This window comes from Streptomyces sp. NPDC059718 (assembly GCF_042733315.1).
Lineage (GTDB): Bacteria > Actinomycetota > Actinomycetes > Streptomycetales > Streptomycetaceae > Actinacidiphila.
Map to the genome: position 1 here is coordinate 64359 of NZ_JBHWGA010000004.1, position 56476 is coordinate 120834.

The following is a 56476-nucleotide window of genomic DNA, read 5'->3' on the forward strand; positions in this document are numbered from 1 at the left end:
CAGTTCCTGGGCGGTGCGGGTGACGTCCAGGGTGCTCCCGATGCAGGCCCCGGCCTCGTTGAGCAGCGCGAGCCGGCCCCGGGCGCGCCACCGGTCGGTGACGTCCATGCCCATGTAGCAGACGCCCATCACCCGGCCCTCGGCGTCGTCCAGGCGGTAGAAGGAGGTGGAGAAGGACCGCTCCCGGTAGGGGGCGGCCAGCGTCCAGCCCTGGTACTCGTGGTCGATCACCGGCTCACCGGTCAGCAGCACCTCGCGCATGATGTTCTCCAGCGCCTCGGTGTCCAGACCGGGCAGGGAGTCGCTCATGCGCATCCCGATGCGGTGCTCGCGCGGCACGCCGGCGAAGCGCTCCAGGGTCTCGTTGAGCCACACGTACCGCAGGTCGGGGGTGAGCACGGCCATGCCGATCGGGGACCGGGTGAGGAAGCCCTCCAGGATGGCGCTGCTCACCGCCCAGGACGGGGTCCTGGCCAGGTCGATCCCGGACACCAGCCAGCGCGCGTGCCCGTCGGGCGCCGCCAGCGTGGACACCCGCAGGCCCAGCTCGATCCGGCGTCCGTCACGGTGCCGGGCGGCCACCAGACCGCCCCAGATGTCCTGGTCGTGCCACTGGGCGGCGACCTCCGCGGCCTTGGCGGCCTGGCCGGACGAGGCGAGCAGCTGCGCGGCGGGGCGGTGCAGCGCCTCCGCGGCCGGGTAGCCCAGCAGGTGCTCCGCGGCGGCCGTCCAGCCGACGATCGTCCCCTCGCCGTCGATCAGCGCCGACGCGGCGTAGGCAAGGTCGAACGGCGCCTTCGCCGGCGCCGCCGCGCTTCCCTCCGGCGTGACCATCAGGGGCGTCCCATTTCCGCTGATCCGTGTCTTTCATGCTAGGACGTCCCGTCCGTGGAGGCTCCTCGCGCGGACCGGCCCCGGAGCGGCCCCGGAGCGGCCCTGGACCGGCCCCGGACCGGCCCCGGACCGGCCCCGGACCGGTCCGGCACCGCTCAGGGCAGCGGTTCCGGGGGAAGGGGCGGAGGGGTGGGGCGCAGCGCGTGCAGGCCGCCGTCCACGGGGAGCGCGGTGCCGGTGACCGCCGCGGCCGAGGGTCCGGCGAGGTAGGCGACGGCGTCGGCGACCTGCTGGGCGGTGACCAGGCGCCCGCTGGGCTGGCGGGCCTGGAGCGCGGCCCGCTCGGCCGCCGGGTCGGGGGCGGCCGCGATCAGCCGCTCCACCCAGGGCGTGTCGACGGTGCCGGGGGTGACGCAGTTGACCCGGACGCCCTCGGGCAGGTGGTCGGCGGCCATGGCCAGGGTGAGCGCGAGGACGGCGCCCTCGCTCGCCGCGTACAGCGCCTGGCGCGGGAGCCCGGCCGTGGCTGTGACCGAGGAGATGTTGACGATCGACGCGTAGGGGGAGCGGCGCAGGTAGGGCAGCGCCGTCCGGCTCGTCCGGACCACGCCGAGGAGGTTGACCTCCAGCACCCGGCGCCACTCGCCGTCCGGGTTCTCCTCCACGGTGCCGACGGCCCCGGTGCCCGCGTTGTTGACCAGGATGTCCAGCCCGCCCAGGTCCTCCACGGCCCGGCCGACCGCCCACCGCACGGAGGCGTCGTCGGCCATGTCGGCGGCGAGCGCGTGCAGGTGTGCCGGTGCCCGGCCGGGGAACCGGTCCAGCACGGCGACCCGCGCGCCGCGCGCCGCCAGTGTCTCCGCCGTGGCGAGCCCGATCCCGGTGGCGCCGCCGGTGACGATCGCGGCGAGCCCCTGCAGTTCCCCGGCGGTCATCGGCCGGCCCCGGTCTCCGCGCGCGTGACATTGCTCCCTGAACGGGCCGGGCGCAAGTACCCATCACTCTTAAGGGTGAAGCCAATTTTCGCGCCCCTCCGGGACCCCGGGGCGCGGGCGCACCGCGCGCGGCCGGACGGCGCACCCCGGGGCCTTCCCGCCGTGCCGCCGGGGGTCCCGCCGTACCGCCCGGGCGCGAGCCGTGGAGCCGGTCGCTCCGGTTCGGCCCCGCCGCCCTCCGCGGTGCCCGCCCGTACCGTCCGCCGACGCCCGCCGCCCGGCTCGGTACGCATCCCGCGGGGGGCGCGTGACGTGGGGAAGCGGCGTTCCGGGGTCCTCGCCGGGCGCTTCGGCCCGGCGTGTTCCTGCTCGCCCATGAGGGCCTCCCGGGGCGCGGGGACCGGCGTCGCCGTCGATCGAGCCATCCGTGGTCAAACAGTTTATATCGGTCATTACTCATGATCGAATCGTGGGCGCACAGATGGTGAGGGAGCGCCCGCGAGGGGTTTGCGTCGACGCTCGAGAACCGATAACCATACGTCAAACGGCATGTGCCAAAGGCATCGTGAGGTGGCATCAGCCAGCGAATGGAAGCGGCTATGCTACTTGCGGCTCAGCGTGTTGTAGCAATTACGCCAGGTCAGGCGGATCCGCCGGCCAAGTGCCGATTGCCCAGGTCGCTGAGGCCGGACTCCGCCTGCTCGTGTCGTGTTCGTTCCATGACTAGCGATCACCTGAGGATGCTGATGGTTCGTGCTGGATCGTCCCCCGGAGACCGCCGGCCTACCGCCACGTCCGCGTGGTTATTGCCGGTCGGCATAGTCGCGGCGGTGACCGCCGTCGCCGTATGGACCGTCCCGTCGGCCGCCCGGGAGGCGGTGCTGTGGTGCGGGGTGACCGCCACGGTGGCCGTCGCCGTCCTCGGCGCCGAGACCGCCCGCCGGGGCACTGCCGTACGGGCGTTGCGCGAGCAGCTCGTACGGCGTGAGGAAGAACTGCAGTTCCGGCTCTCCCGCCAGGAGGCGGAGACCGAACGGCTGGCACGGGAGCAGCTGCCGAACGCGGTGGCGCGGCTGCAGCGCGGCGAGTTCGTCGCCGACGTGCTCAAGGACATCGACGAGGACGCCGAGGGCGTCACCCCCGGATTCCAGCGGGCCCATCAGCGGATGCTGCGCTCGGTGCTGGAAGCCGTGTCCGCGGAGGAGGACGTCCGCGAGTCCTCGCAGCGGGCGTTCGTCAACATCGCCCGGCGCGTGCAGGCCATCGTCCACCAGCAGGCCAGTGACCTGCGGGAGATGGAGGACCGGCACGGCCGCACCCCCGAGGTCTTCGGGGACCTGCTCAAGCTCGACCACGGCACCGCCCTCATCGGCCGCCTCGCGGACAGCATCGCCGTCCTCGGCGGCGCCCGCCCCGGACGCCAGTGGCGCCGGGCCGTACCCCTGTTCAGTGTGCTCCGCGGTGCCATGTCGCGCATCACCGACTACACCCGCGTGGAACTGCACTCCGTGACGGAGGTGGCCGTCGTCGGACCCGCGGTCGAGCCGCTGATCCACGCGGTCGCCGAGCTGCTGGACAACGCCACCCGCTACTCCCCGCCGCACACGAGGGTCCACCTCACCGCCGTCGAGGTGCAGTCCGGCATCGCCATCGAGATCGAGGACGGCGGCGTCGGCCTCAGCGAGGAGTCCCGGACCCGCGCCGAGCGGGCCCTGGCGGAGGCCCAGGCCGGCTTCGACCTGGGTGACCTGGGCGAGACCCCCCGCCTCGGCCTCGCCGTCGTCGGGCGCCTCGCGGCGACCTGGAGCTTCCAGGTGTCCCTGCGCTCCTCCGCCTACGGCGGGGTGCGTGCCGTGGTGATCGTCCCGCAGGACGTCATCACCACGGTGGCGAACGCCACCGGTCTGGCGCACGGCATCGGCTCCGTCTCGGGCCCCCGGCCCGTGGTGCCGGACCAGCGCGCCTCCGACTCCCGGACGGCACCCGTGCCCGCCCCGGCGTCCGCGCCGGTGCCCGCCCCGGCCCCCGCCACGGGTCCCCGGCCCTCCCCGCCCTCCGCCCACGCCTGGGCGGAGGACGACGTACCGGTCGTGCACGAGAGGACCGCGAACGGACTTCCCCAGCGGCGGCGTCGTGCTGCGGCCCCGAGTCCCGCCCCCGGTGCGCGGATGGGCACCGTGCCCGCCGACGGCTCGGTCACTGCCGCGTCGGACCCGAAGCCGGGCAAGGAGCCCGTGCAACCGGGCATGTGGCTGGCCGCCTTCACCAGCGCCGTGTCCGGTGAGAGCACTGCCACCTCCTCTGACAGCAACAGTGACGAAACGTTAGATAAGGGTGAGTAGCCGTGATTCAGCAGCGGGCCAACATGGACTGGATGCTCAAGGACCTGGCGACGGGCGTCCCCGAGACCCGGCACGTCGTGGTGCTGTCCTCGGACGGCCTGCGCATGGCCCAGTACGGCGGCGACACGGACGCGGCCGACCGCCTGGCCGCGGCCTGCGCGGGCCTGCAGAGCCTGGCGGCGGCCATCGCCGGTGAGTTCCCGCACGGCGACGGGCGGATGCGGCTGGTCGTCATCGAGGTGGACGGCGGCTTCTTCTACCTCATGGCGGCGGGCGCGGGTGCGTACCTCGCGGTCCTCGCCGACGAGGGCGTCGACGCCGGGCTCATGGGCAACCGGATGCGGGACCTGGTCGCACGGATCGGCGCGCATCTGACCAGTCCTCCGCGCCGGGACGGGCAGGCCGTATGAGCGACGGTCCTGCGGAGGAGTGGGACAACGGAAACCCCGAGCGGCTCTACGTGGTGACGGGAGGGCGCAGCGGATCCTCGGACGAGACCGCCATCGACCTGGTCACCCTGGTACGGGCCCGCTCGGGGCCGCCCCCGGGCATGGCGCCCGAACAGGCCGCGATACTGCGGCTGTGCACCTCCCCCCTGTCCGTCGCCGAGATCTCCGCGTACCTGAACCTCCCGGTCAGCGTGGTGACCGTACTTCTCGCGGATCTGCTGGCCGACAAGCGGGTGGAGGCACGACCGCCGATCGCGCCCGCACTTCTTCCCGACGCTGCACTGATTGAGGCGGTGATGCATGGACTTGAAAGGCTCTGACGCGCTCGGCGTCAGGGGGCCGCGGAGTGAGGACGCTCTGCCGGAATCGGCAGCCGCCGCGGTCAAGATAGTGATTGTCGGGGGCTTCGGGGTCGGCAAGACGACCCTGGTCGGATCGGTCAGTGAGATCCGGCCGCTGTCCACCGAGGAGACGATGACCCAGGCCGGTGTGGGCGTGGACGACATCGTGGGGGTGGAACGCAAGACGGCCACCACGGTGGCCATGGACTTCGGCCGCATCAGCATCAACGACGAACTGGTCCTCTACCTCTTCGGGACACCGGGCCAGCAGCGCTTCTGGTTCCTGTGGAACGGGCTCTTCGAGGGCGCGCTGGGCGCGGTGGTGCTGGTCGACACGCGGCGCCTCGAGGTCAGTTTCGACGTGATAGGGCGGCTGGAGGAGCGCGGAACGCCGTTCGTGGTGGCCGTCAACTCCTTCCCGGAATCGCCCAGTTACCCGCTCGACGAGCTGCGGTCCGCGCTGGACCTGCCGGATCACGTTCCCCTGGTGGAGTGCGACGCCCGGTCCCGCAGTTCCGTCCGTGACGTGCTGATGACGCTCATGCGCCATCTCCACTCCCTCGCCGCCGCATCGGCCCTGTGATCCTTCCCCGCCCGTGATCAGGAGCGTCCCGTGACCACCCCACCCCCCGAATGCCCCGCCCACGGCCTCGGCCCGGACGGCCTGCGCAGGCTCTACGGCCCCGAGGCCGAGGCCGACCCGTCGGCCCTGTACGAGAAACTGCGTGCCGAGTACGGCCCGGTGGCCCCCGTGCTCGTGCACGGTGACCTGAACGCCTGGATCGTCCTGGGGCACCACGAGAACCTCGAGGCCATGCGGAACCCCTCGCGGTTCGCCCGGGACTCCCGCATCTGGCGGCACTTCCGCGAGGGCAACGTCGCCATGGACTCGCCGCTGCTGCCGATGGTCGCCTGGCAGCCGCTGTGCGTCTTCGCCGACGGCGCGGAGCACGAGCGGCTGCGCGGAGCGGTCACCACCAGCATGGGTCGCCTCAACCGCCGGGGGATCCGCCAGCACATCATCCGCTTCTCCAACCAACTGGTCGACGAGTTCTGCCAGGCGGGCGAGGCCGAGCTGGTGACCCAGTTCGCCGAGCAGTTGCCGGTGCTGGTCATGACCCAGTTGCTGGGCATGCCCGAGGAGTACGGGCCGAAGCTGGTGGAGGCGGCCCGTGACCTGATGCGGGGCACCGAGACCGCCCTCGCCAGCAACGACTACGTCCTGGCGACCTGCCGGCAGCTCGTGCTGCGCAAGCGCGCGGACCCCGGCGGTGACCTCACCTCGTGGCTGGTGCGCGACGACGCCGAGCTCACCGACGACGAGATCGCGGAGCACCTGCGGCTGCTCCTCGTGGCCGCGAACGAGCCCACGGTCAACTTCATCACGAGCGCGCTCAAGATGGTGCTGACCGACCCCCGGTTCCGGGCGCATCTGTCGGGTGGGCACATGACGCTGCCCGACGCCCTGGAGCAGGTGCTGTGGGACGAGCCGCCGATGGCGGCCTTCCCCGGCCGCTGGGCAGCCGGGGACACCGAACTGGGCGGGCAGAAGATCAGGGAAGGCGACATGATCATGCTGGGCATCGCGGCGGGGAACGTCGACCCGCGCGTCCGCCCGGACCTGAGCACGCCGGTGTTCGGAAACCGTTCGCACCTCTCCTTCAGCAGCGGTCCGCACGAGTGCCCCGGGCGGGACATCGCCCGCGCGATCGTGGACACGGGCATCGACACGTTGCTGATGCGGCTGCCCGACCTGCGGCTGGCCGTGTCGGAGGAGGAGTTGGAGTCGAGTTCCGCCTGGATGACGCGCCATCTGGTGGCGTTGCCCGCGGAGTTCAGCCCGGCCAAACCCCTCGGTGACCAGGAGGCCGTGCCGGGGGAGGCGCAGGTGCCCGAGGAGCCCCGGATCCCGCAGACGCCGCCGCGGCCCTCGCACGACACGCCCACGGTGGGCGCGGAGCTGCCGCCGGCGGCCCGGCCGGAGAACACCGCCCCGTGGCCCATGGCCGCAGTTCCCCCGCCGCGCCGTTCCTGGTGGCGCGCGCTCGCAGCGCGACTGCGGGGGCGGTAACAGCCGCCTCGTGTCTCACTGTGTGACCGGTTCATGACGGGCGCACGGGCGAATGCGCCCGTGCGCCCGTTCGTGCGCCCCCCATGCCGTTTGGCCATCGTGGCTGGTTCGGCCCAGGTCGGGCATCGGGCGCACACACCTTGCTCATGAACACAACCGGAATGCGCGTCAACTGTCGATCTCGTGACGCGTTTTGGTCTCTTGACTGCTCCGCCATATGCCGGAGTAATTGTCATTTGAATGATCCACTTGTGTTCGATTTCCGCCACGCGTGCGGAGCGTCACAGGTGGAACGGTTGTGACAGCTGAGAGGTGATCGCCAGTGGACCCTGGACCCGTTGTCCCGCTGCGGCATCCCTCCGTCGCCCGTCCGGTGCTCGTCCGCGGCCTGGCCGGGTGTCGCCTTTTGTGAATTGGCGCGTTCATGGCAAGGCTGTGTGGAAGGTGGCCGGGGCCCGGCCTGCCCTCCCCCAAGCTCGAAGGAGCATGTCCGTGACCACTGTGCCCGCTCTCCAACTGGCTCCCTTCTACTGCCCGATCGCACCCGCCGGCCACCCCTTGGCGGACCTGTTCGACCGGACCACCAACGAGTGGCTCCGTCGGTTCGGTCTCTACGAGGACGAGTCCCAGCGCGAGCGCCTGGAGCACGTCGGTGCGGGCCGGCTCGCCGCCCTCACCTCGCCCTTCGGGACCCGGGAGGCGACGCAGATATCGTCCGACATCGGCATGTGGCTGTTCGCCTTCGACGACGCGCACTGCGACGAGGGGCGGCTCGGACGTGATCCCGGTGAGCTGAGCCGGGTGCTGATCCGGCTGCTGCGCATCCTGGAGGCCCCCGAACCTCCGCTGTCACCGGACAGCCCCTACCACTCCTTCGAGGCGGCCTTCCTGGACCTGCGGCTGCGCTTGGGACGGGTGGCCACGCCCGTCCAGCTGGGGCGCTGGACCGACGCCATGCGCATGTACTTCTTCAGCCAGGTGTGGGAGGCCGCCAACCGCGTCGAGCGGGTCACGCCCGACCTCGACACGTACGCCCTGCTGCGCATCCACAACGGCGCGATGAAGGTCAGCGTCATGATGCTCGACATCGCGGAGGGCTACGAACTGCCGCCGGCCGAGCTGGAGCGCCCCGACGTCCGCGCGCTGACGGAGGCGACCTGCCTGCTGGCCGGCTGGGACAACGACATCCTGTCCTACCGCAAGGAGCACCTGCGCGACGGTGACGACCAGAACCTGCTCGACGTCCTCGCGCACGCCGCGGGCAAGCCCGTCCCCGGCATGGTCTCCGAGGCGATGTTCCTGCGCGACCAGATCATGGTGCTGTTCACGACGCTGAGCGCGCAGGTGCACCGCACGGCATCATCCGAGCTGCAGCGGTACGTGACCTCACTCGGGCACTGGGTCCGGGCGAACCTCGAGTGGGGCACCACCTGCGAGCGCTACCTCAACCCCGAGGATCCCGCCTACCTGCCGACGACCTGGGCGCCGGCGCCGATGCCCGGCAGCGATGCCCCGGTGGACCTCCCGGCGATCTCCTGGTGGTGGAGGCAACTGGAGGACTGACGGCCCCCGCGGGACCGTCCGTACCCTCGGCGCCCTCGTGCCGTCCGTCAGTGGGACGCCACGAGGGCGCCGCTGCTTCCGGGCACGAAGGCGTCGTCGGCGGGGGAGGTGGCCGGCCCGTCGGCGCCGGGGCCGTCGGCGGAGCGTGGGCCGGGGGTCGTGCCGGCCGGGGGCTCCCCGTCGGCCGGGTGCTTGTCACAGGAACAAGTGGGCTTCAACATGTCGATCTCTCCCAGCGTGTGAGCCCGGGACCATCGCTCGAGACGCGATGATCCACGGTCGTTTCTTACCAGACCGGGACATTCGCCACCGTGGCGTTGAGGATTCCCGCGGCACGGGTGGCTCAATCGGCTACCGCGCCTCGTTCTCCGACCGGCCCGCACCGCAACTCCACTGAACGCCAAAGTCACTTGATCCGTACGGGAGCGCGGCGGGCGCTGGCGCCTCCTAGGATCACGCCATGGAACTGACGTTCGTGGACGTGAAGTCTGGTGAACCGGCCATGACCGCTGAAGTCGGGCCCCTGATCAGGGCGTTGAGACCGGCTCTGACCGCCGACGGGTTCGCGGCCTTCGCCGCCGAGGCGCATGACCAGGGGGTGGTCTTCACTGCGGCGCTGGACGAGCGGGAGCGTTACCTGGGGGTGGCCACGCACCGGGTGCTGACCACCAGCAGGGGGCGGCTGCTGCTGGTCGACGACCTGGTCACGGCGCTGGACGCGCGTGGCGCGGGGGTGGGCACGCGGTTGCTGGCGGAGGTGGAGGCCAGGGCCCGGGCGGCGGGCTGCGAGCGGCTGGAGCTGGACGCGGGCGTCGCCAACCACGGGGCGCACCGCTTCTTCCACGCACGCCGTATGGCGATCACGGCGCTGCACCTCGCGCGCGAACTCACCTGACGGGCGCGGCGCGGGACGGCGGGGCCGTTCAGAGGTCGCCGGTGAAGGCCACCAGCTGCGGGGTGCCCCACGGTTCGGGGACCGCGGTCCGGGTGGCGTGGTCGAGGAGCCACTTCTTCAGCACCTCGAAGCCGGTGTCCCCGTAGGTGTCCTTGTAGAGCGCGGCGATGCCGGTGACGTGGGGGGCCGCCATCGAGGTGCCGCTCATGATCGCGTAGAGGCCGCCGGGGAAGGCGGAGGCGATGTCGACGCCGGGCGCGTTCAGGTTGACGCAGCTGCCGAAGTTGCTGAACGCGGCCCGGTGGTCGGCCCGGTCGGTCGCGGCGACGGTGAAGGACTCCGTCGCGCTGGCCGGGGAGACGACGCAGGAGCTGACGTCGTCGTTGCCGGCCGCGACGACCGGGAAGACGCCGGCCCGGGCCAGCGCGTCCAGGGTCTCGTTCATCGTCGGGGAGTAGAGGCCGCCCAGCGAGATGTTGGCCACGGCGGGCTTCACCGCGTGCCGGGCGACCCAGTTGATCCCGGCGATGATGCCGGAGTTGGGGCCGCGCGCCTCGCAGTCCAGCACGCGTACGGAGACCAGCGAGACCGCCCGGGCGACCCCGGTGTGCTCGCCGCCGACCGTGCCGGCGACGTGCGTGCCGTGGCCCGCGCAGTCCGCGGCGTTCCGGCCGTCGTCCATCTCGTCGATGCCGGGCTTGGCGCGGCCGCCGAACTCCGGGTGGGTGAAGTCGATCCCGCTGTCGATGATGTACGCGGTGACCTTGGCGCCGGTCGCGCGGACGGTGAAGCCGTGCGTGGCCGGGGCGCGGTTGTTCACGCGCTCCAGGCCCCAGAACCGGCCGGTGCCGCCGGCCGGGGGCGGGCTGCCCGGCAGCCGGCGGCTGGTCGACTTCGGGATCCGGTCCTCCGCGGGCAGGGTGACCGTGGTGTCCTGCTCGACGCCGCGCACCGAGGGCAGGGCCCGTACCCGGGCCAGTTGCCGTCCGGTGAGCGGGGCGGCGAAGCCCCGCATCACGCTGTCGTACACGTGGGCCGGGGTGATCCCGGCCGCGCTCGCGACGGCGGAGGGGTCGCTGCCCGGGGCGAGGGTGACGATGTAGCGGCCGGGGATGGAGTTCGGCGCCCCGACGCCGAGCAGGGGTGCCAGGGCGACGGAGGAGTGCGCCTGTGCGGGCACCGGCGCGGGGAGGGCGGCCAGCGCGGGGACGGCGGTCATCAGCAGCGCGGCGAATGTCCGACGCAGGGACACACGCATGTGTCGATCTCCTCGGGGCTCGGCGGGCAGCTCGGCCGACGGGCCGTCAGCCGGCCCTCTCCCCCACCCTGTCAGCCAGGATCGGACGCGGGCGCGCCCTGCTACGCCATCCGGGCCGGGGTGCGACGAGCAGCCCCAGGCCGATCCACACGTAGGCGCTGCCGCCCACGAGGGTGCCCAGGCCGCCGGTGCCGGGGTCGCCCCGCCACAGCCACACGACGCTGCTGCAGAGCAGGACGTAGCCGCCGACCGCCGCGACCGTCAGGCCCCGGGTCCGCACCCGCAGCGCCTCGCCGGCCAGCGCCGCCAGCGCCGGGATCAGCCACACCAGGTGGTGCACCCAGGTCACCGGGCTGACCAGGCAGGCCGTCACCCCCGTGAGGGCGACGCCCGTCGTGACGCCGGTCCGGCGCACCTTGTACGCCCACACCGCCAGCACCGCGACGACGGCCACTGCCCACACCCACGTGGGTGCGTCGAGCCGGGCGAAGGTGCCGCGCAGCGACTGGTTCGAGGCGTACGACAGCGAGCCGACGCGGTCGGTGTCCCACATCGCCCGGGTCCAGAAGTCGCGGGACGCACCGGGCGCGGCCAGCGCCGCCAGCAGGGTCGCGCCGGTCGCGGTGGCGGCCGCGGTGAGGCCGGCGCGGCGGTGCCCGGCGAGCAGCAGCCACCCGATGAACAGCGCGGGCGTCAGCTTCACGGCGGCGGCGAGGCCGATCGCGCAGCCGGCCCAGTGGCTGCCGCGGCGCAGCAGTTCGGTGTCGGCGAGCACCAGGGCGAGCAGGACCAGGTTGACCTGCCCGAAGGTGAAGGTGTCATGGACCGGCTCCAGGAGCGCCATCAGGCATACGGCCAGCACCATGGCGTACCAGGGGGTCCAGCCCTCGCGGCGCACGATCGGCCACACCGTCCACCACAGGACGGCCGCCGCGGCGCAGATGTTGAGGGCGGCCGCGCCGACGACGGCCGTGGGCCAGCTCACCAGGGCCAGCGGCAGCATGCACAGCGCGGCGAACGGCGGGTAGGTGAAGCCGTACGTCGTCCCGGGACTGAGGTAGTCGTAGACGCCGACGCCGTCGTGCGTCCAGGCGTTGACGGTGCCCCAGTACACGCCGAGGTCGAACCAGTGCCGGTGCAGCGGCACGGTGGCCAGGAAGAGCGCGGTCGCGGCCACGGCGGCGGCCGCCGTCACGATCCGCCTCATGAGGCGAGCGCGGGACGTACGAGCCGGACCAGCCGCAGCGCGGCGAGCGGGAGCAGCGCGAGGGCCGCACCCGTGGCCGCCAGGGCGATCTGACGGGGCGTCGCGGCGAACCCGCTGGGCAGCACCACGAGCGCCAGCACCGCGCTGGCGAGCGCGGCGAGCCGCCGCACCCGGCCGTCGGGGGCGGCCACGGCGAGCGGCACGAGCCCCCACAGCAGGTACCAGGGGCGGATCGCCGGGCCCAGCAGCGCCACCGCGAGCAGGCTGATCCCCAGGGCGTACACCGGCCCGAGCCGCTCGCGGTACAGCCACACGGCGGCGATGACGAGCGCGGCCGCGGCCATGCCGAGCAGCCGCCAGACGTCCGGGGTGCCGACGAACCGTCCCAGGACGTTGACCAGGGACCAGTTGGAGGCGGAGGCGGGCGTGGTCAGCGCGCCGATCCAGCCGTAGCCGACGCCGGTGACGGCGGTGACCGCCACGGTGGCCGCGCCGGCGACCGCCGCCGTGGCCGCCCCGGCGCGCGCCAGGCGCCGGCGGCCCTCCAGGTGTTCCGCCCACAGGCTGGCCACGACCAGCAGTCCGAGCGCCGCGGGCGCCTTGACCAGGGCGGCCAGGGTCACCAGCACGGCGGCCACGACCGGGCGCCGGGCGAGTGCCGCGCCCAGGCCCGCGCCGAGCAGGCCCAGCATCACGGCGTCGTTGTGCGCCCCCGCCACCAGGTGCAGCAGCACCAGCGGGTTGAGCGCCCCCAGCCACACGGCCGCGGCCGGGTCCGCGCCGCAGCGCCGGGCGAGCCGGGGCAGCAGCGTGGCCAGCAGGGCCACCCCCAGCAGCGCCAGCGCCCGCATCCCGGCGACCCCGGCGTGCGTCCCGAAGCGCGCCAGCGCCAGGAAGGCCGGCCCGTACGGCGCGGGGCTGTTCCGCCAGATCGCCGGCACCTCGGCCGCCGCCGTACCTCCCAGCACGCCCGGCCCGTGCGTGTAGGCGTCGATGCCCGCGTTCACCATCGTGCCCTGCGCCAGGTAGCTGTAGACGTCCCTGCTGAACAGCGGCGGGGCCAGCAGCAGCGGTGCCGCCCACACGGCGAACGTCGTCAGCAGCGCGCGTATCGACGGTGGCCGGGGCCCGCGCACCAGCCGGCCGAGCTGCCACCACGCCGCGACGAGCAGCCCGAGGCCGAAGTACGCCACCAGCAGTCCGGCCGCCGCCTGCCCCTGCGGCAGCGCGATCCCGTCCCGTACCGGGAGCGCCCCCGCGGCCCTGCCGCCGACCGCCAGCGCGGCGGTACCGGCCAGTCCGAGAGCCATCGTGCGAGTCACGCCCGCACGCTCCCATCGCCGGATGTCCGCCGGACGACCGGCGGGCGACCGGCGGATGACCGGCCCGGACGCGCGGCGCCCGCTTCGCTACGGTGAGGGCATGTTCACACCCGGGGAACGCGACCGCGTACGGGCCCGGCTGCTCGGTCTCGCCGCGGACGACCCGGACGTCACCGGGGCCGCGCTCACCGGTTCGCTCGCGGTGCCGGGCGGCGGCGACCGGTGGTCCGACGTCGACCTGGTGCTCGGGGTGCGGGGCGAGGTGGGCACGGCGCTGGGCCGCTGGACGGCGTGGCTGTACGGGCCCGGGTTCGGGGCGCTGCACCACTGGGACCTGCCGGCGGGGGCGACCGTCTACCGGGTGTTCCTGCTGCCGGGGGCGCTGGAGGCGGACGTGGCGTTCACGCCGGAGGAGGAGTTCGGGCCCCGGGGGCCGCAGTGGCGGACGGTGTTCGGCACCGCGGGCCGGGCGCCGGAGGCGGCGCCGGCCGACCCGGGGACACCGGCGGGGCTCGGCTGGCACCACGTCCTGCACGCCGCGGCGAGCATCGAGCGGGGCCGGCTGTGGCAGGCAGAGCACTGGATCGGCGCGGTGCGCACCCAGGTCATCGCCCTCGCCTGCCTGCGCCTTGGGCACCCCGCTGCCTACGCCAAGGGCGCCCACCTGCTGCCGGACGAGGTCACGGGGCCGCTGCACGCCACGCTGGTGCGCTCGGCGGAGCCGGCCGAACTGCGCCGCGCGCTCGCCGCGGCCGCGTCCGCCCTGGGGCGTGAAGTGGCCCGCGCCGACCCGGTGCTGGCGGAGCGCCTGTGGCCGGTCCTGGTCGAGCGGGGCGGCGCGGTCGGCTGATCCCGGCGGCGACCGCCACGGTGATCTCCGCGACGCGGGCGGGTTGTTCGAAGAGGACGCCGTTCCCGGCGCGGTGCAGGTGCCGAGGTCGAGCCGTTCCCGGTCGGTGAGGCCGATGTCGTCGGCGGTGCCGCCGACGGCGCGCGGCCGGGCGACGAGGGAGCGGCGGGGCGGGGCCTTCAGCGCGACCGCCCAGGCCGCCGTGCCCAGCACGGGTGGCTGGGCGAGCCGGCAGGCCGCGGCCGACGACGACGTCGCAGCCCGTGTCGGCGGCGAGCCGTCCCATGAGGCGGGCGCGGTTCCCGATCGACAGGTCCCCGGGAGCGGGGCCGCGCCCGTGACCGGGCAGGGCGACGGCTACCGGGCCGAATCCGGTGGCCGCCGGCGCGGGCTCGGCCATGACGTCGGCGTGGAACCCGGTCGTGCGGATGTCCCGGCCTGCCGGGGCGGGCGGGCACGGTGCTCCGTGCGCGGCCTGTCGGTGCGATCCTGAACCGCGTGCGAGATGCGATGACGGTGGTCGAGGCGGCGTTCGCCGGTGTCCTGGGGGCGCCGGAGGGGGACGTCGAGACGGCGCTGGACGCCGGGGCGTCGGCGATGGCGGCGGCGGAGGCCGGGTGGGACGAGGTCGGCCGGGCGGTGGCGACCGCGGTGGGCGGGCTGCTGCGGGGCTGCCGGGCGCGCGGCTGGGAGGACGCCGACCTGCTGCGGATGGTGCGCCGCGAACTGCGCCCGGAGCACGTGCGGCTCGCCGGGCGCCTGACCGCCGACGGGGGCGGTGACACGGCGGGCCTCCTGACGGCGTACGGGGCGGCCGAGCGGCTGGACCGCTTCACGGTGGCGACGGCCGTGCTGGAGCTCGTCCGCCTGCTGGGGCGGCTGCCCGGGATCACGCCGCCGGCGGCGCCCGCGCCCGCTGCGGGCGGTGCGGGCGGTGCGGGGCATCCGATGCTGCGGCGGATCAGGGCGCTGCTGGCGAAGGCGGAGTCCACGGCCTTCCCCGAGGAGGCGGAGGCGCTGAGCGCGAAGGCCCAGCACCTGATGGCACGGCACAGCGTGGACGAGGCGCTGGTCGCGGGTACGGCACCGGGCGGCGGCGGTCCCGGCGCGCGGCGGATCGGCGTGGAGCGTCCGTACGAGGCGCCGAAGGCGCTGCTGCTGGACGCGGTCGCGGCGGCGAACCGCTGCCGTGCCGTGTGGTCGGCGGAGTTCGGCTTCTCGACCGTCGTGGGCTGGGAGGCCGACCTGGAGGCCGTGGAGGTGCTGTACACCTCGCTGCTGGTGCAGGCCGAGGCGGCCATGCGCGGCGGCGGCGCCCCGGGGCCGGCCACGCGTCGCCCGGGACGCAAGGGCGGCAAGGACGGCGCCAGGGGCGGGGACCTGTCACGGGACTTCCGCGAGTCCTTCCTCATCGCCTACGCGGGCCGGATCGGCGAGCGCCTGGCCGCCGCCGCCCGTGACGCGACGGAGGAAGCCGCGGAGGCCGGCGGGTCCACGGAGGTGCTCCCCGTACTGGCGGCCCGCGAGGTCGCCGTCGGCCGCGCCGCGGACGCGATGTTCCCCGAGACCCGCATGCAGCGGCTCAGGGGCCGCGACCGCGAGGGCTGGGAACGCGGCACCGCCGCCGCCGACCGTGCCGCCTTCCACGGCCCGGCCGGCGCCCGACCGGGACGGGAGCGCGGCCGGGGCCCGGGTCCGTCCCCGGGTTCCCGGGGGTGAGGGATCGTCCTGCGCCCCGGGGCACCCCGCCCGCTCCGGCGACCGGACCTCCGGCACGGCGTCGTCCACGTCGTCCACGTCCCGGCCGCGTACGCCTAGAAGAGCCACCGGGTCTGGCTGTAGGTGGTGCCGCGGGCGTACGCGAAGGCCGTGGTGGGTTCCACCTCGTACACCAGGGCCTCGTGGCCGTCGCCGACGAAGACCTGGTCGCCCACGTCGAAGTGCCATACGGAGCCGTACTTGGCCTCGTACGCCGCGGCGATCCGGCGCAGCTGGTTCTCGCTGCGCACGCGGGCCGCCTTGCCCTCGAGCACCACGTCCAGGCCCTCGCCGAGCGCGTTGTTGCCGGTGGTGAGGACGACCCGGCCGTTGCGGGCGAGGTTCTTGGCCTTGCGCTCGTCGGCGCCGGTGCAGAAGTGCAGGGCGTCGTCCAGCCAGACCCCGATGAGCGGGGTGACGTGGGGGCGGCCGTCGGGACGGACGGTGGTCAGCCAGTAGATCTCGGCTCCGGCCAGGTGCCCGCGGGCGTCGTGCCAGGTCGTGGGGGCCGCGCCGGTGCTGCTGAAGCGGGCGTCGAGCTGGGGCTCGGGTTCCTTCTCTTCTGTCATGGGTTCACTGATACTCCATCAGCCCGCGCGCAGCGCGTACGCGCTGTCCACGGCTTCCGCCAGGTCGCGCACCGCCGGGTCCTCGGTGGTCGCCGCCAGGGCGTGCGCGCGGTCGCCGAGCCGGGCGAGGCCGGGGGCGCCGGGCAGCTGCTCGTCGCCGGTGTCGTAGGTGCGCAGCGCGTCGGCGAAGTAGGCGGCCACCGCGTCCACCCGGAGCCGCGACGAGGTGCCGGAGTCCCACAGCCGGCCGGCCAGCCGGTCCGCCTCGACGGCGCCCGCCGCCTCGTGCGGGGAGCGGTCGTGCGGGTCGAGCCAGCGCACGGTCGCGGTGGCGACGTGGCCCCGGGCGCCCGCCTTCAGGCGTACGGCGTAGAGCGCGGTGACGGTGTGGCCGGGGCCGACCTCGCCGCCGTCGACGCGGTCGTCGCGGAAGTCCTCGTCGGCGACGGCGCGGTCCTCGAAGCCGATCAGGCGGTAGCGCTCGACGGTGTTCGGGTCGAAGGCGACCTGGGCCTTGGCGTCGCGGGCGCGCAGGCCGATGTTGACGGGCAGCCGGTCCACGAACAGGGCGCGGGCCTCGGCCGGGGTGGAGACGTACGAGGTGTGGCCGTCGCCCTTGTCGACCAGCCGCTCCATCAGTTCGTCGCCGTACTCGCTGCCGACGCCTACCCCGAACAGGGCGACGCCGTGCTGTGAGCGGGCCCGGTCGATCCGTTCCAGGAGGGCGTCGGGGTCGGTCTGCCCGGTGTTGGCGAGGGCGTCGGAGAGCAGGACGACCCGGTTGGTGGCCCCGCGCCGGGCGCTCTCCAGGGCCACGTCGTAGCCGGTGCGCAGGCCCGCCTCCAGGTTGGTGGAGTCCTCCGTCGCGAGGCGGTCGACGACGGAGAGGGCGCGCTGCCGGGCGCCCCCGGTGCCGAGCCGGGTCGCCGGCAGGGCGACCCGTGCGCGGTCGCTGAAGGTCACGACGGCCAGGGAGTCGTCGTCCCGCAGCTCGCCGACCGCGGCGCGGAGCGCCTTCTGGACGAGGTCCAGCCGGCCCGGATCGCCCATGGAGCCGGAGACGTCCACGACGAAGGTGAGCACGGCCGGCGGCCGGTTCCCCTCGTCGGCGGGGCGGGTGGCGAGGCCGACCCGCAGGAGGGACCAGCCCTCCTCGTCGCCGATGCGGGCGCCGTCGACGGTGACGGAGAAGCCGTCGCCCGCGGGGGTGGGGTAGTCCTGGCGGAAGCTGTTGACGAACTCCTCGTAGCGCACGTCCGAGGGGGAGGGCAGCGAGCCCTCGTCGAGCCGCCGCTTGGCGTAGCCGTACGAGGCGGTGTCGACGTCCAGCGCGAAGGTCGACAGCTGTGACGCGTCGGGCGCCCGCTCCAGGCCCCGGTCCTGGTTCGTGCCCTGCCCGTTCCACTCGGAGCCGCCGCCCTTGGGGGCGCCGTCCGCGCCCCGTACCGGTCCGGGCCGCCGCGTGTCACCGGCGTGGCCCCGGTCCGTGTTCGCGCCGCAACCCGTCAGGACCGCTCCGGCCGCCACCGCCGCCAGCACCGCCGCCGTGATCCGCCGCATCACCGTCACCTGCTTCCCCCGGGGGCGCCCCCTGCGCCTTCTGCGACTGTGACGCAGGAGGGGGCGGGCGGGTGGCATCGGGGCCGTTGCGGATGGATCTCAGTCGGGCAACGCCCTCCCGCCCGGGACGGCTTGGCGGGCGCGGTACAGGTCGCGCAGCAGGGCGGTCTCGGACCCGTGGTGGATGACCTCACGGCGACCGGTGCTCAGCGCCAGCCGAGTTCCGGAGCCACGTGGGTGAGGATGCTGTCCAGCACATGCGCGTTGTAGTCGACCCCGAGCTGGTTCGGGATGGTCAGCAGCAGGGTGTCCGCGGCCTGGATCGCCTCGTCGTCCCGCAGCAGCTTCACCAGTTCCTCCGGCTCCGCGGCGTAGGAGCGCCCGAAGACGGCCCGGGTCGTGTCGTCGAGCATGCCGACCTGGTCCCGGGAGTTGCGGTCGCGGCCGAAGTAGGCCCGGTCGAGGTCGTCGGTCAGGGCGAAGATGCTGCGGCTGACCGACACCCGCGGCTCCCGGGTGTGGCCCGCCTTCCGGTACGCCTCGCGGTACGCCTCGATCTGCTTGCGCTGCTGGACGTGCAGCGGCTCGCCCGTCTCGTCGTTCTTCAGCGTCGAGCTCTGCAGGTTCATGCCCAGCTCGGCGGCCCACACGGCGGTGGCGTTCGACGCGGAGCCCCACCAGATCCGGTCGCGCAGTCCCTCGGAGTGCGGTTCGATCCGCAGCAGCCCGGGCGGGTTGGGGAACATCGGCCGCGGGTTGGGCGTGGCGAAGCCCTCGCCGCCGAGGACCGCGAGGAACGCCTCGGTGTGGCGGCGGGCCATGTCGGCGTCCGTCTCGCCCGGCTCGGGGTGGTGGCCGAACAGGCGCCAACCGTCGATCACCTGTTCCGGTGAGCCGCGGCTGATGCCCAGTTGCAGCCGGCCGGCCGATATGAGGTCTGCGGCGCCCGCGTCCTCGGCCATGTACAGCGGGTTCTCGTAGCGCATGTCGATCACGCCGGTGCCGATCTCGATCTTCGAGGTCCGCGCACCGATCGCCGCGAGCAACGGGAACGGGCTGGCCGCCTGCCGGGCGAAGTGGTGCACGCGGAAGTACGCACCGTCCACGCCGAGCTCCTCGGCGGCGACCGCGAGATCGATCGACTGGTGCAGGACATCCGCGGCCGACCGGGCCCGGGAGTGCTCGCTGGGCGACCAGTGACCGAAGGAGAGGAATCCGATCTTCTTCACCCCGTCCCCAGCGCCCGGCGGCCACGTTTGATTCCCGCCCCAGGTCGTGTCGCGGGCGCCTCGGACGAGGTGGCGGAGGTCAGGCGGGCCGGGTGTGGCGGGCGCGTGCCGCGTACAGCGCCGCCCCGATGGCCAGGACGGCCGCGCCCGCGGTGACGGAGGTCCAGGGGAGGGCGAAGGCCAGGGCGAGGCAGCCGAGCAGACCGAGGGCGGGGACGGCGCGCCGGGCGCCGGGGCCCAGGGTCCAGGCGGAGACGTTGGCGACGGCGTAGTAGGCGAGGACGCCGAAGGAGGAGAAGCCGATCGCCCCGCGCAGGTCGGCGGTGGCGGCGAGCACGGCGACGACCGCGCCGACGGCGAGTTCGGCGTGGTGCGGCACCCCGGACCGGGGGTGCACCGCGGCCAGGGTCCGCGGCAGGTGCCCGTCGCGGGCCATGGCCAGGGTGGTGCGGGAGACCCCGAGGATCAGCGCGAGCAGGGATCCGGTGGCGGCGACCGCCGCGCCCACCCGCATCAGCGGCGCGAGGCCGCCCGCGGCGTCGGCCAGGGGCGCCGCGGAGCGGGCGAGCCCCTGTGGGCCCAGCACCGCGAGGAGGGCGACGGCGACGGCGGCGTAGACGGCCAGGGTGATGCCGAGGGCGAACGGGATCGCGCGGGGGATGGTGCGCGCCGGGTCCCTGACCTCCTCGCCGAGCGTGGCGATCCTGGCGTACCCGGCGAAGGCGAAGAACAGCAGGCCGGCCGCCTGCAGCACCCCGCCCGCGGTCGCGTCGGCCCCGATGTCCAGCCGGGCGGCGTCCGCGTCGCCGCCGGTGAACGCGGCGACCACGAAGGCCGCGAGCACCGCGAGGACGACCGCGACGATGCCCCGGGTGAGCCAGGCCGCCTTCTGCACGCCCGCGTAGTTGACGGCGGTGAGCGCCACGACCGCGGCGACGCCGACCGCCCGTTGCTGCTCCGGCCAGGCGTACGCGCCGATCGTCAGGGCCATCGCCCCGCAGGAGGCGGTCTTGCCGACGACGAAGGACCAGCCCGCCAGGTAGCCCCAGAACGGCCCGAGCCGTTCGCGCCCGTAGACGTAGGTCCCGCCCGAGGCGGGGTACAGCGCGGCGAGCCGGGCCGAGGACATGGCGTTGCAGTAGGCGACGACGGCGGCCGCCGCGAGCCCGAGCAGCAGCCCGGACCCTGCCGCGCGGGCGGCCGGGGCGAAGGCCGCGAAGACCCCGGCGCCGATCATCGAGCCGAGCCCGACGACGGTGGCGTCGAAGACGCCGAGCCGTCGTCGCAGTATCGCGTTCTCACCGGTCACGGCGGCAAAGCTATACCGTCCCACTGCTAGACACGGCGTCAACAAGCTGCCATCGTGGCCGCCGGGAACGGCGGCGCAACGACAGCGCAACGGCGACGGAACGACCAACCGACGACGCGGTGACGCGAAGGCGAAGGCGAAGGGCGGCGGACATGGCGCAGCGCTGGGTCACGGCCTCCGACGGGGTGCGGCTGGCGGTGTACGAGCAGGGGGACCCGGCCGGCACCACGGTGCTGTGCGTGCACGGCTTCCCCGACGACCACGGTGTGTGGGACGGCGTCGCCGGGCGCCTCGCCGCCCGCGGCTTCCACGTCGTGACGTACGACGTGCGCGGCTCGGGTGCCTCGGACGTCCCGCGCCGCACGCGCGCCTACCGGCTGCCGCAGCTCGCCGCCGACACCACCGCCGTCGCCGACGCGGTCAGCCCGCGGGCCCCGGTCCACCTGCTCACCCACGACTGGGGGTCGGTGCAGAGCTGGCACACCGTCAGCACCCCCGAGCTCGCCCACCGCTACGCCTCGATCACCTCGATCTCCGGCCCCGACCTGGACCACACCGGCCGCTGGTACCGCGCCCAGCTGCGCCGGCCGACGCCCGCCCGCCTGCTCAAGCTCGCCAAGCAGTCGCTGGCCTCGCAGTACGTCGGCTTCTTCCACTTGGCGGGGATCGCCGAACTCGCCTGCCGCAGCGGCCTCCTGGACGGCGTCGTCACGGCCCTGCGCCGCCTGGAGACCGGCGAGGGCCCCTCCGGCTACGGCCCCGGGCTCGCCGCCCGCAACCGTGCCGGGCTCAAGCTCTACCGCGCCAACGTGCTGCCCCGCATGCTCCGCCCCCGGGTCCGGCACGCCGCGCTCCCCGCGGTCGTGCTGGCCCCGTCCAAGGACGTGTTCGTCCTGCCGCCCTGGCAGACCGAGATCACCGACTGGGCGCCCGGGGCCGAGATCCACCACGTGGACGGCGGCCACTGGCTGCCGTCCCACCGCCCGGACCTCGTCGCCGAACACGCCGCCCGCCTGGTCGAACGTGCCGAGAAGGAAAGGACCGCGGCATGACCGCCGAGCCCGAGCACCTCGTCCTCAAGCCGCGCGACGTGCACTGGGACTGGGACGGCCTGCCCGTCCGCTACCTGGACGACGACGCCTTCCTCACCCACTTCGCCAACGTCCTCAACATCCTGCTCCCCGAGGGCGAGGACTGGTTCCTCACCGTCTTCCAGCAGACCGTGCCGATGATCGGGGACGACCGGCTGCGCGAGGACGTCATCGGCTTCATCGGCCAGGAGGCGATGCACTCCCAAGCCCACCAGTCACTGCTGGGCCACTTCAACGACGCGGGTCTGGACACCGAGGGGTTCGTCGCCCAACTGCGCTGGTTCTTCCAGGAGATGCTCGGCGACCGCGGTCTGACCGGCAGGGCCGCGCACGGCTGGCTCGTCGAGCGGGTCGCGATCATCGCCGCCATCGAGCACGTGACGTCCTTCCTCGGCGACTGGATCCTGAACGCGCACGCGCTGGACGCCCTCGACAAGCACGAGAAGGCCGGGGCCGTCCTCGACCTCTACCGCTGGCACGGGGCGGAGGAGGTCGAGCACCGCGCCGTCGCGTACGACCTGTTCACCCATCTCGACGGCCGCTACCGGCACCGGGTGCGGGCGCACCTGGTCGCCTTCCCCGTGCTGCTCTACTGGTGGGTGCGCGGCCTGCGCTGCCTCATGGCCGAGGACCCGGTGGGCGCCGGGAAGCCGCGCTGGCGCGACTGGTACCGCGGTGCCCGGCGGGGGCTGCTGCCGCCGCCGCGCGCGGTCGTCCGGCTCTTCTTCTCCTACCTGCGGCCCGGCTACCACCCGTCCCAGTACGGGTCCACCACGCAGGCCGTCGCCTACCTCGCGTCCTCGCCCGCCGCGCGCGCGGCGCTCCACTAGGGGGTCCCCGCACGTGTCCCTGCCCGACCCGAGCACCCTTCCCCCGCCTCCGGCATGGGCGACCCCGCCGCCCCGCCGGGCCGGTGGCTCCCGCCCGGAGCCGCTGCTCGCGCTGCTCGCCCGGATCACCCCGCTGCTGGTGCGCGGCAGCGGGCGGCGGCCGGTGCGCGAGACGGCCGCCGTGGACCGCTCGCTGGCCCTGCGCGTGGCCGAGGTCACCGCGGCGGCCGAGGGCGTCGTGGGGCTGCGGCTGGTGCGGGCGGACGGCGGCACCGCCGCGCTGCCCGCCTGGCACCCCGGTGCCCACCTCGACCTCGACCTGCCGTCCGGGCGCCGCCGCCAGTACAGCCTGTGCGGCGACCCGGCCGAACGGGACGCCTACCGGGTGGCGGTGCGGCTCGTCCCGGACGGGGAGGGCGGGTCCCGCGAGATGCACGCCCTCGCCCCGGGCGCGGTCCTGCGCACCCTCGGCCCGCGCAACGCCTTCCCCTTGGCCCTGACCGGCTCCGGGTCGCTGCTCTTCCTCGCGGGCGGCATCGGGATCACGCCGATCCTGCCGATGGTGCGCGCCGCGGCCGCCGCCGGGGCGGACTGGCGCCTGGTGTACGCGGGGCGCAGCCGGGCGACGCTGCCGTTCCTGGCGGAGCTGGCCGAGTGCGCGGCGCACGAGCCGTGGCGGGTGCGGGTCCGCACCGACGAGGAGGCCGGTGGTCCCCCGACGGGGGCGGAGCTGCTGGCGGGCGCGGACGCGGGTACGGCGGTCTACTTCTGCGGTCCGCCGGCGCTGATCCCGGCGTTGCGCCCGGCCCCGGTGCTGCACGTGGAGCGCTTCTCGCCGCCGCCGATCACGGACGGCACCGCCTTCGAGATACAGCTCGGCCGGGACGGGGAGGCGCTCCCCGTCCCGGCCGACCGCACCGCGCTCTCCGTCCTGACGGGGGCGCGGCCCGCGACGTCGTACTCCTGCCGCCAGGGCTTCTGCGGCACCTGCCGGGTCCGGGTCCTGGCGGGCGCGGACGCGGTCCGCCACGGCGGCAGTGCGGCCGCCCGCCGCACGGACGACGCGATGCTCGTCTGCGTCTCGCGGGGAGCCGCCGGCTCCCGCCTCGTCCTGGACGTCTGAACCCGGCCCGGGGCCTACACGGACAGCGGGTCGAGCGGCATCGGGACGGGGTGGCCCTCCATCATCGCGCCCAGCCCGCGCACCGCGCAGACGTCGGGCCGGTCCGCGATCGTGACCGGCATCCCGGTGGCCTGACGGAGCATCATGTCCAGGCCGGGCAGCAGCGCGCTGCCGCCCGCGAGCATGATGCCGCGGTCGGTGAGGTCGGCGACCAGGTCCGGCGGGCACCGCCTGAGCGTCTGGCCGATCCCGTCGACCAGCGTCGCCATGGGCATCCGGATCGCCTGCCGCACCGCCTCGGTGTCGACGCGGACCGTACGGGCGATGCCGCTGGCGACGTCGCGCCCCTGGACCTCGGCGCTGGGCGCGGTGGGGCCGGGCGCCGAGAGGATCTCGTGCAGGGGCCGCACCGACTGGCTGGGCAGCACCAGTTCGTGCGTGTTGCGCAGGTGCTGGACGACGGCGTGGTCGATCGCCTCGCCGCCCACCGCGATGGTCTCCGCCGCGACGATCGCGCCCATCGACATGACCGCGATCTGCGTGGTGCTCGCCCCGGCCAGCATGATCATCGTCGCCTCGGGCTGCTCGACCGGCAGTCCGCACCCGATGGCGGCCGCGATGACGGAGTCGACGAGTTCGACCCGCCGCGAACCGAGGCCGTACATCGTCTCGACGGCGGCCCGCTGGGCCAGCGGCCCGCTGCCGTTGGGGGTGCAGACGGCCGCCCGGAGCATCGGCTTGCGCCGCCACGCCTTGCGGAGCTGACCGCCCAGCAGGTGACGGAGCATGCGCTGGGCCATCTCGATGTCGACGACCATGCCGGCCTGGATGGGGCGGACCACGCGGATGTGCTCGGGCGTGCGGCCCGTCATCTTCTCGGCGAGCGAGCCGACCGCGATGAGGGCACCGCTGTGCGCGTTGACGGCGGCCACGCTCGGCTCGTCCACGACGAGTCCCTGGTGCTTGAGGTAGACACGGGTGCGCGACGCCCCGAGGTCGACGGCAACGGAGCAACGACGCAGATGCGCCAGACTGACGGTCACGGCAGATCCTCCCCGAGGGGCCGGTTTCCCGGGCCCGCCCCTGCGGCGGCCCGTCTGATCATCGTGCGGGCGCAAATCGGGATCCGCCCGTTGTGGTACTCCGAGCGGTTGATCCGCCTATCGCATGATCCGTGCCGCGAGGACCGCGATGTCGTCGTCGGCCGGCTCCACGACCAGCAGGGACAGCACCCGGTCGACCAGTCCGCCCAGATCACCGTCGGAGTGCAGGCGCAACCCGGCGAGGCGGTCGAGCGAGGCGTCGATGTCCTCCCCGCGCCGCTCCACCAGACCGTCCGTGTACAGCAGCAGGACGTCACCGGCCCGGCAGGAGGCCGCGACGGGCTCGTAGCCTCCGTGGCCGGTGCCCAGCGGCGGCCCGACCGGTACGTCGACGATGTCGACCGTGCCGTCCGGCCGGATGACGGCGGGCGGCAGGTGACCGGCGCTGGAGTAGGTGCACGTGTTGCGCACCGGGTCGACGAGGGCCAGCAGGCAGCTCGCCGGACGGCCCGACTCGGTCTCCGAGATGAGGGTGTCCAGCCGGCGCAGGATGCGGTGCGGCGGCAGGTCGGCCGCGGCCACGAAGCGCAGCATCGAGCGGTACTGGCTCATGTCGACCGAGGCCTCCACCCCGTGCCCCATGACGTCGCCCATGGCCAGCAGGGTGCGCCCGTAGGACAGCCGTACGGCGTCGTACCAGTCGCCGCCCACCAGCGCGGTGCTGCCGGCCGGCTGGTAGCGGAACGCGGCCTCCACGGAGGGGTGCGGGGAGCCCGGCTCCGACATCAGGGCGCGCTGCAACTCCAGGGCGATGCCGTGCTCGTGGGTGTAGCGGCGGGCGTTGTCGAGATAGATCGCGGCCCGCCGGACGATGTCCTGGACGGTCTCGGTGTCCCGCTCGGTGAACCCCGGGGACTCGCCGCAGCGGACCAGGGTCACCGTGCCGATGGGCTCGCCGCGTGCCGCGAGCGGCACGACGAGCGCCGAGTGGATGCCCACCGAGCGGAAGGCGTCCATCCGCTCGCGGGCCGACCCGCCGTGGCCCAGGGCGTCGTCCTCGAAGAGGCTCTGCACCACCGGGCTGCCCGACTGCAGGCAGCGCGGGATGGTCGTGCCCGACGGGTACTCCACGTACTCCCCGGGCTCGCCGAAGATCTTGACCTGCTCGCGCAGGTTCGGCAGCGCGGCCATCGCCGCCCGGCGCAGCCGCAGCACACCGCGGTTGTAGGGGGTGCAGCGCTCGGTGGGGAAGACCTCGACGGTGGCGATGTCGGCCAGCAGCGGCACGAGGAACCCGGCGAGCTCGGCGCAGGTCTCGTCCATCTCCAGGGTGGTGCCGATGAAGGTGGCGGCGCGGTCCAGGATGGCCAGCCGCTCCCGGGCCCGTTCCAGCTCCTGCTGGTGCTGGCGCGACGCGCTGACCTCCAGCATGATCCCGACGAGGCCGAGCACCGTGCCGTCCGCCGCGTCCAGCCGGTGGTACGCGCCCTGCCAGTAGCGCCGGCCCGTCCCGGACTCCGCGTGGGTGCGGCCGCTGGAGGGCACCTCGCGCGACTTGCCGTCGGACAGGACCTGGCGCAGCGCCTCCTCGCCCGCGTCGTCCAGGTCCGGCAGCACCTCGGTGATCCGGCGGCCGAGGTGCGCCTCGGCGGGCAGGCCGTTCATCCGGGCGAGGGCGGGGTTGACGTAGACGTAGCGCAGCTGCGGGTCGTAGATGCCCACGCCCGCGGGGGTCCCGTCCAGCACCTGCCGCAGGACCCCGTCGTCCGGCGGTGACCAGCCGCCGGGCTCACCGTCACCGCTCACCCGGTCACCCTCCTGTCCGCCGAGTGCGCCCGTTCCCATGATCGGGCGGTCCCCCGCCGGGCGCACGCCCGGATGCGGTCACCCCGCCGGGTGGCCGCCGGGCGGCGGGGCGTGTCGTCCGGGCCCCGCGGTGACCGGCCCGAAAGGATCGGGCGATGCGATGGAGGACGGCGGCCGTGGCCCTCTGCCTGCTGCTGACCGCCTCGCCGGCGGTGGCCGGCGAGCACCCCGGGCCGCGCCCGGGCCCCCCGGCCCGGGTGGAGCGGCTGTACGCGCAGGCGGCCCGTGCGGTGCAGGCGTACGAGGACGCGGAGCGGGCGGTCCGCCGCAAGCGCGCCGACCTGCGGCTGCTGCACCGGGCCGCGGCGGTGGAACGGCGGAGGCTGGACGTGCTGCGTGACCGGATCGGGGCGATGGCGCGCAGCGAGTACCGCAACGGGGGGCTGGGGCCCTCGGCGCGGCTGCTGCTGTCCGGGCGGCCCGACCGGCTGCTGGAGGGCGCGACGCTGGCCCGGCAGGGCGACCACGCGCAGGCGGCGCTGCTGGCCGAGCGGATGCTGGCCGAGCGCAGGCTGGCGGCGGACACCGAGGCCGTCGACCGGACGCTGGCGGTGCTGGCCCGCGAGGCCCGCCGCAAGGACGCGCTCCGCCGGCGCATCGAGGCGCGGCTGCTGCGTGCCCGGGCCGGGCTGTCCGCCCGCGACCTGGCGCTCATGGCCCACGAGGGGCTCTCGGCGGCCTGCCCGCGCGACCTCCCCCGGACCTCGCCCCGGTCGTCCGCCGCCGCCCACCGCCCGGGCGCCCCGCACTGGGTGCGCCCGGTGGCGCACTCCACGCTGACCGCCGGCTACGACGCCTCCGGGGCGCACTGGGCGCACCGTCACACCGGCCAGGACTTCGCGGTGCCGCCGGGCACCCCGGTCCGCGCGGTGGGCGACGGCACGGTGGTGGTGGCCGCGTGCGGTGACGGCTTCGGCAACCAGGTCGTCGTCCGGCACGACGACGGCTACTGCACGCACTACGCCCATCTGTCCGTCCTGGAGGTCGTCCCCGGGCAGCGGGTCCGCGCCGGCGAGCGGATCGGCCGGTCCGGCAACTCCGGCAACTCCACCGGACCGCACCTGCACTTCGAGGTCCGCGTCACGCCGCAGATGGGTTCGTCGGTCGCCCCGCTGCCCTGGCTGGCCCGGCACGGCGTGCTGATCGGCAACTGACGGCCGCCGACCGGCACGGGAACCCCACCCCCCACAGCTTCCCCACAGGTTCGCTATTGTTCGGCCTCCGGCGCTGACCGTTTCGGCGCCGCTTTCTGACCTGTGGGGGGTCCTGCATGCGCATTCCGCGCGCACATCGGGCTGCCGTCCTCCGAAGTGCATCCGTTCTCCTTCTCACCACCGGCCTCGCGGCCGGACCGCTGACCGCCTGGCCCGCCTTCGCCGACGACGTGACGGTCAGCGGTCTGACGACCGGCGACGACGGCACCCTGGCCGTGGGCCTGGCCGACGGCGAGGCGCTGTGGGTCAAGGTGAGCGTCCGGGCCTCCGCGGCCGCGGACGCGCCCGTACTGGCCTCGACCGACGACCTGTCCTTCTCGTGGCAGCGCGGCTGGTACACCGACCGGCCCGTCGGCCTGCCCGCGGGCACGGCGTTCGGCGACTACCCGGTGGACGTCGACTACCGCCTGCCCGGCGGCACCGTCCAGCACTGGAGCGGCGCCGCGCACGGCGGGGCGGGGCTCTTCGGCTACCGGCTGCACACCGGGGTCGGCACGCTCGCCTACGACCGCGACCACACCGACTTCGACCACCAGTCGGCGGTGCTCACCGGTGCCGTCACGACCTTCGACCCGGCGACCGGCACGACCGGTCCGGCCGCGCCCGGCACTCCGGTGCGGGTCAACTGGACCGCCCGCGTCGGGGTCGACACCAAGCACGGTTCGGCGACGGCGACGTCCGGAGCCGACGGCACCTTCTCGGTCGGCGTGACGCCCGGCGGAGCGCTCACCGCGGGCACCGCCGTCGTCAGTGGCGGGGCCGACACCGACCCGGTGGCCCCGGCCGCCCTCCCGGAGCTGCCGGCCAAGGCGGTGCAGTACCGGATCAGCGCCGATCCGTCGGCCAAGCGGGTCCACCAGGGCAAGACCTTCACCATGCGGGGCACCGTCCAGCGGCTGACCGACGAGGGCTGGAAGCCGTTCGCCGGCGCACCCCTGGTCACCACCCCGCAGCCCCCGGACGTGTACCGGTACACCACGCCCGGCCTGATGGGCACGGGCACCGCGGACGCCTCGGGGAACTTCTCGCTCGCGGCGACGGCGACGAAGACCACGTACCACTACACCTACGTCAAGCCGTCGGAGTACGTGTCCGGCTTCGCCTACGCCGAGCACCTGGTCAACGTGCCCACGGCCGGCTCCTACTCGGGCGTCACGATGTCGCTGGACGCCTACGGGAAGGTCACCGCCAAGGGCAAGCTGGCGGGCTCCTGCTGGAACGCGCAGGTCTCCCTGCAGTACTCCAAGAACGGCAGCACCGGCTGGAAGACCCTCAAGTCGGGCTCCGCGGGGGACTCCTCCGGCGGCAAGTGCTCCTTCTCGGTGAGCGCCTACGGCTACACGGACGGCTACTACCGCCTGTACCACGCCGAGTCCGACGGGATGCTCGCGGTGGCCTCGGCCAAGAAGCGCCTGCACCGCACGGTGACCCGGATCGTCTCCTTCGACATGACGCCCAACAGCCCGCGCGTGGGCGGTGCGCTGAAGGCCCGCGGCACGCTGCAGTACCAGTCGGGCGGCAAGTGGAAGGCGTACAAGGGCGGGAAGGTCGTCATCGTCTTCCGGCCCAAGGGCGAGAGCACCTGGTACTGGACCGTGAAGGGCAGGACCGACTCCTCGGGCCGTTTCAGCCTCGGCACCAAGGCCTACGGCGACGGCACGTGGGGCGCCTACCTGGAGGCCGACTCCACGCACTTCTACAGCGAGTCGAAGACGGAGTACGTCAATGCCCGTTGAGTCCCGGCGCGCCCTCGCGCTGATCGCCTCGGTGGCCGCGCTCTCCGGCGGTCTCGCCGTCACCCCCGCCCTCGCCGACGACGCGGGCCCGGTCGGCATCGGTGTGGCCCGCACGGCCGACGCCGAGCGCGGCTCCTTCACGGTGCCGGTGTGGACGGACGTCCCCGGCGCCGCGGTCACCTCGGTCACGGCGACGGTGCGCGACGGCGACGCGGTCGTCGTGGACGCGCTGTCGCTCGCCGGAGCCGGCGAGCGCTGGTCGGTGCCGTCCGGCGCCCTGCTGAAGCTGACCGAGGACGGCGGCGCCATGCCGCACCTGGGCCGGTACGCCATCGACGTCACCGCCACCGACGACCAGGGCCACACCGTCACCCGCACGGGCGCCGGCACCCTGGACTTCACCCTGCGGCCGGTCCTCACCGGCACCGCCCTGACGCGGACGGTGCTGGACAAGGACCACCGCACGACGGCCGTCACCGGCACGCTCCTGGGCGTCCAGCCGGGCAGCGGCGACCAGGTGCCCGTCGAGGGCGCCACGGTCGGCGTGACCCGCACCTACTACTCCGTGGACGGGCGGCCCGACAGCACCGGGCAGGCCGTGACCGGGGCGGACGGGTCCTTCACCTCCCAGGAGTTCCCGGTCGTCGCGTGGTCCGGGCTGAGGGCGGCGCTCTCCGTGGACGACGGGCGGGTGCACGGGTCCGTCACCGCGGAGGCCGGGAGCCCGGAGATCCGGCAGACCGACGTGATCGTCACCGCCACGGCCGACCGCACCCGCGCGGTGCCCGGCCAGGCGGTGACGATCAGCGGCCACGTCAAGGACACCACGGGCGCGCCGGTCGCCGGGGTGCCGGTGGCGCTGGCGCTCAGCGGCACGGGTCAGGTCACGGTCACCACCGACGCCTCGGGTGCCTTCACCGGCAAGGTGATCGCGGCTCCCGCCGTGTACGGGTCCTGGTCGGCCGGCGAGGCGGACCCCTACCTGACCGCCTCCGTCTCCGCCGGCGGCTCGATCGTCCTCCCGGCGGACTCCGTCTTCACGGAGGCGAGCGCCAAGATCGCCGCGGACACCAAGGTGACCCTGTCCGCCCGGCTGTACGCCGCGTACGACCGGGTGACGTCCCTCTACCAGCCCCAGGTCGTCCACCTGGAGTACTCCAAGGACGGCAAGACGGGCTGGCAGGACCTGGGCACCGCGCACGCCGACAACAACGGCAGCGTGGTGACGATCACCAAGTGGGGTCACCTCGACGGCTACTACCGGCTGCACCACTACGTCTCCGACCAGCTCGCCGACAGCACCACCAAGCCGGTCCGGCTGACCCGCACCAACACCCGGATGTACTCGATCAAGGCGTCCGCGACGAAGGTGAAGAAGGGCGCCACCGTCACCTTCACCGGCACGCTGAAGGAGTACGTCTCCGGTTCCTGGCGGCCGTACAAGGGCCGGCACGTCGAGCTGTTCTTCCAGAAGAAGGGCTCGACGAAGTGGACGTACGTCGCCTCGGGCACCACGAGCTCGACGGGCAAGGCCACGGTGAAGGGCAAGCCGTCCTCCGACGGCAAGTGGCTGATCCAGCACTTCGGTGACTCCAAGCACTTCGACAGCGACGGCACCGCCGTCTACGTCGACGTGCGCTGACGCACGCGGCACCACCCGCACGAGGGCGGGGGCCGGCCGGGCGACCGGTCAGCCCCCGCCCTCGTCCTTGCCCGCCTCGGCGCGCAGGGACCGCCGCAGCCGGTGCGCCGCCCGGCGGTCCTCGTCGGAGGCGTCCGTGACGTCCAGGAAGATCTGGTCCAGCTCGGGGAACTCCCCGGCCAGGGTGCGCTTGATGCGGACCGCGGCCTCCTCCACGGTCTCGCTGTCGATGCCCTCGGTCAGGTCCACCCGGGCGGCCAGCAGCACCGAGTCGACCCCCAGGCGCATCGTCAGCAGCGCGGTGACCGTGTCGATCTCCGGCTGCAGGGTGAGCAGTTCGTGCGCCCGCTGCCGCAGCCGGGGGTCGGCGGCCTCGCCGATGAGGGTGTCCCGGCAGTCCTTGCCGAGCCGGTAGGCGACGTACATCAGCAGGGCGGCGATCGCCAGGGACGCGTACGCCTCCCAGGTGCGGTCGCCGGTGGTCCAGTGCAGCACCACGCCGGTGAGCGCCAGCAGCACGCCGAGCACCGCGGCGCTGTCCTCGCCGAGCACGGTGCGCAGCGTGGGGTCGTCGCCCTCGCGCAGTTCGGTGCGGAAGGGGCGGCCGTGCTCGCGGGCCCCGCCGCGTACCTGCAGCAGCGCCCTGAGCAGCGAGGATCCCTCGGCGAGCAGGGAGACGACCAGGACGGCCACGGCGGTCAGGAAGGCCTGCGTGGTGTGCGGCTCGCGTTCGTGGAACGCGGACACGCCCTGGTAGAAGGAGAAGCAGCCGCCCATCACGAAGATCCCCACGGCCGCGAGCAGCGACCAGAACCAGCGCTCCTTGCCGTAGCCGAAGGGGTGCCGCGCGTCGGGCCTGCGCCGGCTGCGGCGCAGCGCGGCCAGCAGGAAGACCTCGTTGAAGGTGTCGGCCACCGAGTGCGCGGCCTCCGACAGCAGCGCCGGCGAGGTGGTGAGCAGCCCGCCGACCGCCTTCGCCACGGCGATCACCAGGTTCGCGGCGAGGGCGATGAAGACGGTGCCCTTGGTCTGTTCGTCCTTCCCCATGGGGAGCGTGTGCCCCGCGACGCGGCGCTCAGTGGTGGAAGGCGGTGGGCGCCTCGCCGGGCGGGTGGAGCGGGTGCTCCTGGTCGCGCAGCTGGGGGAGGTAGCGCTTCAGGTCGGCGAGGAAGAGGTCGGCGAGGTCCTCGGAGAAGCCGTTGCGGACCACGATGCGCAGCACCGCCAGGTCCTCGCGGTCGGCCGGATAGGTGTAGGCGGGCACCAGCCAGCCGCGCTCGCGCATCCGCCGGGAGACGTCGAAGACGTCGTAGGCGGTGACGTGGTCGGCGGTGGTGAAGGCGAAGACCGGCAACTGGTCGCCGCGGGTGATCAGCCGGAAGTCCCCGCACTCCTCGATCCGCGAGGCGAGGTAGACGGCCACGTCGCGGGCGGTCTGCTGGACGGTACGGAAGCCGTCCCGGCCCAGCCGCAGGAAGGTGTAGTACTGGGCGACGACCTGGGCGCCCGGCCGGGAGAAGTTCAGGGCGAAGGTCGGCATGTCGCCGCCGAGGTAGTTGACCCGGAAGACCAGCTCCTCGGGCAGGGCGTCGGTGTCCCGCCACAGCGCCCAGCCGACGCCGGGGTAGACCAGCCCGTACTTGTGGCCGGAGGTGTTGATCGAGGCCACCCGGGGCAGCCGGAAGTCCCAGACCAGGTCCTCGTCGAGGAAGGGCGCGATCATGCCCCCGGAGGCCCCGTCGACGTGGACGGGGATGTCGAGCCCGGTCCGCTCCTGGAAGGCGTCGAGCGCGGCGCAGATCTCGGCCACGGGCTCGTAGGAGCCGTCGAAGGTCGAGCCGAGGACGGCCACGACCCCGATGGTGTTCTCGTCGCACATCGCGACGGCGGTGTCCGCCTCCAGGTGCAGCCGGTCGCCCTCCATCGGCACCAGGCGCGGCTCGACCTCCCAGAAGTTGCAGAACTTCTCCCAGCAGACCTGCACGTTGGCGCCCATGACCAGGTTGGGGCGGCCGGCGCCCGGGTGGCGGTCGCCGGCGCGCCTCGTCAGGCGGCGTGCGAGGGACGTGCGGGTGCCGTCGCCGGCACGCCTCATCCAGCGGCGCTTGAGGGCCATCCCGGCGAGCATGCAGGCCTCGGAGGAGCCGGTGGTGGAGCAGCCGACGGCGCTCTCCGGATCGGGGGCGTGCCACAGGTCGGCGAGCATCGACACGCAGCGCCGCTCCAGTTCGGCGGTGCGCGGGTACTCGTCCTTGTCGATCATGTTCTTGTCGAGGCACTCGCCCATCAGCACCCCGGCCTCGGGCTCCATCCACGTGGTGACGAAGGTGGCGAGGTTGAGCCGGGCGTTGCCGTCGAGCATCAGCTCGTCGTGGACGAGCTGGTACGCCGTGGCGGGCGCCATCGGGCCGTCGGGCAGCCGGTGCTTCGGTGGCGCCGCGCGCATCCCGGCGACCGGGTCGGCCCCGGCGTAGAAGGGGTTCACGGCGAGCTTCGGCAGGCCCTCGGCACCTTTGTGCAGCGACATACCGTCACGATACGTGTGAAACCGGTCACCGGCAGGTCGGGCGGCGACCGGCCCCGGCCGGGGTCCGGTCAGCCCGCCGAGGACGTCGACAGCTTGGCCGCGAAGCCCAGGAAGAGCGCCGCGGCGCCCGAGGTGAGTCCCGCCGCCAGGCGCCTGCGACGACGGAACTGGGCGGCCAGGTAGGTGCCGCCGAAGATCAGCAGCGTCAGGTAGCAGAAGCTGAAGACCTGCGCGATGGCGCCCAACGCGAGGAAGGACAGCGCGGGGTGGGCGTAACCGGGGTCCACGAACTGCACGAAGAAGGAGATGAAGAACAGGATCGCCTTGGGGTTGAGCAGGCTGATCACCAGCGCCCGCCGGAACGGCCGCTCGGCGTCCGCCACCTCCTCGGCAGCGGTCGTCAGTGCCACCGGCTCGGTGCCCCGGGACCGCCACATGCCCCAGGCGGCCCGCGCCATGCCGACGGCGATCCACGCCAGGTATCCGGCGCCCGCGTACTTCACGATGCCGAACAGCACGGCGTTGGCCTGGAGCAGCCCGGCCACGCCCGCCGCCGAAGCGGTCATCAGCACGGTGTCGCCGAGGAAGACGCCCAGGGCCGCGCGGTACGCCGTCCGGACGCCGCGGCGCGCCGCGACGGACAGGGTGTACAGCGAGTTCGGCCCCGGCAGCAGCACGATCAGTACGGTGCCCAGCACGTACGTCGACAGGTCGGTGATTCCCAGCATGCGCACCAATATGGCACTTGCACCTCACGTGGCGTGAGGCCGGAGGGTGTGGTCATGAACACGAGCACGGGCTACCCGGTCGGGCAGGTGGCGGGTTTCGCCGGCGTGACCGTCCGCACGCTGCACCACTACGACGAGATCGGACTGCTCTCGCCCAGCGCCCGCAGCCACGCGGGCCACCGGCGCTACAGCGACGCCGACCTCGACCGGCTGCAGCAGATCCTCTTCTACCGGGAGCTCGGCTTCCCCCTGGACCAGGTGGCGGTCCTCCTCGACGACCCGGCCGCGGACCCGCGGGAGCACCTGCGGCGCCAGCACGAACTGCTGACCGCGCGGATCGGGAAGCTGACGGAGATGGCCGACGCCGTCCAACGAGCCATGGAGGCACGCACGATGGGCATCAACCTCACGCCCGAGGAGAAGTTCGAGGTCTTCGGGGACTACGACCCCGACCGGCACGCCGAGGAGACCCGGGAACGCTGGGGCGACACCGAGGCGTACGAGCAGTCGCAGCGCCGCGCCGCCTCCTACACCAAGGAGGACTGGCTGCGCATCAAGGCCGAGCAGGAGGACTGGGGCGCCCGGCTGGTCGCGCTGCGCGGGTCCGGCGCCCCGGCGGACGGCGAGGCGGCGATGGACCTGGCCGAGGAGCACCGGCGGTTCATCGTGGACCACTACTACGACTGCACGTACGAGATCCACACCGGTCTCGCCGAGATGTACCTGGCGGACCCGCGCTTCAACGCCTTCTACGAGGCGATCGCGCCGGGCACCGCGCAGTACGTCCACGACGCGATCGTCGCCAACGCTAGGCGGGCGCGGGGCTGATCACCGCCGCCGTGCCGTAGGCGCACACCTCGGTGCCGGCGTCGGCGGCCTCGCCGACGTCGAAGCGCATCGCCAGCACCGCGTTGGCGCCGCGTGACTGCGCCTGTTCCACCAGCCGCTCCATCGCCTGGGTGCGGGTCTGGGCCAGGGTCCTGGTGAGTCCCTTCAGCTCGCCGCCGATCAGGGACTTCAGGCCCGCGCCGATCTGGCTGCCCAGGTGGCGGGAGCGCACGGTGAGGCCGAACACCTCACCGATCACCCGTTCCACCCGGTAGCCCGGCACGTCGTTCGTGGTGACCACCAGGACGGCGGACCGGGGCGACTGTCCGCCGCCGTACTCGTCGATACCCATACGGGCATCGTCGTCCCCCCGCCGCCGTCCCGCGCGGTCTCAGTACTCCAGGTGCGGTGCCCGGTCCGGGGCCGGGCAGATCCGGTGGCCCGCGTGGTCGAAGACGTACAGGTGCGCGAGGTCGACCAGCAGCGGCACGTGCTGTCCGGCGCGCAGCCGCAGGTCGGGCCCGGTGCGCACGACCAGGTCGCCGCCCCCGGTGGCGGGCCGCTCGGTCTCCGGCCGCTGCCCCGGCGGGTCCAGTACGGCCGTCTGGCCCTGGCCGGAGACCCGTGCGGCGGCCTTCTGCACCAACCGGCCGAGGCCTGCCGCGCCGACCTGCCGGGACGCCGCCCGGGAGCGCTGCCGCCCGGTGCCCGGACGGGCGGACTCCAGTTCGGGCACGACGGCCGCGCGGGCGCCGGTGCCGAGGTGCACCAGCGACTCGTGGCCCTGGTACTCCACGTGCTCCACGACACCGCTCAGCACCACCTCGCCCGGCCGCGCGCTGCTCGGCCGGTCGATGCGCACGGCCTCCGAGCGCAGGCCGACGATGACCGGCCGGCCCTGCTGGATGCGGAGCATCTGGTGGTCCCTGCTCAGCGGCTGGGGGAGGACGAGCCGCTGCCGTCCGAGGTCGATCCACATCCCGCCGTCCAGCGGGGCCACCACGGTCGCCTCCATGAGGTTGATCCGCGGGGTGCCGATGAAGGCGGCCACGAAGACGTTCTGCGGCAGGTGGTACGCCGCACGCGGGGTGCCCACCTGCTGCAGCACGCCGTTGCGCATGATCGCCACGCGGTCGCCCAGCGACATCGCCTCGGCCTGGTCGTGGGTGACGTACACGGTCGTCACGCCCATGCCGCGGGTCAGCCGGGCGATCTCGGCGCGCAGGTGCGAGCGGAGCTTGGCGTCGAGGTTGGACAGCGGCTCGTCCATCAGGAAGACGGACGGGTGCCGCGAGATGGCCCGGCCCATCGCGACCCGCTGCCGCTCGCCGCCGGACAACTGGCCCGGGTAGCGGTCGAGGATGTCCTCGATGCCGAGCGTCCGCGCGGTCTCGGCGACCCGGGGCCCGGTGTCCTGCCCGGGCATCTCGAAGCGCAGCGGGAAGCCGATGTTCTCCCGGCTGGTCATGCTCGGGTAGAGGGCGAAGTTCTGGAAGACCATGGCCATCCTCCGGTCGCCCGGCGCCAGGTCGTTGGCGTACTCGCCGTCCAGGAGCAGCTCGCCGGAGGTGATGTCCTCCAGGCCGGCGATCATGCGCAGCACCGTGGACTTGCCGCAGCCCGAGGGGCCGAGCAGCACCAGGAACTCGCCGGGGGCGATGTCCAGGGAGAAGCGGTCCACGGCGCGCACGCCGCGGCCGTAGGTCTTCGAGACGTCGTGCAGGGAGATGGCGCGAGTCATGTGGGTTCCGCCGGATCATGATGATTCAGGAGTGACGGGCGACTTGCGGTGTTGCACGGTAAAACGCTTGGGAGGACCGTAGCCGAGCGTTCGCGGACTGGGAACGGTTCGGTCGCGACCACGTTGATACTTTTGGCGCGTGACGACTATCGCCCTGGGCCCGCAATGGCTCGACCCCGATTACCTCATCTCGTCAGCGGGCCTGATCGGCCTGCTGGCGATCGTCTTCGCCGAGTCGGGTCTGCTCATCGGCTTCTTCCTGCCGGGTGACTCCCTGCTCTTCACCGGCGGCCTGCTGGTCGCGGGCGGCAAGCTCGACTATCCGATCTGGCTGGTCTGCGTGCTGGTCGTGCTCGCCGCGGTCGCCGGCGACCAGGTGGGCTACCTCTTCGGCCGCAAGGTCGGGCCCTCGCTCTTCCGGCGCCCGGACTCCAGGCTCTTCAAGCAGGAGAACGTCGAGAAGGCCCACGAGTTCTTCGAGCGGCACGGCGCCAAGTCGATCGTGCTCGCCCGCTTCGTGCCGATCGTGCGCACCTTCACCCCGATCATCGCCGGCGTCAGCCGCATGAACTACCGCGTCTTCGTGACGTACAACATCGTCGGCGGCCTGCTGTGGGGCGCCGGGGTGACCCTGCTCGGCTACTGGCTGGGCCAGATCGCGTTCGTCCACGAGCACGTCGAGCTGATCCTGGTCGGCATCGTGCTGCTCTCGGTCGTCCCGATCGCCATCGAGTTCCTGCGCGCCCGCGCGGCCTCCCGCAAGACCGGGCCCGGGCCGCTGCCCGGCGCTCACGAGTACGAGGCCGAGGACGAGGCCGGCCAGCCCCCGCTCCAGCGGGGCTCCGGCGGGCGGCACCGCGCGAACCGCCGTTAGCCGACGGAGGGAGTGGGCAGTCGTCCCGCTGTGCCAGGGGGGAGGGTGACCGCACCCTCCCCTCTGGCGCACCCCGGCACCGTCGAGTGATCACGCGTCGAAAGGAGGATCCCGTGGCGCACCCCAAGGAGCCCGACGGGCCCGAGCAGCCGATCGGCGGCTCGGAGTTCACCCCGCCCCTGGGCGTGGAGCTGCCCAGGCCCGAACCGCAGGGTTCCGCCTTCGCCCGCCCCGGGACGCGGACCTCGTCGCAGCTGTCCCACCCGGCCTTCACGCCCCCCGAGGGCATCCCGGTCGTCAGCCTCTCCAAGGAGACCCCCTGGCCCGACCGGATGCGCACGATGCTGCGCATGCCCGTCGGCGAGCGCCCCGCTCCCGAGCAGCCCGCCCGGCGGCCGGAGGCGGAGGGCGGCCCACCGGTCCCGCGTGTGCTCGACCTCACGCTGCGCATCGGTGAGCTGCTGCTCGCCGGCGGCGAGGGCGCGGAGGACGTCGAGGCCGCGATGCTCGGCGTCGCCCACGCCTACGGGCTCGGACGGGTCGAGCCGACCGTGACGTTCACCCTGCTGGGCATCTCGTACCAGCCCTCGCTCGTGGACGCGCCGGTCACCGCCAACCGCACGGTGCGCCGCCGGGCCACCGACTACACCCGTCTCGCGGCCGTCTTCCGGCTGATCAACGACGTCACCGCGGCCGACCTCAGCCTGGAGGACGCCTACCGGCGGCTCGCCGAGATCCGCCGCAACCGGCACCCGTACCCGGGCTGGCTGCTGACCGCGGCGGCCGGGCTCCTCGCCGGCGCGGCGAGCATGCTGGTCGGCGGCGGCGGTCCGCTGGTGTTCGCGATCGCCGCGCTCGGCGCGATGCTGGGCGACCGGCTGGCCTGGCTGTGCGCGGGCCGAGGCCTGCCGGAGTTCTACCAGTTCGTCGCCGCGGCGATGCCCGCGGCCGTCATGGGGGTGCTGGTCGCCCGGTTCGGCCAGCACCTGCCCGGTACGAGCACCCTGCAGGCCTCGGCGGTCATCACCGGTGGGCTCTTCGCGCTGATCCCGGGAAGGGCCCTGGTCGCGGCCGTCCAGGACGGCCTGACCGGCTTCTACATCACCGCCTCCGCGCGCCTGCTGGAGGTGATGTACCTCTTCACCGGCATCGTCGTCGGCGTGACGCTGATCCTCTACGCCGGGGTCAGCCTGGGCGCCGGACTCGACCCCGACCAGGTCTTCCGGGCCTACGAGAACCCGCCGGTGCAACTGGTCGCCGCGATGGTGCTGAGCCTGGCCTTCGCCGTGCTGCTGCAGTGCGAGCGCGGCGTCCTGGTGGTCGCCGCGCTCAACGGCGGTGTCGCCTGGACGGTCTACGCGGCGCTGCACCAGGAGAAGATCGGCATCGGCATGTCGCCGGTCGCGGCCACCGCCGTCGCCGCCGGCCTGGTGGGTCTCTTCGGCCAGGTGCTCTCCCGCTACCGGTACGCCTCCGCGCTGCCGTACGTCACGGCGGCCATCGGCCCGCTGCTGCCGGGTTCCGCGACGTACTTCGGGCTCCTCGGGCTGACCCGCGGTCACCTGGACCAGGGATTCGCCTCGCTGACGAAGGCGGCGGCGCTGGCGCTCGCCGTGGCCATCGGGGTGAACCTGGGAGGAGAGATCGCGCGGCTGTTCATCAAGCTGCCAGGTGGGGCTGACCAGGCACGACGCCGCGCGGCGGCCAAGCGGACCCGCGGTTTCTGAGCCTTCCGGGCACCGTCGTCTCGCCGCCCGGCGATCGCACGGGCAACCTGATGTTAACTGTCCGTATCGTGGTCGTAGTTGACTGTAATCGGTTTTAGGGGTTTCACTTCACCAACTGGAGTCCGTTCCGGGGCAAAACCCGACCTTTCGGAGGCATGGAGCCTTGGCTGACGAGCACCTGAGCCCGCTGGACCTCGCCTTCTGGAACCTGGACTCGCCGGGTCACCCCATGCACCTGGGCGCCGTGGCCGTCTTCGACCGCGACCCGGAGCACCCGGTCGACGCCGACGGACTCGCCGCGCTGCTCACCGCCCGGGCCGAGGCCGTACCGCGGATGCGGCAGCGCGTGAAGGACGTCTGGTACGGCGTCGGAGGCGCCGCCTGGGCGGCCGACGAGCACTTCGACGCCCGGCACCACGTCCACGCCGTCCGGCGGGCCGACGCCCGGGCCGCCGTCGCCGAACTGATGTCCCGGCCCATGGACCGCGACCGGCCGCCGTGGGAGGTCTACGTCATCGAGGGCGCCCCCGACGCGCCCTTCAGCGTCCTGGTCAAGCTGCACCACGCCCTCGCCGACGGCCTGCGCGCCGTGGAGTTCGGCGCCGCCCTGCTCGACCAGGGGGCCCGCACCACGGCGGCCGCCCCCGCCCCGGCGGCTCCGGCGTCGCGGTCCGGCGCCGAGGCGGCCGTGCCGGCCCAGGTCCGGGGGCCCGGCATCCACCTGCCCGCGCTGCCGCTGCCCGATCCGCGGCAGGTCGTCGCCTCCCTCCCGGACCGGGTGCGCGAGGCCGGGCGCGCCCTGGGCATCGGCTCGGCCGTGCTGCGCGCCTCCCTCGACCCCGGCGGGCCCGCCGCGCTGGGCGCGGCCTGGACGCCCGGCGGCGCGGAGCGCCGCTTCGCCACCGCCTCCCTCGACGTCGACGACCTGCACCGGGTCCGCAAGACCAGCGGCGGGACCGTCAACGACGTCGTCATGGCCGTCGTCGCCGGCGCGCTGCGGCGCTGGATGCAGGCCCGCGGCGACGACCCGGCGGGTCCGGGCCCGCGCGCCCTGATCCCGGTGGCGCGGCGCCGCCGCAGAGGCGTGCGCGGCGGCCGGGGCAACCGCATCTCCGGCTACCTGCTGCGGCTGCCGGTCGGCGAGCCCGACCCGCTCGCCCGGCTGCGCGACGTCCGCGCGGGCATGGACCGCAACAAGGACGCCGGACCCGACTCGGGGCCCGGTGCCGTGGCGCTGCTGGCCGACAGCGTGCCGCCGCTCGCGCACCGCTTCGCCGCGCCGCTGCTCGCCGCCTCGGCGCGACTGCTGTTCGACGTGCTGGTCACCAACGTGCCGATGCTCGACGTGCCGCTCACCCTGGACGGCTGCCGCATGACGGAGCTCTACCCGATCGCCCCGCTCGCCCGCGGGCAGTCGCTGGCGGTCGCCGTCTCCACGTACCGCCGCCGGGTCCACATCGGGCTGCTCGCGGACGCGGAGTCCCTGCCGGACGCCGACACGCTCGCCAGTGCCCTGCACGGCGCGCTGGCCGAACTGCTCGACGCCTGCGGGTGACGCCTCCGGACACGCGTGAGGGCGGCCCGCCCCGGCAGGGAGCGCGCCGCCCTCATGGCCGCGGGAGCGTACGGGGTCAGTGACCGCCGTGCTCCTTCAGGCGCTTGTAGGACGCCTCGATCTCGGCCTCGGCCTCGGCGCGGCCCACCCAGTTGGCACCCTCGACGGACTTGCCGGGCTCCAGGTCCTTGTAGACCTCGAAGAAGTGCTGGATCTCCAGGCGGTCGAACTCGGAGACGTGGTGAATGTCACGCAGGTGCTCGACCCGCGGGTCCGAAGCGGGCACGCACAGCAGCTTGTCGTCGCCGCCGGCCTCGTCCGTCATGCGGAACATGCCGATCGCGCGGCAGCGCACGATGACGCCGGGGAAGGTCGGCTCGTCGAGCAGGACCAGGGCGTCCAGCGGGTCGCCGTCCTCGCCCAGGGTGTTCTCCACGAAGCCGTAGTCGGCCGGGTAGACCGTCGAGGTGAACAGGTGCCGGTCCAGGCGGATACGACCGGTCTCGTGGTCCACCTCGTACTTGTTGCGGGAACCCTTCGGGATCTCGATCGTTACGTCGAACTCGAGCACAGCCTGTCCTCCATGATCAGCACATACTTCTGGTGATTAAGTGTCTCCCACGCTTGTGTGTGGTCGCGAAAGGGGCTGGTCCGGGGTGCCCGTCTCGAAGAACTGGCAGGTGGTGGCAGGTTCGGCTGTCGCAGGACTTGCCGTGGCGCTGACGGCTGTGGCCGCAGCAGGACCGTGGGAGTCAGGCCAGCGTACGGCCGAACGGGCGATCGCCGCCTCCCGGGACGGTCAGGGGAAGCAGGCGCGTCCCCACAAGAAGGCCGGCGGGGGCGGCCACAAGGGGGCGGTCGCCCCGGTGCCGCCCGCCCCCGAGGTGCTCACCGCCGTGTCCGGGCCGCAGGGTGCGCCGCTGCCGACCAAGGCCGGACTGGCGGGCCGGCTCGGCCCGTTGCTATACGACCCCGCGCTCGGCGCGCTGACGACGGGCGCCGTCGTCGACGCCGTGTCGGGCCGGACCGTGTGGGGGCAGGGCCCCGCCACGGCCGCCGTCCCCGCCTCCACCACGAAGGTCGCCACGGCCGTCGCGGCCCTGTCGCTGCTCGGGGCCGACCACCGGCTCACCACCTCCGTGGTGGCCGCGGGCAAGGACCGCGTCGTCCTGGTCGGCGGCGGCGACCCCACCCTGACCGCCCGCGCGAAGCCCGGGGGCGGATGGACGGCGGCCTCCCTGCGCACCCTCGCCTCCGACACCGCCCGCGCGTTGCGCGCCAAGGGCGTCCGCTCGGTGAAGCTCACGTACGACACCTCGCTCTTCACCGGCCCCGCCGTCCACCCCATCGGGCACAACGACAACATCGCGCCCGTCACCGCCCTGATGGCCGACGAGGGCCGCACCGACGGCAAGAGCTTCAAGGGCCCGGCCGCCCGCGGGTGGGACCCGGCGGCGGACGCGGCGGCGGCCTTCGCGGACCTGCTGCGCAAGCGCGGCATCGAGATCGACGGCGCGGTGAAGGCCGGCAAGGCGCCCACGCGCACGCACGCGGCCGACCGGCTGGCGGAGGCGCGGTCCGCACCCCTGGCCGACCTGGTCGAGCGCATGCTCACCAACAGCGACAACGACATCGCCGAGGCCCTCGCCCGGCACACCGCCCTCGCCGCGGACCGCCCGGGGTCCTTCTCCGGAGGTGCCAAGGCCATCGGCTCCGCACTCCGCGAACTCGGGCTCCCGCTCAAGGGGGCCCGGTTCGTGGACGGCAGCGGGCTCAACCGCGCCGGCCACCTCACGGCGGAGCAGCTGGCGCGGATGCTGGCGCTGGCGGCCGACTCCGACCACCCCGAGCTCCGCCCCGTCCTCACCGGGCTGCCGGTGGCGGGCTTCACCGGGTCCCTGCGGGAACGCTTCACCTCCGCGGGCGGCGGCGCGGGGCTCGTCCGCGCGAAGACGGGCACGCTCACCGGGGTCAACGCGCTCGCCGGGACGGTGGTCGACGCGGACGGCCGCCTGCTCACGTTCGCCTTCCTGACCAACGGCACGACCAACCCCACGGCCGCGCAGTCCGCCCTCGACCGCCTCGCCGCCGGCCTCGCCACGTGCGGCTGCCGCACGTAGGGGTTGTGGGAAGTCGTTCCGCAAGACGGAACACACCCCCCACGACGGCGCCGCACCTGTGCGGTGCCGCGGGTTGCGCCGGCGTCCGCACGCCGGTGGGTGGGGGTGTGCCAACCCTCCCCCAGCCTGCGGCCGGGGGGACCCCCATGCCTTGCGGAACGACTTCCCACAACCCCCACGAGGCACGGGGCCGTGCCGCGGGCGAGGAACGCTCCCGGGGAGGGGGACAAGCACGTACCGTGAAGGAATGACGAGCATCGGTGGTGCGGAGATGGTCGACTGGAACCTCGCGGTCGCGACCGCGACCCGCTTCGTGCGGCCCGGACCGGACGTGAGCCGGGACGAGGCGCGCGCGGTCGTGGCGGAACTGCGGCGGCACGCAAAGGAGTCGGAGGCGCACGTCCGGGCCTTCACCAGGATGTTCGGCGATCAGGAGGACCCGGCCGACACCGGGACCCCGGTGCTGATCGTGGACCGCCCGGGGTGGATCAGGGCCAACGTCGCCGGCTTCCGAGAAGTGCTCAAGCCGCTGCTGGACAAGATGCAGGCGCGCAAGCCGGGAGGTCCCGGCGGCGCCGTGCTGGGCACCGTCGGCGGGAAGGTGACCGGCGTCGAGGTCGGGATGCTGCTGAGCTTCCTGGCCTCACGCGTGCTGGGCCAGTACGAGACCTTCGCCCCCGCGACCCGTGAGATGCCGGCCGGCCCCGCCGCGCCCGGTCCGGGCGAGCCGCGCACCGGGCGGCTCCTGCTGGTGGCCCCCAACATCGTCCACGTGGAGCGCGAACTCGACGTGGACCCGCATGACTTCCGGCTGTGGGTGTGCCTGCACGAGGAGACCCACCGCACCCAGTTCACGGCCGTGCCCTGGCTGCGGGACCACATCGAGCAGGAGATCCAGGCCTTCCTCGGCGAGACCGAGATCGACCCGTCGACGCTGATCGAGCGGCTCCGCGAGGCGTTCCAGGCCTTCTCCTCCGGCAACCGGCCCGACGCGGACGAGGCGTCGGTCGACGCGGACGGCGACGAGGGCCGCAGCCTGATCGACCTGGTGCAGACCCCGAACCAGCGGGAGATCCTGGGGCGGCTGACCGCGGTCATGTCGCTGCTGGAGGGGCACGCCGACTACGTGATGGACGGGGTGGGCCCGGACGTCGTGCCGTCCGTGGCGGAGATCCGGGAGAAGTTCCAGCGCCGCAGGCAGAGCGGTGCCGGGCGGATGGACATGGCGCTGCGCAAGCTGCTGGGGCTGGACGCCAAGCTGCGCCAGTACCGTGACGGCGAGCGTTTCGTGCGGGCCGTGGTGGACGGGGCCGGGATGGACGGCTTCAACCGGATCTGGACCTCGCCCAACACCCTGCCCACCAAGCAGGAGATCGCCAAACCCGCGGACTGGGTGGCACGGGTGCACGGGCGGAGCGAAACCTGAGTCGACCCGGGGCACAACAGGCCCCGGGGCCTCCCGGTTCACCCGTCCGAGGGACCGTGGGCGCAGGGTAAGCGTGCGATGCTCGAGTATTGCCCGCTGTCTGTCACCATCTAGCTACCCTGCGTCATCTTCACCGTCCCGACGCCTCCCCCAGCCTCTCCAGGAGGGAAACCGGACATGGGTCCCCACCCCGCGGTCGCGGCGATACGCCTGGCGGTCCGCCGCGTACTCCAGGACGTCCTGACCGACCACCCCGGCGGCAGCCCGCTCGTGCTCGCCGCCTGCAGCGGCGGAGCCGATTCGATGGCCCTCGCCACCGCCCTCGCCTTCGAAGCGCCCAAGCTCGGCATCCGGGCCGGCGGCGTCACCGTCGACCACGGCCTGCAGGACGGCTCGGCGGCCCGCGCCGTCGACGTGGCCGACCGGCTGCGCGGTCTCGGACTCGACCCGGTGGACGCCGTCGCGGTCACCGTGGGCCGCCAGGGCGGCCCGGAGGCCGCCGCCCGCGACGCCCGGTACGCGGCCCTCGACGCCGCCGCGGAACGCGCCGGCGCCGCCGCCGTGCTGCTCGGGCACACCCGGGACGACCAGGCCGAAACGGTGCTGCTGGGGCTGGCCCGCGGCTCCGGCATCCGGTCGCTGTCCGGCATGCCCGCCGTGAACGGCCGTTACCGCCGTCCCTTCCTGCTGCTGGACCGTGACACGGTCCGCAAGGCCTGCCTCGCGCAGGGCATCGACGTGTGGGAGGACCCGCACAACCAGGACCCCGCTTACACCCGCTCCCGGGTCCGCCACGAGGCGCTGCCGGTGCTGGAGAAGTCCCTGGGCAAGGGTGTCGTGGAGGCGCTGGCCCGCACCGCCCAGCTCTCCCGGGACGACGCCGACGCCCTCGACCAGTGGGCGGCCCAGGCCGAGCGGACCGCCGTCGACGCCGACGGCGGGCTGGACGTCGCCCGGCTGCTGACCCTCCCCGCCGCCGTGCGCCGCCGGGTGCTGCGCCGTGCGGCCGTCGCGGCGGGCTCTCCCGCCGGTTCGCTCTTCGCCCGGCACGTCGAGGAGACCGACCGCCTGCTCACCGCGTGGCGCGGTCAGAAGCCGCTCAACCTCCCGGGCGGCGTCGTCGTCGGCCGGCGGAATGGCAGACTGTTCTTCCAGGCCCTGTAGACCGAGCCGGAAGTTGTGCGGGTGAACGAGAACGACATGGGCACCGACCTCGAGAAGGTGCTCATCTCCAAGCAAGAGATCGACGCCAAGCTGGCGGAGCTGGCTGCGCAGATCGACAAGGACTACGAGGGCAAGGACCTCCTGATCGTCGGCGTCCTCAAGGGCGCCGTCATGGTGATGGCGGACCTCGCGCGATCCCTGTCCTCCCAGGTCACCATGGACTGGATGGCGGTGTCCTCGTACGGCGCCGGGACCAAGTCCTCGGGTGTCGTGCGGATCCTCAAGGACCTGGACACCGACATCGCCGGCCGGGACGTCCTGATCGTCGAGGACATCATCGACTCCGGACTGACCCTGTCCTGGCTGATCAGCAACCTCGGCTCGCGCCGTCCGGCCTCGCTCGAGGTCTGCACGCTGCTGCGCAAGCCGGACGCCGCCAAGGTCGAGATCGATGTGAAGTACGTCGGCTTCGACATCCCCAACGAGTTCGTGGTCGGATACGGCCTGGACTTCGCGGAGAAGTACCGGAACCTGCCGTTCATCGGCACCCTTGCGCCGCACGTGTACGGCGGCTGAGGCTCCGGGAACCCCGACGCCCTCCTCCGCGTTGGAGGGGGGTAACGCTGTTTGTTTATGGTCTCCGGCGACTTCGGGTGACAATGCTGGGGTACCGTCCGAAGGTCGGTTCATACACCGGATGCACCGGCGGCCCCCAGGCCGCGGTGCCTCACTGTGGCAGGAGGGACGGGGCGATATCGCCCCGCATGGATGGACGTGAAGCGCTATTTCCGTGGGCCAGTCATGTGGATCGTGCTGGCTGTCCTCGCCGTGGTCGTATTGATGCAGGTCGTCGGTTCTTCCGGTGGCTACAAGACGGTGGACACCGGCCAGGCCATTGAGGCGATCAACAGCAACCAGGCCAAGTCCGCCGAGCTGACCACCGGCGACGAGAACACGATCAAGGTCGAGCTCAAGGACGGCGCCAAGGTAGGCGACAAGGACCTGGGCTCCAAGATCAAGGCGAGCTACATCGGCGACCAGGGCGTCGACGTGGCCAAGATCCTGCAGGCGAAGGTCGACGACGGCGACAAGAGCACGCTGCCCGACGGCTACACCGTCGCGCCCTCGAAGCAGAACGCCTTCGTCGGCATCCTGCTCTCGCTGCTGCCCTTCGTCCTCATCGTCGTGGTCTTCCTGTTCCTGATGAACCAGATGCAGGGCGGCGGCTCCCGGGTGATGAACTTCGGGAAGTCCAAGGCCAAGCTGATCACCAAGGACACCCCGAAGACCACCTTCGCCGACGTGGCGGGCTCGGACGAGGCCGTCGAGGAACTCCAGGAGATCAAGGAGTTCCTGCAGGAGCCGGCGAAGTTCCAGGCCGTGGGCGCCAAGATCCCCAAGGGTGTGCTGCTCTACGGCCCGCCCGGAACCGGCAAGACCCTGCTCGCGCGCGCCGTCGCCGGCGAGGCGGGGGTCCCGTTCTACTCGATCTCCGGTTCCGACTTCGTCGAGATGTTCGTGGGTGTCGGCGCCTCGCGTGTCCGCGACCTGTTCGAGCAGGCCAAGGCGAACGCCCCGGCCATCGTCTTCGTCGACGAGATCGACGCCGTCGGCCGGCACCGCGGCGCGGGCCTCGGCGGCGGTCACGACGAGCGCGAGCAGACGCTGAACCAGCTGCTGGTCGAGATGGACGGCTTCGACGTCAAGGGCGGCGTCATCCTGATCGCCGCCACCAACCGCCCGGACATCCTGGACCCGGCGCTGCTGCGCCCGGGCCGTTTCGACCGGCAGATCGCCGTCGACCGCCCGGACCTGCAGGGCCGCCTGGAGATCCTCCGGGTCCACCAGAAGGGCAAGCCGGTCGCCCCGGACGTCGACCTCAAGGCCGTCGCCCGCCGGACCCCCGGCTTCACCGGTGCGGACCTGGCGAACGTGCTCAACGAGGCGGCGCTGCTCACCGCGCGCAGCGACAAGAAGCTGGTCGACAACGCGATGCTGGACGAGGCCATCGACCGTGTCGTGGCCGGCCCGCAGAAGCGCACCCGGATCATGTCCGAGAAGGAGAAGAAGATCACCGCGTACCACGAGGGCGGTCACGCCCTGGTCGCGGCGGCTTCTCCCAACAGCGACCCGGTCCACAAGATCACGATCTTGTCCCGCGGCCGTGCCCTCGGCTACACGATGGTCCTGCCGGACGAGGACAAGTACTCCACCACCCGCAACGAGATGCTCGACCGGCTCGCCATGACCATGGGCGGCCGCGCGGCGGAGGAGCTCGTCTTCCACGACCCCACCACGGGTGCCGCGGACGACATCGAGAAGGCCACCACCACGGCCCGCGCGATGGTCACCCAGTACGGCATGACCGAGCGGCTCGGTGCGATCAAGTTCGGGTCGAGCGACGGGGAGCCCTTCCTCGGCCGTGAGATGTCCCACCAGCGCGACTACTCGGAAGAGGTCGCCGGGCTGGTCGACGAAGAGGTCAAGAAGCTCATCGAGACCGCGCACAACGAGGCGTGGGAGATCCTGGTCGAGAACCGCGACGTCCTCGACAACCTCGTTCTGGCCCTCCTGGAGAAGGAGACGCTGAACAAGGAGGAGATCGCCGAGATCTTCAAGTCGATCGTCAAGCGTCCGTCGCGTCCGGCCTGGACGGGTTCCTCGCGGCGCACGCCGTCGACCCGCCCGCCGGTGCTCTCGCCCAAGGAGCTCGCCCTGACCAACGGCACCCAGCCGACGGCCAACGGCAGCACCACGGCGTCCTCCCTGAGCAAGTCCGCCGAGACGGTGGAGCTTCCGGAGGAGCCCAGCCCGGAGTCCTGACGTCCGCGACGTGGCCTTGGTCACGGACATCGGAATGCGTGCCGCGCCCCCCAGGTTTCCTATCCTGGGGGGCGCGGCGTTTCCGCGGTTCCCGCGGTCCACGCATTTCGGTACGTCTGAGGAACGAGGCACACATGACCGACCCGGTGACCCTGGAGGGCGATCTGCGCCCCATCGGCGAGTTCGACGAGAAGCGTGCCGAGAACGCCGTCCGTGAGCTGCTGATCGCCGTCGGGGAGGACCCCGACCGCGAGGGACTGCGGGAGACCCCCGGCCGGGTCGCGCGGGCGTACCGGGAGATCTTCGCCGGGCTCTACCAGGAGCCGGAGGACGTCCTGACGACCACCTTCGACCTCGGGCACGACGAGATGGTCCTGGTCAAGGACATCGAGGTGCTGTCGAGCTGCGAGCACCACCTGGTGCCGTTCGTGGGCGTCGCCCACGTCGGCTACATCCCCTCCGTGGACGGCAAGATCACCGGTCTGTCGAAGCTGGCCCGCCTGGTCGACGTCTTCGCCCGCCGCCCGCAGGTGCAGGAGCGGCTCACCACGCAGATCGCGGACTCGCTCATGCGGATACTCGAACCGCGCGGTGTGATCGTGGTCATCGAGTGCGAGCACATGTGCATGACGATGCGCGGGGTCCGCAAGCCCGGCGCGAAGACCATCACCTCGGCGGTGCGGGGCCAGTTGCGCGACCCCGCGACCCGCGCGGAGGCGATGAGCCTGATCATGGCCCAGTGACCTGAGGGGCCGCGGGCCCGGCCCGCGGCCCGGTCGGCGTTCCGGTCCCCGGTCCCCGGTCTCCGTTCCGCGTTCCGCGCTTCCCGCCCGGCGACGGAACCCGCCCGCCGGAGTTCACGTCCTACAGGGCGCAAATCTCCGACGAGAGTGGGCCGTGCGGTGGTGAACCGCATCGCCGGGGCGTGGTGGCTGATGTCTGTCGTGGCAGAGGAAGATCTGGCTGTCCGGGTTCCCCGGGACAGGGTGCGGCGACTCCCACGGCTGATGCCGGGGTCGGCGGCGCCCCGCGTGGTGGGGAGGGCGTGCGCGCTGGTGGGGCTGCTGGACCTCGCGGCAGCGGTGTTCCCCGGGTTCCGGCACAGCCGGATGCACGTGCTCGCCGGGGTCTTCCCGGGGACGGTCACCTCGGTGGCCGCGGCGGCGGGGGTGGTCACCGGCATCCTGATGCTGATGCTGGCGCACGCCCTCAAGCGCGGGAAGAAGCGCGCCTGGCGGGCGGCCGTGCTGCTGCTGCCGGCGGGCGCGGTGGCGCAGGTGCTGCACCGGCACTCGCTGGGCGGGGCCGTGTTGTCGGCGGTGCTGCTGGCCCTGCTGATCGGGTACCGGGCGCAGTTCTCGGCGCTCGGCGACCCCCGTACCCGGCTGACGGCGGTCGCGGCCTTCGCGGGGCTGAGCGCGCTCAGCCTGGTGGTGGGACTGGCCGTCGTCAGCGCCCACCCGGCGGCGGAGACGGGCCACCCGTCCTGGACGGACCGGCTGGCCGAGGTGGTCTGCGGGCTCTTCGGCTTCGACGGGCCGGTCTCCTACGCCACCGGCCAGGCCACCGACGTCGTCGCGTACTCGCTGGGCGGGCTGGGGTTCCTGATCGCCGCCGCCACCGCGTACCTGGCGCTGCGCCCGGCCCACCCGGTCGCCGAGCTGACGGCCGGGGACGAGGAGCGGCTGCGGGCGCTGCTGCGACGGCACGGGGCCCGCGACTCCCTGGGGCACTTCGCGCTGCGCAGGGACAAGAGCGTGGTCTTCTCGCCGAGCGGCAAGGCCGCGGTCTGCTACCGCGTGGTGTCGGGGGTGATGCTCGCCAGCGGCGACCCGATCGGCGACGTGGAGGCCTGGCCGGGGGCGATACAGCGGTTCATGGCCGAGGCCCGGGCGCACGCCTGGATCCCCGCGGTCATGGGCTGCAGCGAGACCGGCGGGGAGGTGTGGACCCGGGAGACCGGTCTGGACGCCCTGGAGCTGGGCGACGAGGCCGTGGTGGAGACCTCCTGCTTCTCCCTGTCGGGGCGGGCGATGCGCAACGTGCGGCAGATGGTCAAGCGCACCGAGCGCGCGGGGTACGTGTGCCGGGTCCGGCGCGTGGCGGAACTGGGCGAGGAGGAACGCGACGCGGTCCGCCGCGCCGCGGACGCCTGGCGCGGCACGGACACCGAGCGGGGCTTCTCCATGGCGCTGGGCCGCTTCGGCGACCCGGCGGACGAGGAGTGCGTGGTGGTGACGGCGCACGACGCGCAGGACGCGCTGAGGGCGGTGCTGCACTTCGTGCCCTGGGGCGAGGACGGCATGTCGCTGGACCTGATGCGGCGCGACCGGTCCGCCGACCCGGGGCTGAACGAACTGCTGATCGTGGCCGCGCTGAGCGAGGCGCCGCGACTGGGCGTGCGGCGGGTCTCGCTGAACTTCGCGATGTTCCGGTCGGCGCTGGCCCGCGGGGAGCGGCTCGGCGCGGGGCCGGTGCTGCGGACCTGGCGGGGTCTGCTGGTCTTCCTGTCCCGGTGGTTCCAGATCGAGTCGCTGTACCGGTTCAACGCCAAGTTCCAGCCGGAGTGGCTGCCGCGCTTCCTGGTCTTCCGGGCCACCGGGGACCTGCCCCGGATCGGCCTGGCCGCCATGCGGGCCGAGGGATTCGTCACCCTGGCGCTCCCCGCGTGGGCCTCCCGGCGCCTGCGGTGAGCCGCCCGCTCTAGGCTGACCCCATGGGTACGATGCGCGGCCGCGTGGCCGGATTGCCGTCCTGGGACCGGTGCGCGGTCATGGGTGTGGTCAACGTCACGCCGGACTCGTTCTCCGACGGCGGCGACTGGTTCGACACGGACCTGGCGGTGAAGCACGGCCTGGACCTCGTCGCGGCCGGTGCCGACCTGGTGGACGTCGGCGGTGAGTCGACCCGTCCGGGTGCGGCGCGGGTGGACGAGGCGGAGGAACTGCGCCGGGTGGTCCCGGTCGTCCGCGAGCTGGCCAGGGCCGGGGTCGTGGTGAGCGTCGACACGATGCGGGCCACGGTCGCGGAGAAGGCGGTCGAGGCGGGCGCGGCGCTGGTCAACGACGTCAGCGGCGGCCTGGCGGACCCGGCGATGATCCCGGTCGTCGCGGCGACGGGCAGCCCGTTCATCGTGATGCACTGGCGCGGCCAGAGCATCGACATGAACAACCGGGCGGTCTACCGGGACGTCGTCGGCGAGGTCACCACCGAGCTGCGGCGCAGCTTCGAGCGCGCGGTGGCGGGCGGCATCGCCCCGGAGCGGATCGTCCTCGACCCGGGGCTGGGCTTCGCGAAGAACGCCGAGCACGACCTGACCCTGATCGCCCACGTCGAGGACCTGCTGGCCCTCGGCCGCCCCCTGCTGATCGCGGCCTCCCGCAAGCGGTTCCTCGGCCGCGTGCTGGCCGGCGAGGGCGGCGATCCGCCCCCGGCCAGGGAACGCGACGCCGCCACGGCCGCCGTCACCGCCATCGTGGCGGGCCGCGGCGCCTGGGCGGTCCGGGTGCACGCGGTGCACGACAGCGCCGACGCCGTACGGGTCGCACGGGCGCTGGAAGGGGCTCGGTGAGCTACGTGTCCGACCAGGTGCCGAAGGGTGCCGGGACAGGGGAACGAGGGAGCTTGGTGAGCGACGCACGCGAGCAGATGACGAGGGTGCCCGCCGCGGGACGCGGGGCGGGCGGCGCGACGGACGGGGGGACACGATGACGCCGCGTACCGCCGAGGCCGCACGGGTCGAGGAGGCGAACCAGGCCTTCTACGACGCCGTGGAGCGGTCCGACCTGGACGCGCTGGAGGAGCTGGTGCTGACCGGCCCGCTGGCGGAGACGGTGTCCGTGGTGCACCCGGGCTGGCCGGTGCTGCGCGGGCGACGCGAGGTGATGCGCTCGTACGCCCTGATCATGGCGAACACCGAGTACATCCAGTTCTTCCTGACCGACGTGGAGGTGGCGGTCGACGGCGACACGGCACTCGTCACCTGCACCGAGAACATCCTCACCGGCGGTCCCGCCGAGGAGGAGGGCGAGATGGGCTCCCTCGTGGGCGGCCTGGTGGTCGCCACGAATGTGTTTCGGCGCACACCGGAGGGCTGGCGGCTGTGGGTGCACCACGGTTCCCCGGTGATGGCGGACGGGGCCGACGAGGACGCCGCGGAGGACGCCGACAACGGCGGCGAGGGGTCAGCCTGAGGCCTTCTGACCACTCGTTCGTGCCAAGAAGTGGTGAAGGCCGGAGTAGGCCGCCGCGTCCCGGGGTAAGCGCGGGGCGGTCGGCCGCCTCGGTGCCCGGTACTGGGGACTGTCGGTGGTCGAAGGTACATTCGAGTAAGGGCGGAGCGGCCCTCCCCTCCCGCTGGGCGGGCGGACCGCGCCCGCCCGTCCGTCCGACGACCAGCGGGAGTGAATCGTGGATCGTGTCGCGCTGCGCGGCCTGAAGGCCCGCGGGCACCACGGCGTGTTCGAACACGAGCGCCGCGAGGGCCAGGACTTCTTCGTGGACCTCGTCCTCGGCCTGGACACCGCACCCGCCGCCGCCACGGACGACCTGACCAGGACCGTGCACTACGGCATCGTGGCCGAGGAGGTCACCGCCGTCGTCGAGGGCGAGCCCGTGGACCTGATCGAGACCTTGGCCCAGCGGATCGCCGACCAGGTCCTCAAGCACGACCTGGTCCAGGAGGTGGAGGTCACCGTGCACAAGCCACATGCCCCGATCACCGTCCCGTTCGCCGATGTGTCCGTCACCATCACCCGGAGGCGCCCGTGAGCTACGACCCCACCGTGCAGCCGGTCCCGGCCTCCGTCGTCGCGCAGGTCGACGCCGCGGACTCGACGCTGCAGAATCCGAAGTTCGCCGTCATCTCGCTGGGCAGCAACCTCGGCAACCGCCTGGAGACGCTGCAGGGCGCCGTGGACGCCCTGGAGGACACCCCGGGCGTCCGGGTCAAGAAGGTCTCGCCGGTGTACGAGACGGAGCCCTGGGGCGTCGAGCCGGGCTCGCAGCCGAACTACTTCAACGCCGTCGTCCTGGTCAGGACGACGCTGCCGCCGTCCTCGCTGCTGGAACGCGGCCGGGCGATCGAGGACGCCTTCGCCCGGACCCGCACCGAGCGCTGGGGCGCGCGCACCATCGACGTCGACATCGTGGCCTACCAGGGCGTCGTCTCCGACGACCCGGAGCTGACGCTGCCGCATCCGCGGGCGCACCAGCGGGCCTTCGTACTGGCGCCGTGGCTCGACATCGATCCCGCGGCGGAGCTGCCGGGACAGGGGCCGGTGGCCGGTCTGCTGGCGGGCGTGGGCCGGGAGAGCGTGTGGGCCCGGGGCGACGTGGAACTCAGGCTGCCGGAGTAATCGTTACGATCCCGTCGGTACGTTCGTCGATGTGATGTGGGGAGCGAGCACTCGGTGAAGGCGCTGCGCATCAGGACCCTGGTCGGACTGTTCGTGGTGGCCGGAGTGCTCTCCTGGGCCGGCGCGAAGCTCTGGGACTCGCTGGGCACCCTGCCGGGCGTGCCCGTGGCCGCGCCGATCGTGCTGGCGCTGATCGCCGCCGTGCTGGCGGCGACGGCGCTGTCGTTGCGCTCCAGGCTGCGCGCGCAGCGCGAGCGGCGTCCGGGAGCCAAGGGCGTGGACCCGCTGCTGGCCGCCCGGGCGGTGGTCTTCGGCCAGGCCAGCGCGCTGGTCGCCGCCCTGGTCGCGGGCATGTACGGCGGTGCGTGCGTCTTCCTCGTCATGTACCAGCTGGACAACGACCCCCGCCGTGACCAGGCGATCTACGCAGGCACCGCGGTGATCGCCGGCATCGCGGTCTGCGCCGCCGCGATCTTCCTGGAGCGGGTCTGCCGCCTCCCCGAGGACGAGGACGACAACCGCACCGGCGCGGTGGGCGGCCGGGCCTAAGCAGCACGCGCCGCGGCCGGGCCGTCTCAGTAACCGCGCCGGACGTTCTCGGCGGCGGCGTCGGCCTGCCGGCGGGAGCGCCGTCGGCGCTCGGCCGTCAGCTCGGCCAGCGCGCCGTCGAGGGCGGCCAGGACGCGGGCCTTCGCGGGGTCGGTCACGCCGGGTGCCGCGTCGGCGGCCGGGCCGCCGCGCAGGCCGAGCGCCCCGGTGAGGGCGGCGAGGACGGGCTCGTCCGCCGCCATGCGGTCGGCCGCGCGGCGCCGGGCGGGGGAGTCGCCCAGCACGGTCCGGGTGTCGCGGACCAGCCAGCTCCGGTGCCGTTCCCGTACGACCTCGCCGCCGGCCTCCAGGGCGGCCAGGTAGACGCCGGCCAGGCCGCGGCCCCTGCGCCACAGCCAGTCGCCGGGGGTCTCGTACGGCGCCCGGCGCACCAGCGCGGTGGCGGCCTCCTCCAGCAGAGGGTCGGCGATCTCCGGGTTCCCACCCGGGACCAGGCGGTCGCCGTGCAGGGCGACGGCCCCCGCGGCGAGGAGGTCGACGGCCTCGGCCGCGGCGAGGGCGAGGGAGAGGTCGCCGGGTTCCACGGCGCGTTCGGCGGCCCGTTCCAGGGCGGTGATGATCAGGTCCCGCGGGGTGGTCATGGAACGCTCCGCATCAGGAGGCATCGGCGTCCGGTCCGGCCCGGCGATTGTCACCCGGCCCCGTCCCGGCCGCCACCGTCCGCCCCGCGTCCTCGTCCTCGCCGTCGTCGCCGTCCTCGTTGACCGAACGGCGCAGCGCGGTGTGGAGCGTCGCCGGGGTCAGCACCCCGGCGAAGCGGTCGCCGTCCACGACGGCTATCCAGCCCGCGTCGTGCTGGAGCATCGCGCTGAAGGCCCGCTTGAGGGGGGCGCCCACCGGGACCCAGGCCTCCAGGCGGCGGGTGTGGTCGGCCACGGTGCCCGAGGTGAGGGTGCCCGCGGCGACGTAGCCGCGCAGCCCGCCGTCGTCGTCGAGGACGACGGCGTAGGGGGCGCCCTGCTTCGCCAGGACGGCGGCGGCCTCCGCGGCGGGGGAGCCGGCGCGCACGACGGGCGGGTGCTCCAGGTCGGCGGTCTCGACCGGCGTGACGGACAGCCGCTTCAGACCGCGGTCGGAGCCGACGAAGTCGGCCACGTACGGGGTGGCGGGGGAGCCGAGCACGGTCGCGGGGGTGTCGTACTGCTCGATCCGGCCGGGGCCGAAGACCGCCATGCGGTCGCCGAGCCGGACCGCCTCCTCGATGTCGTGGGTGACGAACAGCACGGTCTTGCGCACCTGTTCCTGCAGCCGCAGGAACTCCGACTGCAGTCGCTCGCGCACCACCGGGTCGACGGCGCCGAAGGGCTCGTCCATCAGCAGCAGCGGCGGGTCGGCCGCCAGTGCCCGCGCCACACCGACCCGTTGCCGCTGCCCGCCGGAGAGCTGCTCGGGGTAGCGGGAGCCGTGCACGGACGGGTCCAGGCCGACCAGTTCCAGCAGCTCGGCGGCGCGCGCCCGGCGCTTGGCGCGGGTCCAGCCGAGCAGGTGCGGCACGGTCTCGGTGTTCTCCAGCACGGTCTTGTGGGGGAACAGCCCGACGTTCTGGATGACGTAGCCGATGCGGCGGCGCAGCCGTACCGGGTCGGTGCGGGCGATGTCCTCGCCGTCCAGCAGGATCCGGCCGGCGGTGGGCTCGATGAGCCGGTTGACCATCTTCATCGTCGTGGTCTTGCCGCAGCCGGACGGCCCGACGAGGGTCACGAGTTCGCCCTCGCGCACGTCGAAGGACAGGTCGTCGACGGCGGTGGTGCCGTCGGGGTAGCGCTTGGTGACGTTCTCGAAGCGGATCATCGGGACCTCTCGTCGGCGCTGGGCGGTGCGGCTCACCCCCCAGCTTGGTACACGCTCGGCGATGGTTGTGAAGGGGGTGTTGCGAGGATGTGGCGGGACGCCGGGAATGTCGGTGGCCGGGTTTACGCTCACCTGCATGATCTGAAGCGGGCGGGGGAGGTGGCATCGC

Annotated in this window: 51 protein-coding genes (1 of these 51 running past the window's edge); 31 read left to right on the forward strand and 20 right to left on the reverse strand. The window is 73.5% G+C overall.

What is annotated here, in order from left to right:
• Both ACFV3E_RS06850 and ACFV3E_RS06855 read right to left on the reverse strand, forming a co-directional pair.
• Positions 1-834 carry the start of a SpoIIE family protein phosphatase gene (locus ACFV3E_RS06850; protein ID WP_500533748.1) on the reverse strand. The gene continues 1614 nt to the left of window position 1, outside the view, so the window shows 834 of its 2448 coding nt (coding positions 1-834); it begins with the start codon at positions 832-834; its stop codon lies beyond the left edge, outside the window.
• Positions 835-989: 155 nt separating this feature from the next.
• Complete coding sequence (locus ACFV3E_RS06855) at positions 990-1769, reverse strand: SDR family NAD(P)-dependent oxidoreductase (RefSeq protein ID WP_500533749.1); 780 nt, start codon at positions 1767-1769, stop codon at positions 990-992.
• Positions 1770-2515: 746 nt separating this feature from the next.
• Between ACFV3E_RS06855 and ACFV3E_RS06860 the strand changes: the two genes are divergently transcribed.
• From ACFV3E_RS06860 to ACFV3E_RS06885, 6 genes are all read left to right on the forward strand, one after another.
• Positions 2516-4111: an ATP-binding protein gene (locus ACFV3E_RS06860; protein ID WP_500533920.1), complete on the forward strand. Its 1596-nt coding sequence runs from the start codon at positions 2516-2518 to the stop codon at positions 4109-4111.
• A gap of 23 nt (positions 4112-4134) precedes the next feature.
• Entirely contained in the window at positions 4135-4521 is a 387-nt protein-coding gene (locus ACFV3E_RS06865; protein WP_499600269.1) for a roadblock/LC7 domain-containing protein, read from the forward strand.
• A complete protein-coding gene (locus ACFV3E_RS06870; protein ID WP_500533750.1) occupies positions 4518-4880 on the forward strand; it encodes a DUF742 domain-containing protein in 363 nt (120 codons plus the stop codon). Before ACFV3E_RS06865 ends, ACFV3E_RS06870 begins: the two co-directional genes overlap by 4 nt.
• On the forward strand, positions 4861-5484 hold the full coding sequence (locus ACFV3E_RS06875; protein ID WP_500322682.1) for a GTP-binding protein: 624 nt from the start codon (positions 4861-4863) through the stop codon (positions 5482-5484). The genes ACFV3E_RS06870 and ACFV3E_RS06875 overlap by 20 nt, the downstream gene beginning before the upstream one ends.
• A gap of 30 nt (positions 5485-5514) precedes the next feature.
• Positions 5515-6972 carry a cytochrome P450 gene (locus ACFV3E_RS06880; protein ID WP_500533751.1) on the forward strand — a complete coding sequence of 486 codons (1458 nt, stop codon included), beginning with the start codon at positions 5515-5517 and terminating at the stop codon, positions 6970-6972.
• Positions 6973-7464: 492 nt separating this feature from the next.
• Positions 7465-8535 carry a terpene synthase family protein gene (locus tag ACFV3E_RS06885; RefSeq protein WP_500533752.1) on the forward strand — a complete coding sequence of 357 codons (1071 nt, stop codon included), beginning with the start codon at positions 7465-7467 and terminating at the stop codon, positions 8533-8535.
• A 47-nt stretch (positions 8536-8582) separates the two neighbouring features.
• Here the strand turns inward: ACFV3E_RS06885 and ACFV3E_RS06890 are convergent, their stop codons facing one another.
• Positions 8583-8756 (reverse strand): hypothetical protein, encoded by a 174-nt coding sequence (locus ACFV3E_RS06890; RefSeq protein ID WP_500533753.1) that lies wholly within the window; start codon positions 8754-8756, stop codon positions 8583-8585.
• 239 nt (positions 8757-8995) lie between these two features.
• Here ACFV3E_RS06890 and ACFV3E_RS06895 point away from each other — a divergent pair, with 239 nt between their 5' ends.
• Entirely contained in the window at positions 8996-9430 is a 435-nt protein-coding gene (locus ACFV3E_RS06895) for a GNAT family N-acetyltransferase (RefSeq protein ID WP_499512548.1), read from the forward strand.
• A gap of 28 nt (positions 9431-9458) precedes the next feature.
• Here the strand turns inward: ACFV3E_RS06895 and ACFV3E_RS06900 are convergent, their stop codons facing one another.
• From ACFV3E_RS06900 to mptB, 3 genes are read right to left on the reverse strand one after another with little or no spacing between them, the layout of a single operon-like run.
• Positions 9459-10688 (reverse strand): S8 family peptidase, encoded by a 1230-nt coding sequence (locus ACFV3E_RS06900; protein WP_500533754.1) that lies wholly within the window; start codon positions 10686-10688, stop codon positions 9459-9461.
• A gap of 46 nt (positions 10689-10734) precedes the next feature.
• Positions 10735-11895: a glycosyltransferase family 87 protein gene (locus ACFV3E_RS06905; RefSeq protein ID WP_500533755.1), complete on the reverse strand. Its 1161-nt coding sequence runs from the start codon at positions 11893-11895 to the stop codon at positions 10735-10737.
• Positions 11892-13205 carry a polyprenol phosphomannose-dependent alpha 1,6 mannosyltransferase MptB gene (gene mptB, locus ACFV3E_RS06910; protein ID WP_500533921.1) on the reverse strand — a complete coding sequence of 438 codons (1314 nt, stop codon included), beginning with the start codon at positions 13203-13205 and terminating at the stop codon, positions 11892-11894. The genes ACFV3E_RS06905 and mptB overlap by 4 nt, the downstream gene beginning before the upstream one ends.
• A gap of 112 nt (positions 13206-13317) precedes the next feature.
• Between mptB and ACFV3E_RS06915 the strand changes: the two genes are divergently transcribed.
• Together ACFV3E_RS06915 and ACFV3E_RS06920 are read left to right on the forward strand one after the other, a co-directional pair.
• Entirely contained in the window at positions 13318-14067 is a 750-nt protein-coding gene (locus tag ACFV3E_RS06915) for a hypothetical protein (RefSeq protein ID WP_500533756.1), read from the forward strand.
• Positions 14068-14577: 510 nt separating this feature from the next.
• A complete protein-coding gene (locus tag ACFV3E_RS06920; protein ID WP_500533923.1) occupies positions 14578-15786 on the forward strand; it encodes a DUF2786 domain-containing protein in 1209 nt (402 codons plus the stop codon).
• Positions 15787-15881: 95 nt separating this feature from the next.
• Here ACFV3E_RS06920 and ACFV3E_RS06925 read toward each other — a convergent pair whose 3' ends face one another.
• From ACFV3E_RS06925 to ACFV3E_RS06940, 4 genes are all read right to left on the reverse strand, one after another.
• Positions 15882-16394 carry a pyridoxamine 5'-phosphate oxidase family protein gene (locus tag ACFV3E_RS06925; protein WP_500533757.1) on the reverse strand — a complete coding sequence of 171 codons (513 nt, stop codon included), beginning with the start codon at positions 16392-16394 and terminating at the stop codon, positions 15882-15884.
• A gap of 18 nt (positions 16395-16412) precedes the next feature.
• The gene (locus ACFV3E_RS06930) at positions 16413-17954 is read right to left on the reverse strand and encodes a vWA domain-containing protein (RefSeq protein WP_500533758.1); all 1542 of its coding nucleotides are present in this window, start codon (positions 17952-17954) and stop codon (positions 16413-16415) included.
• Positions 17955-18160: 206 nt separating this feature from the next.
• Positions 18161-19183: an LLM class flavin-dependent oxidoreductase gene (locus tag ACFV3E_RS06935; RefSeq protein ID WP_500533759.1), complete on the reverse strand. Its 1023-nt coding sequence runs from the start codon at positions 19181-19183 to the stop codon at positions 18161-18163.
• Between the two features lie 79 nt (positions 19184-19262).
• Complete coding sequence (locus ACFV3E_RS06940) at positions 19263-20492, reverse strand: APC family permease (protein ID WP_500533760.1); 1230 nt, start codon at positions 20490-20492, stop codon at positions 19263-19265.
• Between the two features lie 152 nt (positions 20493-20644).
• Between ACFV3E_RS06940 and ACFV3E_RS06945 the strand changes: the two genes are divergently transcribed.
• From ACFV3E_RS06945 to ACFV3E_RS06955, 3 genes are read left to right on the forward strand one after another with little or no spacing between them, the layout of a single operon-like run.
• Positions 20645-21544: an alpha/beta fold hydrolase gene (locus tag ACFV3E_RS06945; RefSeq protein WP_500533761.1), complete on the forward strand. Its 900-nt coding sequence runs from the start codon at positions 20645-20647 to the stop codon at positions 21542-21544.
• Positions 21541-22413 carry a metal-dependent hydrolase gene (locus ACFV3E_RS06950; RefSeq protein ID WP_500533762.1) on the forward strand — a complete coding sequence of 291 codons (873 nt, stop codon included), beginning with the start codon at positions 21541-21543 and terminating at the stop codon, positions 22411-22413. The genes ACFV3E_RS06945 and ACFV3E_RS06950 overlap by 4 nt, the downstream gene beginning before the upstream one ends.
• 13 nt (positions 22414-22426) lie before the next feature.
• On the forward strand, positions 22427-23536 hold the full coding sequence (locus ACFV3E_RS06955) for a PDR/VanB family oxidoreductase (RefSeq protein ID WP_500533763.1): 1110 nt from the start codon (positions 22427-22429) through the stop codon (positions 23534-23536).
• A gap of 14 nt (positions 23537-23550) precedes the next feature.
• Here ACFV3E_RS06955 and ACFV3E_RS06960 read toward each other — a convergent pair whose 3' ends face one another.
• Both ACFV3E_RS06960 and ACFV3E_RS06965 read right to left on the reverse strand, forming a co-directional pair.
• Complete coding sequence (locus ACFV3E_RS06960) at positions 23551-24579, reverse strand: rod shape-determining protein (RefSeq protein ID WP_499512538.1); 1029 nt, start codon at positions 24577-24579, stop codon at positions 23551-23553.
• Between the two features lie 117 nt (positions 24580-24696).
• A complete protein-coding gene (locus tag ACFV3E_RS06965; RefSeq protein ID WP_500533764.1) occupies positions 24697-26385 on the reverse strand; it encodes a SpoIIE family protein phosphatase in 1689 nt (562 codons plus the stop codon).
• Between the two features lie 155 nt (positions 26386-26540).
• Here ACFV3E_RS06965 and ACFV3E_RS06970 point away from each other — a divergent pair, with 155 nt between their 5' ends.
• The 3 genes from ACFV3E_RS06970 (at position 26541) to ACFV3E_RS06980 (ending at position 31037) form a co-directional block, all read left to right on the forward strand.
• Positions 26541-27599: a M23 family metallopeptidase gene (locus ACFV3E_RS06970; RefSeq protein WP_500533765.1), complete on the forward strand. Its 1059-nt coding sequence runs from the start codon at positions 26541-26543 to the stop codon at positions 27597-27599.
• 116 nt (positions 27600-27715) lie between these two features.
• Entirely contained in the window at positions 27716-29395 is a 1680-nt protein-coding gene (locus ACFV3E_RS06975; RefSeq protein WP_500533767.1) for a hypothetical protein, read from the forward strand.
• Positions 29385-31037, forward strand: a complete 1653-nt coding sequence (locus tag ACFV3E_RS06980) for a carboxypeptidase-like regulatory domain-containing protein (RefSeq protein ID WP_500533768.1) — start codon at positions 29385-29387, stop codon at positions 31035-31037. The genes ACFV3E_RS06975 and ACFV3E_RS06980 overlap by 11 nt, the downstream gene beginning before the upstream one ends.
• Before the next feature lie 48 nt (positions 31038-31085).
• Here ACFV3E_RS06980 and ACFV3E_RS06985 read toward each other — a convergent pair whose 3' ends face one another.
• From ACFV3E_RS06985 to leuE, 3 genes are all read right to left on the reverse strand, one after another.
• On the reverse strand, positions 31086-32084 hold the full coding sequence (locus ACFV3E_RS06985; RefSeq protein ID WP_500533769.1) for a cation diffusion facilitator family transporter: 999 nt from the start codon (positions 32082-32084) through the stop codon (positions 31086-31088).
• 28 nt (positions 32085-32112) lie between these two features.
• Positions 32113-33564, reverse strand: coding sequence for a glutamate decarboxylase (gad, locus tag ACFV3E_RS06990; protein WP_500533770.1), 1452 nt, complete (start codon positions 33562-33564; stop codon positions 32113-32115).
• A gap of 68 nt (positions 33565-33632) precedes the next feature.
• Positions 33633-34292 (reverse strand): leucine efflux protein LeuE, encoded by a 660-nt coding sequence (gene leuE, locus ACFV3E_RS06995; protein WP_500533772.1) that lies wholly within the window; start codon positions 34290-34292, stop codon positions 33633-33635.
• A gap of 54 nt (positions 34293-34346) precedes the next feature.
• Between leuE and ACFV3E_RS07000 the strand changes: the two genes are divergently transcribed.
• Positions 34347-35120, forward strand: coding sequence for a MerR family transcriptional regulator (locus ACFV3E_RS07000; RefSeq protein ID WP_500533773.1), 774 nt, complete (start codon positions 34347-34349; stop codon positions 35118-35120).
• On the opposite strand, the gene ACFV3E_RS07005 is transcribed toward ACFV3E_RS07000, so the two are convergent.
• Entirely contained in the window at positions 35101-35472 is a 372-nt protein-coding gene (locus ACFV3E_RS07005) for a YbjQ family protein (protein WP_500533774.1), read from the reverse strand. The genes ACFV3E_RS07000 and ACFV3E_RS07005 overlap by 20 nt on opposite strands.
• 39 nt (positions 35473-35511) lie before the next feature.
• The gene (locus ACFV3E_RS07010) at positions 35512-36861 is read right to left on the reverse strand and encodes an ABC transporter ATP-binding protein (RefSeq protein WP_500533775.1); all 1350 of its coding nucleotides are present in this window, start codon (positions 36859-36861) and stop codon (positions 35512-35514) included.
• A gap of 139 nt (positions 36862-37000) precedes the next feature.
• Here ACFV3E_RS07010 and ACFV3E_RS07015 point away from each other — a divergent pair, with 139 nt between their 5' ends.
• From ACFV3E_RS07015 to ACFV3E_RS07025, 3 genes are all read left to right on the forward strand, one after another.
• Positions 37001-37735 carry a DedA family protein gene (locus ACFV3E_RS07015; protein WP_500533776.1) on the forward strand — a complete coding sequence of 245 codons (735 nt, stop codon included), beginning with the start codon at positions 37001-37003 and terminating at the stop codon, positions 37733-37735.
• Positions 37736-37848: 113 nt separating this feature from the next.
• Positions 37849-39462: a threonine/serine exporter family protein gene (locus ACFV3E_RS07020; protein WP_500533777.1), complete on the forward strand. Its 1614-nt coding sequence runs from the start codon at positions 37849-37851 to the stop codon at positions 39460-39462.
• 163 nt (positions 39463-39625) lie between these two features.
• Positions 39626-41017, forward strand: a complete 1392-nt coding sequence (locus ACFV3E_RS07025; protein ID WP_500533778.1) for a wax ester/triacylglycerol synthase family O-acyltransferase — start codon at positions 39626-39628, stop codon at positions 41015-41017.
• Between the two features lie 76 nt (positions 41018-41093).
• Here ACFV3E_RS07025 and ACFV3E_RS07030 read toward each other — a convergent pair whose 3' ends face one another.
• Positions 41094-41588: an inorganic diphosphatase gene (locus ACFV3E_RS07030; protein ID WP_431959297.1), complete on the reverse strand. Its 495-nt coding sequence runs from the start codon at positions 41586-41588 to the stop codon at positions 41094-41096.
• A gap of 142 nt (positions 41589-41730) precedes the next feature.
• Between ACFV3E_RS07030 and dacB the strand changes: the two genes are divergently transcribed.
• From dacB to ACFV3E_RS07090, 12 genes are all read left to right on the forward strand, one after another.
• Positions 41731-43137: a D-alanyl-D-alanine carboxypeptidase/D-alanyl-D-alanine endopeptidase gene (gene dacB, locus ACFV3E_RS07035; RefSeq protein WP_500533779.1), complete on the forward strand. Its 1407-nt coding sequence runs from the start codon at positions 41731-41733 to the stop codon at positions 43135-43137.
• A gap of 247 nt (positions 43138-43384) precedes the next feature.
• Positions 43385-44563: a zinc-dependent metalloprotease gene (locus ACFV3E_RS07040; RefSeq protein ID WP_500533780.1), complete on the forward strand. Its 1179-nt coding sequence runs from the start codon at positions 43385-43387 to the stop codon at positions 44561-44563.
• Between the two features lie 177 nt (positions 44564-44740).
• Positions 44741-45727 (forward strand): tRNA lysidine(34) synthetase TilS, encoded by a 987-nt coding sequence (gene tilS, locus ACFV3E_RS07045; RefSeq protein WP_499512522.1) that lies wholly within the window; start codon positions 44741-44743, stop codon positions 45725-45727.
• 36 nt (positions 45728-45763) lie between these two features.
• Positions 45764-46303, forward strand: coding sequence for a phosphoribosyltransferase (hpt, locus tag ACFV3E_RS07050; RefSeq protein WP_499516875.1), 540 nt, complete (start codon positions 45764-45766; stop codon positions 46301-46303).
• Between the two features lie 192 nt (positions 46304-46495).
• Complete coding sequence (gene ftsH, locus ACFV3E_RS07055; protein ID WP_500533781.1) at positions 46496-48550, forward strand: ATP-dependent zinc metalloprotease FtsH; 2055 nt, start codon at positions 46496-46498, stop codon at positions 48548-48550.
• A gap of 134 nt (positions 48551-48684) precedes the next feature.
• Positions 48685-49293 carry a GTP cyclohydrolase I FolE gene (gene folE, locus ACFV3E_RS07060; RefSeq protein WP_500322721.1) on the forward strand — a complete coding sequence of 203 codons (609 nt, stop codon included), beginning with the start codon at positions 48685-48687 and terminating at the stop codon, positions 49291-49293.
• A 192-nt stretch (positions 49294-49485) separates the two neighbouring features.
• A complete protein-coding gene (locus tag ACFV3E_RS07065) occupies positions 49486-51243 on the forward strand; it encodes a phosphatidylglycerol lysyltransferase domain-containing protein (RefSeq protein WP_500533782.1) in 1758 nt (585 codons plus the stop codon).
• A 23-nt stretch (positions 51244-51266) separates the two neighbouring features.
• Positions 51267-52121, forward strand: coding sequence for a dihydropteroate synthase (gene folP, locus ACFV3E_RS07070; protein ID WP_500533783.1), 855 nt, complete (start codon positions 51267-51269; stop codon positions 52119-52121).
• Positions 52122-52257: 136 nt separating this feature from the next.
• The gene (locus ACFV3E_RS07075; RefSeq protein ID WP_499512517.1) at positions 52258-52743 is read left to right on the forward strand and encodes a nuclear transport factor 2 family protein; all 486 of its coding nucleotides are present in this window, start codon (positions 52258-52260) and stop codon (positions 52741-52743) included.
• Between the two features lie 217 nt (positions 52744-52960).
• Complete coding sequence (gene folB, locus ACFV3E_RS07080) at positions 52961-53320, forward strand: dihydroneopterin aldolase (protein WP_499512516.1); 360 nt, start codon at positions 52961-52963, stop codon at positions 53318-53320.
• Positions 53317-53907, forward strand: coding sequence for a 2-amino-4-hydroxy-6-hydroxymethyldihydropteridine diphosphokinase (gene folK, locus ACFV3E_RS07085; protein ID WP_499512515.1), 591 nt, complete (start codon positions 53317-53319; stop codon positions 53905-53907). The genes folB and folK overlap by 4 nt, the downstream gene beginning before the upstream one ends.
• A gap of 54 nt (positions 53908-53961) precedes the next feature.
• Positions 53962-54456, forward strand: coding sequence for a DUF3180 domain-containing protein (locus ACFV3E_RS07090; RefSeq protein ID WP_499516874.1), 495 nt, complete (start codon positions 53962-53964; stop codon positions 54454-54456).
• A gap of 26 nt (positions 54457-54482) precedes the next feature.
• On the opposite strand, the gene ACFV3E_RS07095 is transcribed toward ACFV3E_RS07090, so the two are convergent.
• Together ACFV3E_RS07095 and ACFV3E_RS07100 are read right to left on the reverse strand one after the other, a co-directional pair.
• Positions 54483-55097 (reverse strand): GPP34 family phosphoprotein, encoded by a 615-nt coding sequence (locus tag ACFV3E_RS07095; protein ID WP_500533784.1) that lies wholly within the window; start codon positions 55095-55097, stop codon positions 54483-54485.
• Between the two features lie 13 nt (positions 55098-55110).
• Positions 55111-56307, reverse strand: a complete 1197-nt coding sequence (locus ACFV3E_RS07100; RefSeq protein WP_500533925.1) for an ABC transporter ATP-binding protein — start codon at positions 56305-56307, stop codon at positions 55111-55113.
• Between the last annotated feature and the right edge of the window lie 169 nt (positions 56308-56476).

Coding starts and splice junctions, on each gene's coding strand:
- ACFV3E_RS06980 (WP_500533768.1), top strand. CDS start 29,385: ATGCCCGTTGAGTCCCGGCGCGCCCTCGCGCTGATCGCCTCGGTGGCC.
- ACFV3E_RS06920 (WP_500533923.1), top strand. CDS start 14,578: ATGACGGTGGTCGAGGCGGCGTTCGCCGGTGTCCTGGGGGCGCCGGAG.
- tilS (WP_499512522.1), top strand. CDS start 44,741: ATGGGTCCCCACCCCGCGGTCGCGGCGATACGCCTGGCGGTCCGCCGC.
- ACFV3E_RS07010 (WP_500533775.1), bottom strand. CDS start 36,861: ATGACTCGCGCCATCTCCCTGCACGACGTCTCGAAGACCTACGGCCGC.
- ACFV3E_RS06945 (WP_500533761.1), top strand. CDS start 20,645: ATGGCGCAGCGCTGGGTCACGGCCTCCGACGGGGTGCGGCTGGCGGTG.
- leuE (WP_500533772.1), bottom strand. CDS start 34,292: ATGCTGGGAATCACCGACCTGTCGACGTACGTGCTGGGCACCGTACTG.
- ACFV3E_RS06950 (WP_500533762.1), top strand. CDS start 21,541: ATGACCGCCGAGCCCGAGCACCTCGTCCTCAAGCCGCGCGACGTGCAC.
- ACFV3E_RS07005 (WP_500533774.1), bottom strand. CDS start 35,472: ATGGGTATCGACGAGTACGGCGGCGGACAGTCGCCCCGGTCCGCCGTC.
- ACFV3E_RS07095 (WP_500533784.1), bottom strand. CDS start 55,097: ATGACCACCCCGCGGGACCTGATCATCACCGCCCTGGAACGGGCCGCC.
- ACFV3E_RS06975 (WP_500533767.1), top strand. CDS start 27,716: ATGCGCATTCCGCGCGCACATCGGGCTGCCGTCCTCCGAAGTGCATCC.
- ftsH (WP_500533781.1), top strand. CDS start 46,496: ATGGACGTGAAGCGCTATTTCCGTGGGCCAGTCATGTGGATCGTGCTG.
- ACFV3E_RS07000 (WP_500533773.1), top strand. CDS start 34,347: ATGAACACGAGCACGGGCTACCCGGTCGGGCAGGTGGCGGGTTTCGCC.
- ACFV3E_RS06870 (WP_500533750.1), top strand. CDS start 4,518: ATGAGCGACGGTCCTGCGGAGGAGTGGGACAACGGAAACCCCGAGCGG.
- ACFV3E_RS06855 (WP_500533749.1), bottom strand. CDS start 1,769: ATGACCGCCGGGGAACTGCAGGGGCTCGCCGCGATCGTCACCGGCGGC.
- ACFV3E_RS06985 (WP_500533769.1), bottom strand. CDS start 32,084: ATGGGGAAGGACGAACAGACCAAGGGCACCGTCTTCATCGCCCTCGCC.
- ACFV3E_RS07100 (WP_500533925.1), bottom strand. CDS start 56,307: ATGATCCGCTTCGAGAACGTCACCAAGCGCTACCCCGACGGCACCACC.
- ACFV3E_RS07065 (WP_500533782.1), top strand. CDS start 49,486: ATGTCTGTCGTGGCAGAGGAAGATCTGGCTGTCCGGGTTCCCCGGGAC.
- ACFV3E_RS06895 (WP_499512548.1), top strand. CDS start 8,996: ATGGAACTGACGTTCGTGGACGTGAAGTCTGGTGAACCGGCCATGACC.
- mptB (WP_500533921.1), bottom strand. CDS start 13,205: ATGGCTCTCGGACTGGCCGGTACCGCCGCGCTGGCGGTCGGCGGCAGG.
- folE (WP_500322721.1), top strand. CDS start 48,685: ATGACCGACCCGGTGACCCTGGAGGGCGATCTGCGCCCCATCGGCGAG.
- ACFV3E_RS06900 (WP_500533754.1), bottom strand. CDS start 10,688: ATGCGTGTGTCCCTGCGTCGGACATTCGCCGCGCTGCTGATGACCGCC.
- ACFV3E_RS06925 (WP_500533757.1), bottom strand. CDS start 16,394: ATGACAGAAGAGAAGGAACCCGAGCCCCAGCTCGACGCCCGCTTCAGC.
- ACFV3E_RS06970 (WP_500533765.1), top strand. CDS start 26,541: ATGCGATGGAGGACGGCGGCCGTGGCCCTCTGCCTGCTGCTGACCGCC.
- ACFV3E_RS07040 (WP_500533780.1), top strand. CDS start 43,385: ATGACGAGCATCGGTGGTGCGGAGATGGTCGACTGGAACCTCGCGGTC.
- hpt (WP_499516875.1), top strand. CDS start 45,764: ATGGGCACCGACCTCGAGAAGGTGCTCATCTCCAAGCAAGAGATCGAC.
- ACFV3E_RS06905 (WP_500533755.1), bottom strand. CDS start 11,895: ATGAGGCGGATCGTGACGGCGGCCGCCGCCGTGGCCGCGACCGCGCTC.
- ACFV3E_RS06915 (WP_500533756.1), top strand. CDS start 13,318: ATGTTCACACCCGGGGAACGCGACCGCGTACGGGCCCGGCTGCTCGGT.
- ACFV3E_RS07075 (WP_499512517.1), top strand. CDS start 52,258: ATGACGCCGCGTACCGCCGAGGCCGCACGGGTCGAGGAGGCGAACCAG.
- gad (WP_500533770.1), bottom strand. CDS start 33,564: ATGTCGCTGCACAAAGGTGCCGAGGGCCTGCCGAAGCTCGCCGTGAAC.
- ACFV3E_RS06875 (WP_500322682.1), top strand. CDS start 4,861: ATGGACTTGAAAGGCTCTGACGCGCTCGGCGTCAGGGGGCCGCGGAGT.
- ACFV3E_RS06890 (WP_500533753.1), bottom strand. CDS start 8,756: ATGTTGAAGCCCACTTGTTCCTGTGACAAGCACCCGGCCGACGGGGAG.
- ACFV3E_RS06860 (WP_500533920.1), top strand. CDS start 2,516: ATGGTTCGTGCTGGATCGTCCCCCGGAGACCGCCGGCCTACCGCCACG.
- ACFV3E_RS06865 (WP_499600269.1), top strand. CDS start 4,135: ATGGACTGGATGCTCAAGGACCTGGCGACGGGCGTCCCCGAGACCCGG.
- folP (WP_500533783.1), top strand. CDS start 51,267: ATGGGTACGATGCGCGGCCGCGTGGCCGGATTGCCGTCCTGGGACCGG.
- ACFV3E_RS06930 (WP_500533758.1), bottom strand. CDS start 17,954: ATGCGGCGGATCACGGCGGCGGTGCTGGCGGCGGTGGCGGCCGGAGCG.